This window comes from Congregibacter sp., assembly GCF_965660375.1.
GTDB lineage: Bacteria > Pseudomonadota > Gammaproteobacteria > Pseudomonadales > Halieaceae > Congregibacter.
In genome coordinates, this window is record NZ_CBFHZO010000101.1 from 1 (window position 1) to 47,555 (window position 47,555).

The following is a 47,555-nucleotide window of genomic DNA, read 5'->3' on the forward strand; positions in this document are numbered from 1 at the left end:
CACGGCACCCACGATAAGATCCGTCGAGCTGATAGGAGCAAATACCTGCGTGGATCCCTCCTCAGAAAGCTGCTGCAGCCCCTTTTGTAACTGTTTGGATTTCATGGGATCGCGCAGGCGAATGCGTCGGAATAGCTCCGGCGCGAAGTGAGGAATGCCCGTGAAGCCCAGATCTTCGCCATCAGTAAAGGTGTCGCCGATCTGAATGGTGCCGTGGTTGTGAAGACCGATGATGTCCCCCGCGATAGCCTCCTCCACCAGCACCCGTTCTCCGGCCTTGAAGGTCACCGCATCGGCGATCTTGATATCTTTTGCCATGCGCACGTGGCGCATCTTCATGCCTTTTTCGTAGCGACCGGAGCAGACGCGCATAAACGCAATGCGATCGCGATGCCGGGGATCCATGTTTGCCTGAATCTTGAAGACAAAGCCGCTGAAGCTGCGTTCGCTCGCCTCAACCTCACGCTCATTACTGCCTCGACCCTGCGGCGGGGGTGCCCACTGGACAAAGTTATCGAGCATTTCCCGCACGCCAAAATTACCCAGGGCCGTGCCAAAAAACACCGGCGAGAGCTTACCGGCAAGAAACTTTTCAAGCTCAAACTGGTGGCTGGCGCCCTTCACCAGCTCAATCTCGTCAATAAAATCATCGTACTCGTCACCGAGCAACTGCCGGGCCTCATCCGAATCCAAGCCCTGGATACGCGTATCCGGCGGCAACACGGCGTTGTGACCGCGCTCAAAGCAGTGGAGAGTATCGGTGTAGAGGTTGTAGACACCCAAAAAGTGCTCTCCCATGCCCATGGGCCAGTTCACTGGCGCCGCCGCTATGCCCAGCACCTCTTCAATCTCATCAAGCAGTTCTATGGGGTCCCGCGTCGGCCGGTCGAGTTTGTTCACGAAGCTGATAATGGGCGTATCTCGCAAGCGACAGACGTTCATGAGCTTGATGGTGCGATCCTCCACACCCTTTGCGCCGTCAATCACCATCAAGGCGGAATCCACCGCTGTGAGCGTACGGTAGGTGTCCTCGGAAAAATCCTCGTGTCCGGGCGTGTCCAGCAGGTTCACAATGCGATCGTGATAGGGGAACTGCATAACCGACGACGTCACGGAGATGCCCCGCTCCTGCTCCATGCTCATCCAGTCAGAGGTGGCATGGGGGCCTTTCTTACCTTTGACACTGCCGGCAACGGAGATCGCGCTCCCCAGAAGCAATAGCTTCTCGGTGATGGTGGTTTTTCCCGCATCCGGGTGAGAGATGATGGCAAAGGTGCGCCTGCGGGCTACCTGGGTCGCCAGAGCGCTTGTAGAAACGTCCTTATCTCTGTCGCTGTCTGCGTCTGTGCCCGTCAAAGGCCTGGGATCCGTCATGGAGAGTCCGTTATCGTTTGCCGCGCCAATGCAAGCGCTTTTTCGTCCCAATACAGGAACGTTGAGGGCGCGCATAATAGCCGATGCCGCGTTGCGGACAAAACGTCACAGCGGGGGGAGGCGACTCTCCAAAGCCTGGAGTAAGGCATCGCCAACGCTCTCTATGGAGGGGCAATCATCTCCCAGCAGGGTACGCAGCGACGTGACCTCCAGCCCTTCGTAACCGCAGGGATTGATGCGCTTGAAAGGTTCCAGATCCATATCACCGTTGAGGGACAGACCGTGATAACTGCAGCCACGGCGCACCCGTAAACCCAACGACGCTATTTTCTGCCCGTTGACATAAACCCCGGGGGCTTTGGGATCCGGAGCCGACACAATGCCAAAACGCGCCAGCGTTGCGACGATGGATTGCTCAATAAGATCCACCAGAGCGCGGACGCCAAGATGTCGACGCCGCAAATCCACAAGGAGATAGACGACCCACTGTCCGGGACCGTGATAGGTTACCTGCCCCCCGCGATCCACCGGTACCACGGGAATATCTCCCGGTGCGAGGAGATGCTCTGCCCGCCCCGCCAGACCCTGGGTAAATACCCGGGGGTGCTGAAGGAGCCAGAGTTCATCGGGGGTTTCTTTGCTTCGCGCATCAGTAAAGCTGCGCATGTCGTCCAGTGTCTGCTGATAGTCGCATTCTCCCAGGCGGCGAATGCACAGCTTGGGAACAGTGTCGGCGCTCACAACACCATCTGTACGAGGCCCGTCGCGCGAAGGTCCTGATGAAGCGCCTCCAGCTGTTCGGGACCCGTAGCGGTGATCGTGACCGTCAGAGACAGAAAATTACCCTTGCGACTATCGCGCAGGGTAATGGTGGCCTCATCAAAACCAGGAGCATGGCGCTCAACGATCTCGAGCACCAGGGGGCGAAACTCCTCCACGTTACGACCCAGAACTTTTACCGGGTAGTCACAGGGAAACTCTATCTTGGGTGGCTCCTGGCCTTCCGCACCAACCGCACCATCCGCACCCGTTCCGGCGCCTTTACCTGTAATGAGCTCAGCCACCGAAAAGCTGCGCCAGCCACATGAGAATCATGTCCCAGATCCGCGCGAAGAAACCGGCCGCTTCCACGGGCTCCAAAGCCACCAGGGGAATCTGCTGAAGCACTTCGCCATCCAGCGTGAGGGTCAATTCACCGACGGCATCGCCCACAGCCAGGGGCGCGGAGATAGGATCCATAAGCACCAGTTCCCGCACGAGGTTGGAACGCTTGCCCCGGGGAAGGGTCATCACCACATCTTCGGCGATGCCCACGGGTACATAGTCGGTCACACCCTTCCATATCCGCGGCTTTTCCAGTTCTTCGGCGCCGGCCACCATCACGTCGGTCTCGTAAAAGCGGAAGCCGTAGTTCAGCAGACTGCGGGTCTCCCGCGCCCTGGCACGGGTACTATCCGTGCCCATCACTACGGAGATGAGCCGCATCCCGTTGCGCTCTGCAGAGGCCACCAGTCCGTACCCCGCCTCCCGGGTGTAACCGGTTTTCAGGCCATCGACGGAGGGGTCCTCGCCAAGGAGCTTGTTGCGGTTGTATTGCTTGATGTCGTTATAGGTGTAATCGCGCTGGCTATAGACCTCATAGTGCTCGGGAAAACGCTTGATGATGTTCTTGGCCAGCGTTGCGAGATCCCGCGCCGTGGTCAGATGCTGTGGATGAGGGAGACCGTGGGAATTGGCAAAATAGGTACCATTGAGCCCCAGCTCTCCCGCATGCTTGTTCATCAGGTCGGCAAAAGCGGCCTCGCTTCCTGCAATATGCTCCGCCACGGCCACAGTCGCGTCGTTACCGGAGGAGATTACAACGCCCTGCTCCAGCTGACCGATGGTCACGGGCTTGCGCGGTTCGATCCACATCAGCGACGAGCCATTGAAGACCGGGTTCTGGGACCAGGCGTTACGGCTCACGGTGACCTGGTCGTCACGACTGACGCGCCCCGCCTCAATCTCCGACGCCAGCACATAGGCCGTCATTAACTTTGTGAGGCTCGCAGGCGGCAACTGCTCATCGGCGTTGGATTCCACGAGCACCGCACCGCTGTTGGCATCCACCAGCAGGTAGGCCCGGGCTGCAACCTCCGGCGGAGCAGGGACGATATTCTGCGCGGACACCGCCGCAGTAAACGCAGCCAGCACTAGGGTCAGACAAGCGGTAATGGCGCTGAAGCGAGAGGTCGTTGTTGGCATAAAGATCAAATCGGGATTGAGAGGCGGAACATGGTACCGCAAGCGCTCACTACTGAAAAATCCTCAGGGTCAGAACTCCCGGAGACCCGGGCCCAGGAGCACAGATCATGGCAGCGCCAAACCCGGCGAAAAGCCCCGGGTCATTAACATGTCCCGGAGATAGCGCAGTTGTTCGCCGTCGGCGACCGGACCTACGCGGACCCGGTGAAGGCGCTGCCCTCCCGCATCCACGGGGGTAACGCTGACAGGAGCGCTTACCATTGCCGCCACCGAGTCGCGAAGCCCCTCTGCGGTCGCCGCGTTGGCAAAAGCCCCCAGTTGAAGATAGCGATATTGTCCGGTTTCACTGTCGCGAAGATCATCCACGCCGGCCAGTGCAATGGTCTCCACACGAACCTCGGTGGTGCCCTTGTCGACAAAGCCCAGTTTTACCGCCGCCGCGTAACTCAAATCAATGAGCCGGTCGGGGTGAAAGGGGCCCCGGTCGTTGATGCGCACAACTACCTGTCGGCCATTCCAGAGGTTGGTCACCGTGGCATAGCTGGGTATGGGGAGACTGCGGTGAGCGGCGGTGGGTAGATAAAGGTCGTACACCTCACCATTGGCCGTTTTATTGCCATGAAACTTGGTTCCGTACCAACTGGCAATACCCTTTTCGCTATAGCCCTCGGCAGTGGGCAACACCCGATACTCCACGCCATCGATGCTATAGGGCGAGGTATTTCCGGCGCGAAGAATGGGGTCTGGGCGGGGAACCGCATCAACCACATCGTCGGGCGCAAGGTCGCTCACGGGGGCGCCATCACCCTCCCAGGCCACTTTGGGGTCGGAGCCGGAGCAGCCAATGAGCGCGGTGGACGCGACGGCGACCAGGAGGAAGAGCGCTGCGCTCCCCCGCGTCATGGCTGCACGCCTGCGGCAATGCCCTGGCTCAACAAAAACACGCTCATGGCATACATGGCGGAATGGTTGTAGCGGGTGATGACGTAGAGGTTTTGCAGGCCCAGCCAGTGCTCGTAGCCATCGGCGAGCTCAAAGCGCATCGCCGTCGCGTTCGCCTGGGGGTCCAACTGCTGCTCTGGCGCAAGACCCATGGCGATAAAGTCCTGCACCGTTTGCCCGGGCTTGAGTCCGCCTTCAAAAGCCTCCTTCGGTACCGCTCCCGTGACTGTTGCCGCGCTGACCACAGGCTCGCCGGCACGCCAGCCGTGCCTGGCCAGGTAATTCGCCACGCTACCTATGGCATCGGTGGGGTTATTCCAGATGTCCGCACGCTCATCGCCGTCGAAGTCGATGGCATAGGCGCGGTAACTGCTGGGCATAAACTGTCCGTAGCCCATGGCACCGGCATAGGACCCCGTGAGACTGAGAGGATCCATCCCCTGCTCCCGGGACAGAAGCAAAAAGTTCTTGAGCTCGCTGGTAAAAAAGGGCGAGCGCTTGGGATAGTCAAAGGCGAGGGTGGCCAAGGCGTCGATAACGTCATAACTGCCGGCAATGCGCCCGTAATAGGTCTCCACACCGATAATGGCGACGATCACCTCCGCGGGCACGCCGGTCTCCGCCTGCGCCCGGGAAAGCGCCTCCCGATGCTCGCGGAAAAATTCGATGCCCTCGCGCTCCCGGCGCTCGGTGAGAAAGATCTCCCGGTACTCATACCAGGGTTTGGTTTTTTCCGCGGGGCGGGAAATAGCATCGAGAATGCTCTGCTGTTTTTCCGCTGCCACAAACAGGGACTCAAGCTCCTCCCGGGAAAACCCCTCTTCGGCCACCATCTCATCGATCAAAGCCTGAGCAGCGGGATGGGAGGAGTAATCTGCCAGCACAGGCATACTTACCATAACCATCACCATCACCATCGGTGCACTGAGACATCCCGCGATCGCGCTGCGCATGCCATGGGTAACACCGGTAGACAGGCGTTTCGACAACGAGAAACCAAGGTCAGGAATCATTCAATGCGCTCTATTGCTGGAACAGGATGTTGAGAGATCACGGTCTATTGCCCCACCACCCGCTTCTCTGTACTCACTGCCATGAGCAGCCCGAAACCGGCCATAAGGGTCACCACCGAGGTGCCGCCGGCACTGACCAGCGGCAGGGGTACACCGACGACGGGAAGCAACCCCGCGACCATTCCCATATTAACAAAGATGTAGACAAAGAAAGTCAGCGTAATACTGCCGCAGAGGATGCGACCGTAGCTACTTTGCGCATTCAGTCCGATCCAAAACGTTCTTAGCAGTATCAGGATATACAGAGCCAGAAGCAGCAACACACCCTGGAGTCCGAACTCCTCGGCAAGCACGGCAATAATAAAATCCGTGTGGCTTTCGGGAAGAAAATCCAGCTGGGACTGGGTGCCCTGGGTCCAACCCTTACCCGACCAGCCGCCGGAGCCGATGGCGGTCTTGGACTGAATAATATTCCAACCCGCGCCCAGCTTGTCGCTCTCGGGATTGAGGAGCGTCAGGATCCGCTGCTTCTGATAATCCTCCAGCATGAACATCCAGGCGGGCCAGGCCGAAAAAATCCCCACGAGTACCGTGCCAAAAATAAACCGCCAGCTGATACCTGCCATAAAAATGCCGAACAACCCCGACGCGCCGATTAGCAGGGAGGTCCCGAGATCAGGCTGGCGGATGATCAGGCCACAGGGAATAGCGATGAGCAGAAGACATACAGCGATATGACGGGACGCCGGCGGCAACACCCGGGAACCCAGATACCAGGCAATGGTCATGGGCACGGCCAGCTTCATGATCTCCGAGGGTTGAAAACGGAAGCCGCCGAGTTCCAGCCAGCGTTGGGCGCCCTTGGCTCCCACACCGGCAACTGCCACTGCCGCCAGAAAAGCGACGCCCAGCATATAGCCCCAGGGCGACCAGCGGGACCAGCGCACGGGACTGAACTGCGCCATGGCAAACATCACCACGTAGGCCAGCAGGAAATAGCGGCCCTGACGCACCACCGCATCCATGCTCTGCCCCGAGGCGCTGTAGAGAACGAGCAATCCATAGGCAGTGAGTAACGACAACAGCACCAGCAACGGTGCGTCGACGTGCAGCTTTGTCGCCACCCCAGGAGGACGGGTGAGCGGCCCCACGTTATCTGGCATCTGGCGGACGTATTCAGACACTAGCTGGGCTCCCGGTCGAGCCAGGCATCCACCACCGCCCGGGCAATGGGGTAGGCCGCACTGCTTCCACCCCCATTCTCCACGATCACCGCGACCGCAATGGTCGGCGCCTCCAGGGGGGCGAATGCGATGAACAATCCATGGTTGCGGTGGCGCTCATCAATCTCGTCTTCGTTGTAAACCGCATCCTGGGCTATACCAATCACCTGGGCGGTGCCGGTTTTTCCCGCCATTTCGTAGTCCATGCCCCGGGCAATGGCCTTGGCCGTGCCCCGGCGGCCATGAACGACCTCCCGCATACCTTCGACTACGGCATCCCAGTGGGCGCCATCCGCGATCAGGGGTTCCACCATGGGCGCCTCGAGCGCCTCGTCACCCAGCCACTGCACCAGTCGGGGCTCCCTATGCTCGCCCCGCGTAGCAAGCACCGAGGTGGCCACAGCGAGCTGCAGGGGAGTCGTCAGCATGTAGCCCTGACCAATACCCACACTCAGGGTCTCGCCGGGATACCAGGGCTGACCCAGCGAAGCGCGTTTCCAATCGGTGGAGGGAAGTACGCCCGGGCGCTCCGCAGTGGTGTCGATACCCGTGGGGCGGCCCAGGCCATAGAAATCCAGATAGTCGTGGATCCCGTCAACGGTCAGTCGCCGGGCAAGATCATAAAAATACACATCGCAGGACTCTGCCAGCGCCATCTTCAAATCGACTTCCGGGGCATGTCCCGTACCGCGGATACGCAAGATCCAGTCGCGGTAACGCCGGCTGTCTCCCGGCAGGCGATACCAGCCCGGGTCCGGCACGGTAAATTCGGGGTCGATAAGACCGGCTTCCAGACCGGCCATAGCAATCATGGGCTTTACCGTTGATCCCGGGGGGTACTGCCCCTGTACCGTCCGGTTGAACAACGGCACATCCCGCGAGTCCCGCAGGGCATTGTAGTCACGACTGCTGATCCCGTTGACAAAGAGATTGCTGTCAAAAGCCGGCGTGCTCACCATCGCCAGCACGCCCCCCGTAAGGGGGTCGATGGCAACCACCGCGCCCCGTTGCCCGGCAAGCTGTTCGTGGGCGACGCGCTGAAGGTCATAATCAAGGTGAAGAATCAGGTCCTCACCGGGACTGGGGTCGAAGCGCTCGAGAACCCTGAGCACTCGGCCGTGGGCATTTGTTTCCACGGTCTGATAACCCACTTCGCCATGCAACTCATCCTCATAGCGACGCTCGAGACCGATTTTGCCGATGTGGAATGTGCCGCGATATTCGGCCTGATCAATGCTTGCCATCTCCTGGGCATTAATCCTGCCTACATAACCCAGGGCATGGGCGAAGAGCTCACCGTGGGGGTAGTAGCGCTGGAGCTGCGCTTCCACAGTGACCCCAGGCAGACGATGGCGATTGACGGCGATGTAGGCCTGCTCCACATCGTTGAGACGAAAGCGCAGGGGCACGGGATCATAGGGTCGTCGCTGGCGCGCCCGGCTGCGAAATTTTTCGAGGTCGCTGTCTTCGATGGCCACCAGCTCCCCCAGCTTGGCCAGAGTCGACTCCAGATCTTCAACGCGCTCAAGAATGAGGGACAGGGTGTAGCTGGGTCGATTATCTGCGAGAAGCACGCCGTTGCGGTCGTAGATCAGCCCTCGCTTGGGCGGCAGCGGCTGAAGCTGCACACGATTGCGCTCGGAAGCGGTGCTGTACACTTCGAACTCATTGATTTGCAGACTGTAGTAGCGCGCCAGAAGCACGCCGAGCAAGAGCACAACGAAAACGAGAGCCACCAGGCTGCGGGCGCCGAAAATACGCTGTTCGCGCTGGGTGTCCTTGAGAACTACGCGGGAAGCCATGGTTCCTTGTCAAAGCTGACGCGGGTGTCAGGCGCGATGATAGGGGTGTCCGATGGTGATTGTCCAAGCACGATACAGCTGCTCAGCCAAAAGCACCCTTACAAGAGGATGCGGTAGCGTGAGCGGTCCCAGTGACCAGCGCTGCTTTGCAGCGTCCAGGCAAGCGTCGGAGAGGCCATCGGGCCCGCCGATCAGCAAACTCAAATCCTGCCCCTGCATCATCCACTGTTCCAGCTGTTTGGCCAGCTGCTCGGTCGTCCAGGGTTTACCCCGGCCATCCAGCGCCACGCAGTGGTCTGCGCTTTGGACGCCCTTGAGCATAGCGGCGCCCTCGCGTTCCTTCAGTTGCTGAGCGTTGGCATTGGCACTGCGTGCGGCGAGTGGAATTTCCCGCCAGTGGAGGTTCAGCTCCCGGGGAAGACGTTTTGTGTACTCAGCAACGGCTGTGTCGACCCAGCGCGGCATCTTGCCGGCCACCGAGTGCACATTCACGCGCATCAGTCCGGACCGCTGTCCGCGCTTTCGTCGGCGGAGGCAGCGCTTTGAACCCAGAGTCGTTCGAGGTCATAAAAGTCCCGCGTTGCCGGCTGCATCACGTGTACCACCACGTCACCAAGGTCCACCAGCACCCATTCCCCCGCGTCTTCGCCCTCGACACCCATGGGCATATGCCCGGCGGCCTTGGCCGTGCGGGACACGTTGTCGGCCAGGGATTTGACGTGACGACTGGATGTGCCGCTGCAGATGATCAGGTAGTCCATGACGTTGCTGAGATCACGGACATCGAGGGTGACCGGATTGACGCCCTTAAGATCGTCCAGTGCTTCTGTCGCCAGACTCATGAGCTCCTGCGCTGACAGCGTGTCGGAATTTTCTGTCGCTTTATTCTTGGGGGTGATAGGCCCGTTACTCCTGCTTCGCGTAAAGACCGCGTTCAGCGATATATGCAAGCACGCTCTCGGGAAGGAGATAGCGCGCCGAAAGCCCCGATTGTAACAGGGCGCGGATGTTTGTGGCCGAGATATCCTGGGGACGCAGGGTCTGCGTCACTATTTTTCCCGCTGGCGTCTTAGGGAGCTCATCACTGCTGCCCCCATGCTCGTCAAGGAGCTTCGCGACCACACCGTCATCGGGAAAGACCCACCCCGGCCGCGCCATAATCACCAGATGGGCAAGATCCAAAAGCGCCTCCCAACGGTGCCATTGGGGCAGCCCCAGCAGCGCATCACAGCCCATGATCAGACAAATACTGCGATCCTTACCGAGCTCGTCGCGGAGTTCTTCAAGACTTGCCACCGTATAGGATGGTCCATCACGCTCCAATTCCCGCCGGTCACAAATAAAGCGTGACTCACCGACGATGGCACGCTCTACCATGGCCGCCCGATCTTCCGCGCTGACAACCGGTGAATCCCGATGAGGCGGTTCCCCCGCCGGCATAAAACGCAACTCGCTCAGGGACAGAGACTCCAGGAGCTCCAGGGCTGAGCGGAGGTGTCCAAAATGAATGGGGTTGAAGGTGCCGCCAAAAATCCCGACACCCGTGCCGCCGGGCGACCTCTCCTTCGAAGGCTCGCTCAAAGTCTCGCTGGATACTTTTATCAAGTCCGGATCTGCCCGTCGCCAAGGACTACGTACTTCTCCGAGGTGAGACCTTCCAGACCGACGGGACCCCGGGCATGCAGCTTATCCGTGGAAATCCCGATCTCCGCACCGAGACCGTATTCAAAGCCATCGGCGAAACGTGTGGAGGCGTTCACTATTACCGAGGCGGAATCCACTTCGCGGAGAAACCGCTGGGAGCGCTGATAGTGGGCCGTGACGATGGCTTCTGTATGTCCCGAGCCGTAGCGATCAATGTGCGCCATCGCTTCGTCGATATTCTCAACGATGCGCAAAGACAAAATCGGCGCGAGATACTCTGTGCCCCAGTCGGCCTCCGTGGCCAGCACCGCGTCGGGAAGAATGCCCAGGGTTCGCTCGCAACCCCGCAGCTCCACGTCCGCGTCCCGGAAGGCTCGCGCCAGTAACGGCAGGAGCCCGGGAGCTTCCTGTTCGTGTAAAAGAAGGGTTTCCATGGTGTTGCAGGTGCCATAGCGCTGGGTCTTGGCGTTCACCGCGATGGCCAGTGCCATTTCCAAATCAGCGCTCGCATCAATATAAACGTGACAGATGCCGTCAAGATGCTTGATCACCGGCACCCGGGCTTCTCTGCTGATACGCTCCACGAGGCTTTTACCGCCCCGGGGAATAACCACGTCAATAAGCCCTTCCAGCGCCAGGAGGGCTCCCACCGCCGCGCGATCCCGCGTCTGCACCAATTGCACCGCAGCGGCATCCAGCCCCGCGGCAGCGAGACCCTCCGCCATGGCAGCCGCTATCACTGCATTGGAATTGAGGGCCTCAGACCCACCGCGGAGAATCGCGGCGTTGCCTGACTTGATGCACAGGCTGGCGGCATCGGCCGTTACATTGGGCCGGGATTCGTAGATGATTCCTATCACTCCCAGGGGCACCCGCATTTTACCCACCCGAATGCCCGAGGGCCGGGTGCGCATATCGCGAATGGCACCCACGGGATCCGGCAATGCCGCAACCTGGCGCAGACCATCGAGCATAGCGTCGATGCGCGCCTCGCTGAGCTCCAGTCTATCGAGGAGTGCGGAGTCCAGCGAGCTCTCGCGGGCGCGCTGCATATCCAGAGCATTCGCTTCACGAAGCTCATGACGACGCTCGTCAAGGCGGTTGGCAGCGCCGAGAAGGGCCTGATTGCGGGCGTCCGTCGTGGATGCGACCAACCGCCGCGCGGCGGCCTGCGCAGCCAGCGCCATCTCTCGCACCTCGGCGCCTACCTCTGCGGGAGTCACTGCATTCATGACAAGGGTCTCACGGAATTGAAAGGAAATTATACCCGAGGCTGGAGGGCTGGAATTCTTTTCAAATACTATTGACAACTATTCTCATTTGAAATACGTTGCTATCTCACCTTGAGCTGACAGCAGGTTTAGCAACAGGAGTAAACGCAGGATCAGGAGAAGACGCAGACCTATGTACGTTTGTATCTGCAACGGTATTACCGACAAACAGATTCGCGCCGCAGCAGCCGGGGGAGCTAACACGCTTCAAGCCCTCCGCGATGAACTCGGCGTGGCGAGCCAGTGTGGCGGCTGTACCGATCATGCGCTGAGCCTTCTGCAGGACAACCCTACGGTACCGCAGGTCGGCGAGGCACTGTTCTACTCGGCGGCGTCACCAGCCTAGAAGACTCGCTCGTTTCCTGTTCCGATATCCGACTCAAACGACCCTACCTATCCCCACGCCGACTCACCCATTGTTTCGAACTCGCTGGCTCCGAGTCTTCAACGGGTACCCATGAATTCGAAATGCTAGTCATTTGTGTTAGCGACAATTCAGCTGGCTCCCCCACCCTGCAACCCGCTACACTTTCAAAAACGACAAACACGGCAAATTCAACATCGAACTTCGCGACGGTTTGTTAAATCGACGCAAAAGTTACGCACAACTTACCCAAAACCAATGCAAAAGCACTACGCAAGGAGCTCCGCACAGTGAAAGGCGATCCAACAGTCATCGAGCATCTCAACCGAATCCTCGGCAATGAGCTGGTCGCGATTAACCAGTACTTCCTCCACGCTCGTATGTACAAAGACTGGGGGCTCGTAGAGCTCGCAGATCACGAGTACCACGAGTCCATCGACGAAATGAAGCACGCCGACCAGCTAGTGGAGCGCATTTTGTTTCTGGAAGGTTTGCCGAATCTCCAGGACCTCGGCAAGCTGATGATCGGAGAGAACGCCCAAGAGATGATGGAGTGCGATCTTAAGCTCGAACACATCGCGCACAAAGATCTTAAAGATGCGGCGGCCTACTGCGAGAGCGTTGGCGATTATGTATCCCGGGATCTCGTCGTCAGTATTCTGAATGCAGAGGAGGAGCACGTCGACTGGCTCGAAACCCAGCTCAGCCTGATGGATAAGGTCGGTATGCAGAATTATCTGCAAACAGCGATGAGCACGGTTAAACCCGTCGCCTGATACTCAAGGTCCGCTGAACGGCGGAAATAAAAGTGTTAGAAAAACAAGAACCGCAGGGCAGCAATGCCCCGCGGTTTTTTTTGCGCCCTCAGGCTGCCTCGGAGGCCTCGCGAACCAGAGGCTCGAGCTCACCCTTCTCGTGCATCTCGGTAATGATGTCGCAACCACCGATAAGCTCACCCTTGACCCACAGCTGGGGGAAGGTCGGCCAGTTTGCGTAGGTGGGCAGGTTCGCCCGGATCTCGGGATTACTGAGAATATCCACGTAGGCAAAGCGCTGGCCGCAGGCCATGAGCGCCTGCACCACTCGCGCAGAGAATCCGCACTGTGGCTGATTGGGTGATCCCTTCATGTAAAGCAGCACCTGATTCTGCTCTACCTGCTCTTTAATCTGGTCCATGATATCCATGTGGCTGTACCCTTGAGTTTGAGAATGTCCCAGCATTTTACTAGCTATTGCAGGCGCTGTGCCACGGTGGCCAGGCGAGAGACAAATTGTCACACCCTCGGGAAATAGTTATAGTTTTGCTCAGGCAGCCGTCGCGCTGCCTTTTTATTTTTCGGGACCTCAGTTTCCCTTGGCTTCTCACCGCAGTATGGCAGCGGGTTACGCCAACACAGCTGTCGATAGCCGCGCCCCCAATCCGGTCGGCCACAACCAGAATCAGTTACCGAGAACCTGCCATGTCGGCTTTGATGAGTACCTATTCCCCGCTTCCCGTGAGTTTCACCCACGGACGGGGCGCCGAGCTCTTCGATGCACAGGGCCGAGGTTTTCTCGATGGCCTTTCGGGAATTGCGGTAACCAACCTGGGACACGGGCACCCGCGGGTCACGGCGGCGATTACCGAGCAGGCGACGGCGCTGCTTCACTGCTCCAACGTTTACCACATTGATCTTCAGGAACGCGTCGGCGAAACACTCACGCGCCGCGCCGCCATGGAGACAGTTTTTTTCAGTAACTCCGGCGCCGAGGCCAACGAGGCGGCCATCAAGCTGGCTCGCCTCCATGGTCATCAGAGTGGCATCGAAAGTCCTCAGGTCGTGGTTTTGGAAGGTGCCTTTCACGGCCGCACGCTGGCAGCGCTGTCGGCAACCGGCAATCGCAAAATCCAGACAGGATTCGGCCCCCTGCTCAGCGGTTTTTTGCGCGCACCGCGCAACGACCTGGAGGCTCTGGAAGGATTTTCCCAGAGCCGTGATGACATCGTGGCGGTGATGCTGGAGCCAGTGCAGGGAGAGAGCGGCATCCATCCACTGGACCTTGATTATCTCCAGGCCGTCGCCGGCATTTGCCAGAAAAACGGCTGGCTGCTGATCTTTGACGAAGTGCAGTCGGGCAATGGTCGTACAGGGAGTTACTTTTACTATCAGCAAATCGGCATAACCCCCGATGTTGTTACCACGGCTAAAGCCCTGGGTAACGGTGTTCCCATCGGCGCCTGCCTGGCCCGGGCCGAGGCCGCCCACACTTTTGCACCGGGGCATCACGGCTCTACCTACGGTGGCAACCCCCTCGCCTGTGCCGCGGCCGGCGCGGTACTGGAGGCCCTTGCTACAGAGCAGCTTCAGGAACGCGCCGACCCCCTTGGCCAACTTATTCAGGACAGTTTTGTCGCGGCCCTGCAACATCAAGAAGCAGTATCGGAGTATCGACGGGCCGGCTTGATGATGGGCATTGAATTAAAAAGCGACTGCGCAGAACTGGTGCGACTGGCACTGGATGCCGGCATATTGATCAACGTCACGGCGGCACGCACCATCCGACTGCTGCCGCCGTTGGTAATGAGTGACGCGCAGGGTCGACAGCTGGGCGAAACCCTCGCCGCGGTTGTGGATCGATGGCTGGATCACCCCCCCCTGGGAGACGATATAGCGTGAGCAAGCAACACTTCCTGACCCTTCTGGACTTTGGTCCCGAGGAGCTTGATGCCCTTATTGATCGCGCCATAGCGCTAAAGGCGGCGCACCGCGCGGGAGAGCCCTCACCGCAATTCCCCGGCAGTGTCATGGCAATGATTTTTGCCAAATCTTCCACCCGCACCCGGGTGTCCTTTGAGGCGGGGATGGCCCAGATGGGCGGTCACGCCATGTTCCTGTCTCCCGGCGACACCCAGCTGGGTCGCGGTGAACCTATAGAGGACAGCGCCCGGGTGATTTCCTCCATGGTGGACATCGTGATGATCCGCACTTTTGGCCACGATATTGTCGAGCGCTTTGCAGCGAACTCCAGTGTCCCGGTGATTAACGCACTCACCGATGACTATCACCCCTGTCAGTTGCTCGCAGATATGCAGACCTATCGTGAACACCGCGGCGCCATTCGGGGCAAAACCGTGTGTTGGCTGGGCGATGGAAACAACATGTGCCACTCCTACATCAATGCCGCCAGGCAATTCGATTTTCATTTGCGCATAGCCTGCCCCGAGGGTTTTGAACCCGACGCGCAGCTCCTTGAGGAAAACCGCGATCGGGTGACGCTGTTTCACGATGCTGATAGCGCCGTGGAGGGCGCATCTCTGCTGGTGACCGATGTATGGGCCTCCATGGGCCAGGAAGAGGAGCAGGCCCGGCGCGCAGCCGCCATGGCCCCCTTCCAGCTCAACGCAGCGCTACTGGCAGCGGCGGCGCCCGATGCGCTGTACCTGCATTGCCTGCCGGCGCACCGCGGGGAAGAGATCAGTGCTGAGCTGATGGACGCCGGAGATACCGTAATCTGGGAAGAGGCCGAGAACCGCCTCCATGCCCAAAAAGCCCTTGTAGAAAAACTCCTGCAAGACTCATAACACCGCATACGCGGCACCAAATAACCAGCCTGCATAGCCAGTTAGCGGCTTAGAAGAAATCGATCCAAAAGATCGAAGCTGGCCTTTCGCAGCACTTGCACCCCGGATTTTCCGGTTTACCGGGCCTCCGGGGTTAGTAAGTACGGACATCAAACACTACGCACACCTTATCCACAAGATAAACGCAGCCTAATGCGCTTGCTTTCCCCCCGAGACCGCTTTATCTTGTAGTGGTTCAATTAGAAAAACCCAATATCTAGCGTTTCAGGTAACGCATCGGAAGGCTTGGTGTGGCGCACTATGATGGGATCACGAGCGAAATGAGCAGAAAGTTCTTCAAGCTTGCTCAAAGAGCGCGAAACGGCGCAGCAGACAGCGGCCCAGCACCCAAAGTAACGAATAAAACCGGTGAAATAGAGCCTAAAACCCTGAAACTTGGTCTTAAAATCATTAATTATGAAAAATAACGTGTTGCAGTTGCGTTTAACCGCTCGCAACATGAAGGCGTGCTGTTTTCCTGAAGATGCCATGCCGTTCTCGCCAATAAGAAAACTGTAAAAAGCCGATACCCACAAGCGTTAATCAAGCAGCGTTAACCATGTACACAGGAGTGAACACAATTGACCATGCAGACCAGCCAGAGCGGGGAAGCGACTCTCACTGAGAGCGCAACAGAAACACCAACAGCACAAAGAGCTGCCAATCTCACGGGAGCCCCCGGCGCGAGCGCAGCGGAGGTGACAGCAACGGCCCCCGGTCAGCTGCGCGTCATCAAGCGCAACGGTACCGTGGTCCCCTTCGAGGCCAGCAAGATTTCTGTTGCCATCACCAAGGCATTTCTCGCTGTTGAAGGCGGTACTGCCGCTGCATCCAGTCGCATTCACGAAACGGTCGCCAAACTCACCGAAATGGTCACCGCGACTTTCAAACGCCGCATGCCCTCGGGCGGCACCATTCACATCGAGGATGTGCAGGACCAGGTGGAGCTCTCCCTCATGCGCGCCGGCGAGCACAAAATCGCCCGGGACTACGTGATTTACCGGGAGCAGCAGGCCAGCAAACGTGCGGCCCGCCAGTCACTCTCGGCGGAAACCCAGGAGGCTGCCGACCGCATCAATGTCGTCCAGCTTGACGGCAGCAAAGCACCCCTGGATCTTGAGCGCCTGCACATCATTGTCAGCGAAGCCTGTATGGGACTGGATGATGTGTCAGAAACGCGAATTCTCGATGAGGCACTGCGCAATCTCTATGACGGGGTGAGCATGCAGGAGCTGTCCACCTCACTGGTCATCACCGCGCGAACCCTTATCGAGCAGGAGCCGAACTACACCTACGCATCTGCCCGCCTGCTCTGCGACAACCTGCGCACGGAGGCTTTGTCCTTCCTCGGCGTGGCAGACAGCGCCACCCAGGGCGACATGGATCGACTGTACGCGACGGCGCTCCCTGCCTATATTGCCCGCGGCGTGGAGCTGGAGCTTCTCGACCCCACACTGGCAGAATACGACCTCGAGCGCATGGGCAAGGCGATATTGCCGGAGCGCGATCTGCAGTTCACCTACCTGGGGCTACAGACCCTTTACGACCGCTACTTTATCCACAGCGATGAGGTGCGTTTTGAGCTGCCGCAGATCTTTTTCATGCGTGTTGCCATGGGTCTTGCCGTCGAGGAAGACGACCGCGAGGCTCGCGCCATCGAGTTCTATCGACTGCTTTCGTCCTTTGACTACATGAGCTCGACGCCGACACTGTTCAACGCCGGCACCCTGCGTCCGCAGCTGTCGTCCTGCTACTTGACCACGGTGCCCGACGATCTCCACGGCATCTACGGTGCCATTCAGGACAACGCCATGCTCTCGAAGTTTGCGGGTGGCCTGGGCAATGACTGGACGCCGGTTCGCGCGCTGGGCTCCTACATCAAGGGCACCAACGGCAAGTCCCAGGGTGTCGTCCCCTTCCTGAAGGTCGTTAATGACACCGCGGTCGCGGTAAACCAGGGTGGCAAGCGCAAGGGCGCGGTGTGTTCCTATCTCGAAACCTGGCACATGGATATCGAGGAATTTGTGGAGCTGCGCAAAAACACGGGCGATGACCGCCGCCGCACCCACGACATGAATACCGCCAACTGGATTCCAGACCTGTTCATGAAGCGGGTATTCGACGACGGTGACTGGACGCTGTTTTCACCCAATGACGTGCCCGATCTTCACGACCTCTACGGCAAGGCTTTTGAGGAGCGCTACTGCGCCTATGAAGCCATGGCCGCCAGCGGTGAGCTCAAGTACTCCAAAACGGTGAAGGCCCAGACCCTGTGGCGCAAGATGCTGGGCATGTTGTTCGAGACAGGGCATCCCTGGATGACTTTCAAGGACCCCTGCAACCTTCGCAGCCCCCAGCAACACGCCGGCGTGGTGCACTCCTCAAACCTGTGTACCGAAATCACCCTGAATACCAATGCCGACGAAATTGCCGTGTGTAACCTCGGGTCCATCAATCTGCCGCAGCACGTGGATGAGAATGGACTGAACCTTGAGAAACTCGCAGAGACGGTGCGCACAGCCGTACGCATGCTCGACAACGTTATCGACATCAACTACTACTCCGTCGACACGGCGCGGAACTCCAACTTCCGCCATCGCCCTGTGGGCCTGGGTCTCATGGGCTTCCAGGACGCGCTGTACAAGCAGCACATTGCCTATGGCTCCGAGGATGCAGTGACCTTTGCGGACCACTCCATGGAAGCCATCAGTTACTACGCCATTGACGCGTCCAGCAAACTGGCAGAAGAGCGTGGTGCCTATGAAAGCTACGAAGGCTCGCTCTGGAGCCAGGGCATTCTGCCCATCGACTCCCTGGCAAAGCTCGTGGAAGAGCGTGGCAGTGACTACATCAAGGTCGATGATTCCATGACCATGGACTGGGCAACGCTGCGCGAGGCAGTGAAAGCCCGGGGCATGCGCAACTCCAATGTCATGGCCATTGCACCGACGGCGACCATCGCCAACATTACCGGCGTCTCTCAGTCCATTGAGCCCACTTACCAGAACCTTTACGTGAAATCGAACCTGTCCGGCGAGTTCACCGTAGTAAACCCCTATCTGGTCAATGATCTGAAGGCCCGCGGTTTGTGGGACAGCGTGATGGTCAACGATCTCAAATACTACGACGGTAGTGTGCAGTCCATTGAGCGCATCCCGGCGGATCTGCGAGCCATCTACTCCAATGCCTTTGAAGTGGAGCCCCGGTGGATTGTGGAGTGTGCAAGCCGTCGTCAGAAGTGGATTGATCAGGCGCAGTCACTGAACCTGTATATCAACAATGCGAGCGGGAAAAAGCTGGACATTACCTATCGCATGGCCTGGTACAGCGGCCTCAAGACGACATACTACCTCCGCTCTCTGGCGGCGACGGGCACGGAGAAGTCCACCATCGATACTGGGCAGCTCAACGCCGTGTCGTCCGAATCGGCACCGGCGCCCGCACCGGTGCCCTTGGCCTGCTCCCTGGATGACCCGGACTGCGAAGCCTGTCAGTAAGTCAGGATTATAGAGGGCAACGAGAACAAGAAAGAAAAGGGTGTGCGCCGCGGGCGGCACCCCTTAAGCAACAAAAAGGCCGTGGTCACTGTGGGGGCGATCAATAAAACGGTCTCATACCTGCAAAAAAGCTTTAGCGATCTATCGATTTAGCGACACAGAAAATTAGGGAGTGACAAACATGTTGAACTGGGATGATTACCACGCAGAAGACAGTGGGAACACCACAGCGGCAGAGCCGGCTGCTATGGGGGGCGCTGCGGCTGCAGAAGCAGCGGCGGCGAATCTGGCGGAGATCACCGCGGCCGAGGTGGCCGAAGTGGCCGCTGCCGAAGTGAGCAAAGCTGCAGAACCCGTAGCGCCCGCCGCTGCCAACGAAGCAACGGCTAGCAAGGAGTCTGACGCCGGCGACACAGAATTACCGCCGGAAGCCAAGGCAAATATCGATGCCGCGGCCGAAAGCCTGCGCAGCCTCGATGTGGCCCCGGGCCTTGAAGAGCTCGAAATGGGAGCATCGCGCGTCTCCATCGATGAAAAGGCAATGATCAACTGCCGCGCAGACCTTAACCAGCTGGTGCCCTTCAAGTATGACTGGGCGTGGCAGAAGTACATCGATGGCTGTGCCAATCACTGGATGCCTCAGGAGGTCAATATGACTGCTGACGTCGCCACCTGGAAAAACCCCGAAGGCCTTACCGACGACGAGCGACGCATCGTGCTGCGCAGTCTGGGTTACTTCTCTACAGCGGACTCGCTGGTCGCCAACAACCTGGTCCTTGCGGTTTACCGCCTTATCACCAATCCCGAGTGCCGCCAGTACCTGCTACGACAGGCCTTTGAAGAAGCCATTCACACCCACGCCTACCAGTACTGCATTGAGTCTCTGGGCATGGATGAAGGCGAAGTCTTCAACATGTATCGCGAAGTACCCTCGGTGGCCAAGAAGGCTGCGTGGAGCATCAGCCACACCCACGAGCTGTCGGATCCCAACTTCCGCACAGGCACCCTGGAATCTGACCAGACGCTGCTTCGCAACCTCATCGGTTTCTACGCGGTTACCGAAGGCATTTTCTTCTACTGCGGCTTTACCCAGATCCTGTCCATGGGCCGTCGCAACAAGATGACTGGCGTGGCGGAGCAGTTCCAGTACATTCTCCGTGATGAGTCTATGCACCTGAACTTCGGCATCGATGTCATCAACCAGATCAAGCTGGAGAATCCACAGCTGTGGACTGAAGAGTTCAAGCAGGAAGCGATTCAGATGATTCTGGAAGGCACGCAGCTTGAGATCGAATACGCCCGGGACACCATGCCCCGCGGCGTTCTGGGAATGAACGCAGCCATGATGGAAGAGTATCTCCAGTTCATCGCCAATCGTCGCCTGTCGCAGATCGGGTTGCCCGAGCAGTTTCCTGGCGTACAGAACCCCTTCCCGTGGATGAGCGAGATCATGGATCTTCGCAAGGAGAAGAATTTCTTCGAAACCCGCGTTATTGAGTATCAGACCGGTGGCGCCCTCTCCTGGGACTAACGCTCGGGGCTCAATCTGAGAGGCACCGACCTAACGCACCGCAGAGGCTGCCGGTGATATTCACCGGCAGATATTTCATTCCTTCCAGCAGTTTACTGCGAGGTATGACATGAACGACGACAATCACGATCTAGAGCTCGCCCAGGAGCAAGAACAGGAACAAGAACAGAACGACAACGAAACCATTCTCATGGCGCTGGATCAGATCAGCCAGACCATCGATGTTATGACCAGCGTTGTGGGCAGACTGAAACACTTTGTACAAGAACAGGAAGTCACGGAGGACGTAGAGATACGCGAGGCCATGCGACCGGGGCGAACGCTGCACTAAAGCACTCCGTCGCTCGCAGTAACGGCAAAACAGTGCAGTGAACGTGGGCTCTTTGCTCAAGAACCATGGCTAAGCACGACGACTCTGCTTCCAATACCCCACCGGCTTCTTCTGAGGCCGGTGTTTATCAAGCTCCTCAAGCCACACTCTCTGACTCCTCTTTCACTCATTTAAACCCCAACTCAACGGACTCTGTCGCCAACAGTCCTTCGAATACTTACCGCGGCCGACGCGGGCGGCTGAGCCTTGCGTTACTGGTGACCGCCAACCTGCTCCCGCTTCTGGGTGTGCTATTTTTTGACTGGAATGTGGGGGCCCTGATCATCCTCTATTGGTCTGAGAATCTGGTGCTGGGTTTTTACAACATTCTCAAAATGGCCACCTCGGGCGGCTTAAGCGCCGTATTCCCCTCTCTGTTTTTTCTTATCCACTACGGTGGCTTCTGCGCGGTACACGGTTTCTTTATCCTGAGCTTTCTCTTTGATGTCCCACCGTCCTTCGGCGATGCCCCACCCTGGCCGTTGTTCCTGATCTTCCTTCAGCTGCTCTTTGATGTTGTTGAGCAGGTATTCGCCCTCGCACCCCGGGAATGGATTATTGCCTTCATAGGGTTGTTCATTAGTCACGGCTATTCCTTTGTCAGCAACTTCCTCATGGCCAATGAGCGAGAAGTCGCCACAGTGAAAGGTTTGATGGCCGCGCCCTACCGGCGCATCGTGATTTTGCATGTGGCCATCATCGCCGGCGGCTTTGCCGTGATGTCCCTCGGGCAACCTCTGTTTCTGCTGATTATTCTGGTGGGATTGAAGACGGTGATGGATATTGCACTGCATCTTCGCGAACACAAGCGCGCCGAGGTACGACCCTAGCCTGCGCTGCGCCACTCAAAACTTCACACAAAGCTATGCCCAAAGGGTCATATTGACAGTGAACACATGCAGGAGGATCATGCGCAGCCTACAATTTGGGGGATAGCAGCCATGATCTATCAGAGCGATGCAGTAACGCTCCAACGTCACGACAATGACGTTCTTGAAATGCGATTCGACCTTCAGGGCGAATCAGTCAACAAGTTCAACCAGCTCACCGTGCAGTGCCTTACCGAGGCTCTCGACGCCATCGATAAAGAATCCAATGTCCGGGGAATGCTGGTCACCAGCGGCAAGGGCGTTTTCATTGTTGGCGCGGATATCACCGAGTTCACCAAAATGTTCGACGCTACGGTAGAAGAGATCCAGGCCTTCTCCAGCGGCCAGAACGTCAACTTCAACCGACTGCAGAATCTGCCGTTCCCCACCGTGGCGGTGATCAACGGCTTTGCCATGGGTGGCGGACTGGAAATTTGCCTGGCCTGTGACCTGCGGGTCATGAGCACCGCAGCCAAGGTCGGACTGCCCGAAACCAAGCTGGGCATTCTTCCGGGCTGGGGCGGCACCGTACGTCTACCTCGTATTATCGGCGTTGATGAGGCCGTGATGTGGATGGCCACCGGCCAGGAGAAAAAAGCCGAGGACGCGCTGAAAGCCGGCGCCGTCGATGCGGTAGCTACTGCGGAGCAGCTGCAGGAAGTCGCCCTAAGCACCCTCGAATCTGCTATGGCTGGCAAGCTCAATATCGAAGCGAGGCGCAGCGCCAAAAGCTCTCCTCTGCCCCTGAACGACACCGAGGCGATGATGGCTTTTTTCACCATCAAGTCCATGGTGGCGCAGCAGGCGGGCAAGAATTATCCGGCCCCCATCAAGGTTGTAGAGGTTATTGAGGCCGCCCGGGGCATAGGATTGGATGACGCTCTCAAGGTGGAAGGCGCCGGCTTTGCCGAGCTTGCCAAGACCGATGTGGCAGCGGCCATGGTCGGGCTGTTCCTCAATGATCAGGCGCTGGCCAAAACCGCCAAGGGTTGGGAGAAAAAAGCCGACAAGAAAATCGCACGAGCCGCGGTACTGGGCGCGGGCATCATGGGGGGCGGGATCGCCTACCAGAGCTCCCTCAAGGGCGTCCCCATCAAGATGAAGGACATCGTTCAGGAAGGTCTGGATCTCGGCCTCTCGGAAGCGAACAAACTGCTGGCCAAACGCGTCTCCCGTGGTCGCATGACGGCGGACAAGATGGGCGAGGTGCTCAACAACATCGACCCCACGCTTACCTACGAAGGTTTCGATAGCGTAGATATCGTAGTCGAGGCCGTTGTGGAGAACCCCAAGGTCAAGCACGCGGTATTGGCTGAGACCGAAAAGCACATCAGCCCCGATGCGGTGCTGGCATCAAACACCTCTACGATTTCCATCGACTTCCTCGCCGAAGCGCTGGAGCGCCCCGAGAACTTCTGCGGTATGCACTTCTTTAACCCGGTACATGCAATGCCCCTCGTAGAGGTCATTCGCGGCGCCAAGACCTCCGATACTGCCATCGCTCGCACCGTGGCCTACGCCAACCGCATGGGCAAGAAAGCGGTCGTGGTTAATGACTGCCCGGGCTTCCTCGTGAATCGCGTGCTCTTCCCCTACTTCGATGGTTTTTCAAAGCTGGTCCGCGACGGCGCGGACTTCCAGGCGGTCGATAAAGTCATGGAGCGCTGGGGATGGCCCATGGGTCCTGCCTATCTGTCGGATGTGGTGGGTATTGATACCGGCGTTCACGCTGCCGGCGTCATGGCCGAGGGCTTCCCCGACCGTATGAAAATGGATTTCAAAACCGCGACCGAGACCATGTTCGAAAATGATCGCCTGGGGCAAAAGAACGGCAAAGGCTTTTACGAGTACGTCACGGACAAGCGTGGCAAGCCTAAAAAGACCGTCTCCCAGGAGACCTACGACCTCATCGCGCCGATCACCGCCGAGCGCACAGATTTTGAGCGCGAAGAGATCATCGCCCGCATGATGCTGCCCATGTGCACCGAGCTGGCTCGCTGCGTTGAGGAAGGCATTGTCGGCTCTGCGGCCGAGGCCGACCTGGCACTGCTCTACGGTATTGGCTTCCCGCCCTTCCGCGGTGGTGTATTCCGCTGGATGGATGCCGTGGGCCTCGCCCACATCGCCGAGCAATCCGAAAAATTTGCCCACCTCGGCAAAGCCTATGAACTGACCGACGGTATGCGCGCCAAACTCGCCGCCGGCGAGACCTACTACTAAGCGCAACAGGGAGATATTGAGATGAGTGTTAATCCAAGAGACGCGGTCATCGTCGACTACGCCCGCAGCGCTATGGGGCGATCCAAGAATGGCTGTTTCCGTAATGTTCGCGCCGACGACCTGTCCGTCGCAGTGATCAAGGGCCTGCTGGCTCGCAACGACAAACTCGACCCCGCCGAGATCGACGATCTGATCTGGGGCTGTGTACTCCAGCGCGGCGAGCAGGGTATGAACCTGGCGCGCCTGCTGGTGCTCGGCGCACAACTGCCTTTCACCATCCCCGCGCAAACGGTCAACCGCCTCTGCGGCTCCTCCATGTCGGCACTGCACACCGCGGCAGCCAGCATCATGGCAGGCCTCGGCGATGTGTACCTGGTAGGCGGCGTGGAGCACCTGGGTCATCTGCCCATGATGGACGATGTGGACATCAACCCACGCATGGGTCTGAACGTCGCCAAAGCGGCGGGCATGATGGGGATGACCGCCGAGTATCTGGCGCTCCTCCATGGCGTCAGCCGTGAAGATCAGGACAAGATGGGCGTTCGCTCCCATCAGCTGGCGCACGCCGCCACCGAGGCCGGCAAATTCGCCCGGGAAATCATCCCCGTGGAGGGGCACGATGAAAAAGGCGCCCTTATCGCCGTGGAGCAGGACGAGACTATCCGTCCGGAAACCACCCTGGAAAGCCTGGCTCAGCTACCCCCGGCCTTTAATCCCCAGGGCGGCACCGTCACCGCAGGTCAGTCCTCACAGATCTCGGACGGCGCCTCCGCCATGTTGGTGATGTCCTATGAAAAGGCGCAGGCCCTGGGACTCACCCCCATCGCCAAGATCAATGCCATGACCACCGCCGGTGTGGATCCTTCCATCATGGGTTACGGCCCGGTGCCGTCCACGCAAAAAGCGCTGAAAAAACTCGGTTTGACCATGGGCGATATCGACATGGTTGAGCTTAACGAGGCCTTTGCTGCTCAGGCACTGCCTGTGCTGAAGGATCTGGAGCTCCTGGATCACATGGATGAGAAGGTCAATGTGCACGGTGGCGCCATCGCTCTCGGACACCCCTTCGGCTGCTCTGGCACGCGGATTACCGGCTCCCTGCTCACCGTGATGCAGGACCGCGACCAAACAATGGGGATCTCTACCATGTGTATTGGCCTGGGTCAGGGCATCACTACCGTGATCGAGCGTATCTAGCGCGCCAACCCACCGATACTTGCAACATCGTAAGCGGCCTCCTTCGGGAGGCCGTTTTTCGTTGGGGCTTTGCATTCATCCGGGCAACTGGTTAGCGTATCGTTGCGTCGACAAACAGCGCTCGCCAGAACTACATCTACAAAACAACAACGATAAAACACTAAATCTACAAGGAGACTGGCATGGATTTGTTCCATGAGGATCACCCCGCCTGGTTGGCCCAGGTGCAGGAAGAAATCATCGACCCGGATCAGCCGATTATCGATCCCCATCACCACCTCTGGCCCGACATGATGGGTGATATCTACAACGTCGATGAACTCGCAATAGACACCGGCTCCGGTCACAAGGTGATTGGCACGGTCTTTATGGAATGCGGCACCTGCTATCGCGACAGCGGCCCCGAGCACGAAAAGTCTCTGGGAGAAACCGAATACGTACTGGCCCAGGCCGCCCGCATTAGAGAGCTGGATCTTGGTCCGCCCATACTCGGCATGGTCGGCCACGTGGATTTACGGGAGTCAGCGACTCTTGATGAGGCTCTGGATAAGCATGTGGCGCTGGCCGGCGACTTTTTTAAGGGCATCCGCCAGGCCGGAGCAAGTGCCCCTCCGGGAGATGCAGAAAGCATGCTGATCCCTGGCCCGGCGCCGGCAGATCTCTACCGGCTCCCCGAGTTCCAGGCGGGCGTTCGCCGCTTGGGGGAACGGGGACTGTCCTACGACACCTGGCAATATCATTTCCAGCTCCCGGACTACATTGCCCTGGCCAGGGCCTGCCCGGACACCACCATGATTCTTGATCATTTCAGCACCCCGCTGGGCGTGGGCAGCTTTGAGGGCAAACACGACGACATTTTCCCCACCTGGAAAAATGAAATGCGGGAGCTCAGTGAATGTCCAAACGTTTTTCTGAAGCTGGGCGGTCTGGCCATGCCCGATAATGGCTTCGGCTGGCATCTTGCCGACCGCCCGCCGAGCTCCGATGAACTCCTGGAGGCCCACGGTCGCTGGTACCGCCACGCCCTGGACTGCTTTGGCCCGGAGCGCTGCATGTTTGAAAGCAATTTTCCGGTAGATCGCCTGTCCCTGTCCTACGCCATCTACTACAACGCCATGAAAAAACTGGCTGCGGACTTTTCCACAGCGGAGAAAAGCGCGCTGTTCTCTGGCACTGCTCAGCGGGTCTATCGCCTCCCGCACGAGGCCGGGCGGCTATAAGCCACCACAGGGGAGTTGCCCACAATGATCTTTGATAAGTCAGTACTACCAGCCTTGCTGAGCTCTGATGAGTGGGCTGTCCTCCAGACTTTTTATGATCTTGTTTTAGGGGAGCTCCGCTCACTGCAAAAGGAGTTAAGGGAAACCCCACGCCCCCAGGACCCTGTTCTGTGGCGGGATCGCATACACCCGGTAAAGTCCTCGTGTATGTCAACAGGCGCGCTTGCGGCGGGCGATATGCTCGAAAAAATCGAACTGGCACTCGCCGACGGCCACAGCGTGGCGAGCTTGACTCCCGATTTGAGTGCGCTGTCACAAACCTGCGAAAAAACCATCGCTGCAATCGAGAACCATGTTAAAACACAGAGCTGACGCCCCTAGCCTGCAGCCTGCTGCTAGTACAAAAAAAGCATTCGAGATGAATTTCTTGTATGAACCACCACGCCGACAGCCTTTCCATTACCACGATTTTCGATGGCTTGGATGCCTGCAGTCTTGCCGCTCTTATCTGGCGGCAGGATCATGGAGCAGTCGCAATCAACAACACCACCAAAACCTTGTTGAACTTAGATGACTCCACAGCCCATTTTAGTGACCGCCGGTTGGCAAGCTTCGTTCATCCCGACGATCGACCACGCGCACTTCAGACTTTTGCCGCATATGTAGCCGCTAACAATCCGGAAACCCTGGAATTACCCCTAACAATCAACAGCGCGAATGATGAGCCAAAGCGAGTGGCGGTTACGGCATGCCTTTGCACCCGAAAATCGGCAGCAGAGAAAGAAGTCCTGTTGATTGTCCGAGAGTTATCCTCATCGATAGTCAGCACATCAGGCCCCCACAAGAGCGATCTCGAGCGACTTATCCTGAAGATATCTCTCGATACAATTCGCGCACCGGTCTCTGAAACAGATACGGTAATCACCGAAGCACTCGGCGCTGCATCAGCATTTATCGGTGCCGACAGAGCCTATCGCTTCGATTACGACTGGGACAAGCAGCTTACGCACAACACACACGAGTGGTGCGGCGAAGGAATAACGCCACAGTTAGAATCCCTTCAAAATATACCCACACAGCACTTACATCTATGGACGGACATGCATCAAAAGGGCTTGCCCTACGTTGCTGCTTCGGTGCTTTCGAGGCCCAAAGACGATGAGCTGCGACAAATACTTGAGCCTCAGGGAATTCTCTCCCTAGCGACTATTCCAATTATGACGGCGGATAAATGCACCGGCTTTATTGGCTTTGATTCGGTTCGTAATCAGCGTTTCTACACCGACATAGAAATCTCACTACTGGAGTTACTCGCCGAACTTATTTCAAATGCGCAACTTAAGAAACGCAGGGAACAAAGCCTCATTGACCTCCTTACCGAATCGCGAAAAGCCAGTGTAAAAGCGCTGGAAATGGAAAAGGAGGCGACACTGGCAAATCAAGCAAAATCCACCTTTGTAGCCACTATGAGCCATGAAATCCGAACACCACTGCACGTTTTGCTCGGGATGATGGAATCTCTGAACGACACACAACTAGATCGTGAACAACAACAGATTTTGGATACGATGCGATCTTCAGGCAATAATCTCAGCGGATTGATCGGTGACATTCTGGACTTTTCAAAAATTGAACAGAACGCCGTGTCGGTAAACATCTCAGAATTTGAACTCAATAAAGTTAGTCACGAGCTCGTTGCTCAAATGGCCCCTCTTGCTGAAGCAAAAGGTATTTCACTAGACCTCAGCCTGCCTGATGAAAGTTATTTCGTCAGCACCGATCAAAGGAAAGTCATTCAGATTGCCAGCAATCTTATGAGCAATGCCATAAAGTTCACCCATAGGGGCAGCGTTGATCTCGCCTGCTGCATCAATCCGGTGGACCAGGATTCAGAGTCAAAAAACTTCGAGTTACAAATCAAGGTGCGGGATACAGGCATCGGCATTAGTCCCCAGAATGTAAGCCGATTAAGAGAACCCTTTTTTCAGGTATCAAGCTCGGATGTTACCCAAGATACGGGCACAGGCCTTGGAATCCCTATAGTCAGCGGCTTGCTCGAGAGTCTCAACGGGCGCCTGGATATCAGCAGCAAGCCAGGCAAAGGGTCAACTTTCACAGCAACGATACCGGTATCGGCGCAGCTAGTAGCTAAAACAAAAACAGAGGATGTTTCTGAATCTCAAACACCGCCGGGCGATCGAGTAGCTAAGGCCAACAGTATCCCAACAACGAAAGTGCTCGTGGCAGAAGACAACACCATGAACCAAATGCTACTGCGGCGTTATCTTGACTCAAATGCCATAGCCTTGGACGTTGTTTCCAATGGAGCAGACGCCGTCGAGATGGCTATTGGCGGTGACTACGACCTTATTCTCATGGATTGCCGGATGCCAGTCATGGGAGGACTCGAAGCGACGCGAAGAATACGTCGTGCGCTAACTCCTGAGCGGAACGCTGCTTTGAACATCATTGCGGTAACAGCCAGCTCGGTAAAAGGCGACGAGGACGACTGCCTTGCGGCGGGTATGAATGCCTTGCTTAAAAAACCATTTTCACGCGCCGAATTATGGCGCACGCTCGGGCAGTGCATTAGTGTGGACGAGCAGTAAAAACCACAGCGCTCTATCTAAAAACGATGGCTCCGGTACAGTAACTTTTACAGTTTTACAGTTTTACAGTTTTACATTGGGATATTCACCTATGGGTTCTAGCCCCGCTATTACCACGGCGTCTCTGTTAGCTAAAAGCCAGCGCCGAATTATTGATCTTTCCATAGCAATAGAAAATGACATTGCCTCAGACCCCGAGCCCTTTCGGCCCCAGGTGACCTATCACCGGCACGACGGCACCCATGACCAGCTCATGCCGTTTTTCCCGGGACTGGAAAAGAGCGATCTGCCGGACGGCGAGGCCTGGGCCGTTGAGGAAGTACAGCTCAATACCCACAACGGCACGCACATGGATGCGCCCTGGCACTATCACTCCACCATGGATGGTGGAGACCCGGCCTGGACCATTGATCAGGCGCCTCTGGACTGGTGCTTTCGCGCCGCAGTTAAACTGGATTTCCGACATCTTGCCGATGGTTATGTGGCTACTGCCGCCGATGTGGAGGCGGAGCTTGAACGCATAAACTACGAGCTTCAGCCTTTGGATATTGTCGTGGTCAACACCAGTGCCGGTGCAGCCTATGGCGACCCGGACTACATTCATCGCGGCTGTGGCATGGGTCGCGAGGCAACCTTATACCTTACCGAGCGGGGCGTGCGTGTTGTAGGCACCGATGCCTGGTCCTGGGATGCGCCTTTTCTACACACGGCGCGAAAGTTTGCCGAGTCCAAAGATCCCTCGATAATTTGGGAAGGACACAAAGCAGGGCGGGATATCGGTTACTTTCAGATGGAGAAACTTCACCAGCTGGAGGTCCTGCCCAGTCACGGTTTCGAGATTTCCTGTTTCCCTGTGAAGATCAAGGGCGCGTCAGCAGGCTGGACGCGCGCCGTCGCCATTCTTGGGGGGTGAACGCTAGCCCATCCTGCCCCACCGTGGCTGCTACCGAAGAGTTCCCGCACCACCTCCACACCGGCCCTGTAAACTATTCACGTTTTTTTCAGGGCGAAGGCAATAATTTCTCCATAAAAAACAGCAACTAAGCCGACACTTTAGTAGTGCTTTGCTATGGCATGGCGTGCTCGAAGCCGTTAGAATTCTTTTCAGAGAGCGCCGTGGCTATTGCGTGCAGCGGACGTTCCCTCAAAGCCAATAAAAGCGATAACAGCGATAACTCAGCAACCTTATGCATATTCGAGGCAGCTACTTAAGTTCACCACGCTCGGTTTCCGCAAACCGCGGCGGTTTTTCCTGTGGCTGTCTGCAAGCTCCAATTTGAGAGCCCGAAGATAAATAATTTGAACAACCTCGCAAGATACTAAAAAAGGATGCAATCCATGAACTCACACACAGATCTGAACGCGACCGTGGCGCGCCCGTCACGCAAGCCCTTGGCCGCGGCGCTGGCAACAGTGCTTGCTGCGACTGCCTTCCCGGGCATCACCCAGGCCCAGGAACAACCTCAGCGTCGCGGCTCCGCGTCGCTGCTGGAAGAAGTGGTCGTCACCGCGCGAAAGCGTGAAGAAGGCTCCCAGGACGTACCGCTGTCAATCACCGCATTTGGCGCCGATCAGATCGAAGCGCTGAAGGTGCGCGACCTCACCAGCCTGTCCGTAGGCATGCCAAACGTTGCCCTGGACGATGTGGGTACTACACGGGGCACAGCGAACTTCTCCATCCGGGGTCTGGGAATCAGTGCATCCATTCCTTCCATCGATCCCACGGTAGGCGTCTTTGTTAACGGCGTTTACCTGGGTGTGAACAACGGCATCATTTTTGACGTCTTTGATCTGGAGAGCATCGAGGTTCTGCGTGGCCCCCAGGGCGTGCTGTTTGGTCGTAACGTGACCGGTGGCGCGATCCTGATGAACACCAAAAAGCCTGGCGAAGAGTTCGAAGGTCAGGCGAGATTTGCTGCTGATGGCGGCGGTGATGGCGGCATGAACTATTACGCCATGGGAACCTTTGGTGGCCCCGTCACTGACACCCTGGGCCTGAAGTTAACCGCCTACTACAACGAAGACGAAGGCTATTTCCGTCGCGAGGCCTTTGAGCCCAATGGCGTCACTGCAGAGGACGTGGGTGCGGTAGAACAAACCATGATTCGCCCGACGTTGGTGTGGACACCCACTGACATGTCAGAGCTGGTGGTACGCTATGAGTACACAGACATTTCCGGCGATGGCGCGGTTGCCCAGTCGCACACCAATGGCCGTGGCGAGCCTGGAGCGTTTGTAAACTTCGATCGCGAAAGCTTTGGCAACAGCAACGACTTCATCGGTTATCAGAACATCGAAACCGACTTTTTGACCGTTGAGTATAATCAGGGTGTCAGCCTCGGCGACGGCACTGTCACGGCTATCTACGGCTGGCGGGAGTCCACCTCGGAATCAGGGAGCGATATCGATGGCCAGCCAGTCTGGGCCTTCCACTCGGCGGCCTGGCTGGATACGGAGCAGGACAGCCTTGAGCTTCGCTACAACGGCCAGTTTGGTGATTTTAACTTCACCACCGGCGCCTACTGGTTTGAAAACAACCTGGGGTATCACGAGCGGCGCAACCTGGCGGGCGCGCCCGTAGGCAACCTGGCACCGGCGGTCATTCAGGACGGTGGCGGTCTTTACGGAGTAGAAACCCTGGGACTATTCGTTTCTGGTGATTACGACCTCACCGATCGCCTGACGTTGACCGCGGGCCTGCGCTACACCGACGAAGAGAAGTACGGCGACATCGCCTCCCTTGCGGCCAACCAAAGTGCGGGCATTGGCTTTGATGCCGAAGGAAATCCTACCTATGCCTTCGATTTCCGCTGCAATCTGGTAGATAGCAGTGAGGGCTTTATGACATGCCCCTTCGATTTCAACGGCAAAGACGACTGGCAGACCTGGTCGCCAAAAGTGGGCGCAAGCTACGCATTGACTGATGAGTCACAGATCTACGGCCACTGGTCTCGAGGTTTCCGCTCTGGCGGTTACAACCTGCGAAACACCACGCCGGCGTTCACGCCGGAAGCTTTTGACGAAGAGCAGGTAGATAACTTCGAGCTGGGCTACAAGTCACAGCAGTCATGGGGTCGCCTGAACGCGGCATTTTTCTACACACAGGTAGAGGATATGCAGCGAGAGATCAACTTCGCAGATCCCGATGCCGGTGTTGTGCAGATCATCCGTAACAGCGCCGATGCGACACTCTGGGGTGTGGAGTTGGACGGTACTTTCGCGCTGTCGGACAACCTCCTGATGATGGCGTCCTTCGGCTACATCGACTCCAGCTATGATGATGTGTTCTTTGACTTGAATGGTGACGGCGTTGTCGACGGATTGGACAAGTCCCTCGGACTGCCTCGTGCGCCGGAAGTTACCTACAGCCTGGGCTTCAATTACGACATGGAACTAGGCAGCTGGGGCTATGCCACAGCGCGCATTAACTATGCCTATCGTGATGAAGTCTTCTTCACGGACAACAACCTTGGCTTCATTAACGAGCAGGACATCCTGGATGCAGGCCTGGACGTCTACTCCAACAATGGTAACTGGGTGTTCTCCCTCTATGGTCGCAACATGCTGGACACGGTGAAGCACGGTGGTGATACACAACTGTCGCCCACTCTCGCCGGGGTACCTACGGGGGGAACTTTCTCGCCCCTGATGCGTGGCCAGACCTACGGCGCGGAAGTGACATTTAACTTCTAAATCGTAACGGGCAACAACTAGCCGGCGGCGCGCAAGCCCGTCGGCTTTTTTTTGCGCGCAATACCGGTAATTTCCCTACCATTTGTCATGACAAAACAACTTCGGGTACTCTTCGCCGCCGAAAAATAACTTTGGAACCGACCGTGCCAGCAGAGGCAACCCAACGCCAGATGTCGTTTACACACGGACACTCTCTCTCGACCACTCGGCTGGTAGCAGTAATATACTTCTACCTGCTTGTTGGTCCCCTGACTGCGAACGCGCTCAACGCTGAAAGACTGCCCAGCCAATATCTCATTGACCGCTACGGTCGCGACTCGGGCCTGCCCTCGGACCGGGTCTGGGTAAGCGAAGAAGGGCCCCGGGGCTACCTGTGGATAGGTACCCAAGGGGGCCTTGCCCGCTTCGATGGCGCTGACTTCAAAACCTTTAACCAGAAAACCCATAGCGCTTTTAAAGCCAGCGATATTCGCGCCCTTGAATGGACTCCCGATGGCGATTTGTGGATCGGCACCTATGGAGGCGGTGCCTTGTTCATGCGCGGTCGCGATTTCCAGTCCTTTACAAAAGATCAGGGTCTCATCAGCAACGTTGTCTACGATATCCATCGGGCGGTAGACGGGTCCATCTGGTTTGCCACCGATCTCGGTCTTAGCCAACTCAACGGCGACGAATTCAAACCATGGACGGTGGATGATGGCCTGGCATCAAATCGCATTTTTGATATCGCCGAAGACGATAAGGGTAACCTGTGGTTCAGCAGTCTCACCAATGGCATCAATTATTTTGACGGTGCAAATATTCGCCATGTAGGGATTGAGGAAGGTCTTGACTCCCTGCAAGTTCACATGCTCCGGTGGGACAAGGAGCTGGGTATCATTGCCGGCACGGATACCGGTGCTATCTATCAGTTGTCCACTTCTGCCCCGCCATCACTATTACCTTCAGCCCCCCCCAGGGCGATACAAGCGTCATTGCGTGACCGAGACGGCAATCGCTGGCTTGGCAGCTACGGAGACGGTATTTGGAGACTCAGTCCTGACGGCCGGGAAACACAGTTCCCTCTGGATTCAGAGACGTCCGCCGGGCACGTTTTTGATCTAGTGGAAGATGCTCGGGGCAGTCTGTGGGTCGCGACGGGGCATGGTTTGTACCGTATTAAAGATACTGTTTTTCTGGCCCTGGGTAGCGCAGAGGGGCTCGCTGATTCCACCTTTGTAGTCACTGCTGAGCGCGACGACACGGTGTGGATCGGTACCGAACCCGATGGCCTCTTCCGCGTAGAAACAGACGGGACTGTCTCTCAGCCCTATTCCGAACTGGTCGATCAAAGCATATCTTCACTGCTGGTCGGCGAAGACGCCAGCTTATGGGTTGGAACCTTCGGCGAGGGCCTTTTCCACATCAACAATAATAAGGTCAGGCGCTACAGCTCAGAAGATGGCTTGTTGGGCGACCACATTTTTGCCCTGCAGGAACTGCGTGACGGCAGTGTTTGGATTGCCACGAATCGAGGTCTGAACAGCTGGAATGGGGACGAGTCGGCTATCGGCATCCCCGTCCCGGAACTCGGCGACACGGTCGTACGACATATTCTTGAGGCCCGTAGCGGACAGGTGTGGTTGAGCAGTAATTCGGGACTGTTTGGCTATTCTCAGGAAGGCCTGGAGCATTGGACGCAAGACCAGGGACTGTCCAGCAACGTGGTTCGCACCACCCATGAAGATGACCGAGGGGTGCTGTGGATTACTACGGGCGCCGGCACTCTGGCTCGTCTCGATAAGGGAAGCCTCTTCAGCTATGACCGTTCCCACGGGCTGCCGCAGTCCGCGGGATACGCCATCCTCGAAGACCGCGCTCGTAATCTCTGGATCTCCACCACCCAGGGCCTGCTCCGTGTGACCCGGGACAGCCTCGATGCCGTGGCTCGCGGCGAGCGAAATGCCCTGGACACCCGCGTCTTCGAAGAAAACGACGGCCTGCGCTCCACGCAGTTTACCGGCGGCTTTCAACCGGCAGGCTGGGTTACGCGGGATAACCGGCTGTGGTTTACAAGCACCAAGGGCGCCACGACATTTTCACCGCAAAAGCTCACTACGGACAGCGCCCCCCTGCGCACCTATATTGACGCCATCAGGGTAGACGGCAAATCCGTAGTTATCGCAGATACTGTTGCCATCCCGGCGAACTTTCAAAGTCTGGAAATTGATTACAGCAGTCCCGAACTGAGCAAGGCGCATTCTGTCCGCTTTCGTTATAGCACCGTGTCCAACAATGAGTTCTGGACCGATGCAGGGAACCGGCGCACAGCCTATTTATCGTCATTACCTGCAGGCGAGACCGCATTTCGCGTGCAGGCGAGCTTTGACGGTGAGCTGTTTCCAACCACGCCGGACGGACTTACGTCGCTGACGATTTACCGAACACCACACTGGTATGAAACAACCTGGTCCGTGCTCCTGGGTGTCGCGGTGATTACCCTGCTGGTTGGACTGCTGCAACGGTACCAGTCCCGCAGTACGAGGCGGCGGGAGCAAAAGCTGCGTCAGCTGGTGGATTTGCGTACCGGGGAGCTTCGGGATGCCCTCGTGCGCGTCGAAGCGAACTCCCGCATCGACAGCCTCACCGGCGTCGCCAACAGGCGGCATCTGGAGGAGCATCTCAGCGCTACCTGGAGCCTGTCCCGTCGCGCCGGGACGCCCGTAAGCATACTCATGCTCGACATCGACCTGTTCAAGCAATACAACGACAGTCTGGGCCACGCTGCGGGTGATAAGTGCCTGAAAACCATTGCTCAGGCCATTAAAGGAAAGCTCCTTCGAGAATATGACATGCTCGCCCGCTACGGGGGTGAAGAGTTCGTGGTGGTGCTGTACGACACCGATGCGGCAGGCGCTATGCGCACAGCACAGCGCATACTGGAGTGCGTAAGAGTGCTCGCTATCAAGCACCCCGCGAGTGAGGTGGGGGAGTACGTCACTATCAGTGTGGGCTGCGCCACCATGGGTGATAACGAGCGAGAGGATCCACACCGACTTATAGGTCTGGCAGACAAGGCGCTATACGAGGCAAAAGCTGACGGCCGCAACCGTGCCCGCAATGCCAGGCAAGAGTCAGCCGATACAGCGCTGGAACGGCGGTAGGGAATCAAGGATCGCTCGTCCGTAGCGACGGGTGATCACCCTGCGGTCCATGAGCGTCACCCGCCCGGCATCAGTCTCTGTGCGCAGTAGGCGACCGCTTGCCTGCACCAGCTTAAGCGCCGCATCCGGCACGCTGATTTCCATAAAGGCATTGCGCCCCTGCGCTTCCAGCCATTCAGCCAGCGCCGCGTCGACGGGATTATCGGGTACCGCAAAGGGTAGTTTGGCAATAACAACATGCTGGCAATAGCCACCGGGCAGATCCACGCCCTCGGCAAAGCTTGCGAGCCCGAATATCGCCGCTCCCCTTGCATCATCGATGGTCTCGCGATGACGCCGGAGAATTTCCTGCTTGCTGTAATCATCCTGCCGAAGAATTCGGCTTCGCCATTCTCCGGGGACCCCATCGAACACATCGTTCATTTGCCGGCGGGACGAGAACAACACCAAACTGCCCTCCCGGGCATCCAGCAGGTCCGGTAACAGCTCGATAAGTTCCTGGGTGTGCGCCGCCGCATCACCGGGCTCACTGCGCATGGCGGGGATATGGAGCGTAGCCTTGCTATAGTCAAAGGGGCTCGCTACGATTTTGTAACGGCCGTCATCAGGTACGCCCGAGCGAGCCCGAAAGCGATCAAAACTCCCCAGCGCCGTCATGGTAGCGGAGGTCAGTATCACGCCCGCCGCACGCTCCCAAAGCTGCTCCCGGAGAATATCCGCCGCCAGGATATGACTGCAGTGAAGATCAATAGCCAGCTCCTCGTCATCGGCGCGGCGTTTCAGCCAGCGCGCTCGCGGCGGCGACTCCTCCGCAGCGTCGGCAGCAAAGTCCTTAAACAGTGATAACACCCCTTCGGCCCGAACCAGCATGCCACCGGCGGCCATCTGCCAGGCCTCCAGCTCATCGCGTACCGAGGCGAAGGATTCGTCTTCCAGAGCGTCGTCGATACCGGCCTCTAGGGTAATGAGGCGACCGTTGAGCCGTGCCCACTGACTTGCCAGTGATGCCATTGCCTGCTGAAGATCGTCGGGTACGACGCCTCCTTCAAAACGAAGCTGTTCCTCAAAATCCCCAGCACCGGCCATGATAACGGCGGCCTTCTCGGCAATCTGCTGCACCCGCAGCTGCAGATCATCAAAGAGTGCCGGCAGAGGCTCCAGCACCGCGTTCAAGCCCGGGAGCGTAGACAGCAGAGGCGCACCTTTAGCCAGCGCCTTGCGGCTGTCGCCGAGCCACGAGACCGTCGATGGCAGCCGGCAAAAGGAAGCGAAGTGATTCAGCGCTTTATCGGGGAGATGGTGGCCCTCGTCAAAAATGTAAATAGTGTCTTCCGGCGGGGTGAGTATGGCGCCGCCTCCCAATGCCAGATCCGACAGCACAAGATCATGATTGGTCACCACCACGTCGGCTTCCTGAAGACCGTCCCGCGCCCGGTAAAAACTGCAGTTACGAATATTGGGGCAGCGTCGCCCGCTGCACTGCCCCTGATCGGCAGTCACCGGAAACCAGTCCGCATCGTTGATGGGCGCTGACCAGTTATCCCGGTCGCCATCCCAGTCACCACGGGCCAGAGCATCCAGCATCAGACCGTAGCTCTCCAGGGCATCCCGGGCAAGGGCGGGAGACACCTCATCGGGATACAAACCCATGGTCTGCCCGCCCCCAGACTCCCGGGCCATGAGACGGTCTAGCTGACTCAGGCAGAGGTAGCGCCGCCGGCCCTTGGCCAACTGAAAACTAAAATCCAGCCCGCTGCCTTTCTTGATATCGGGAAGGTCTTTGTGGACCAGCTGCTCCTGAAGGGCAACGGTAGCCGTGGCGATCACCAGCCGTTTATTCAGAGCCCGGGCCATCACCAGCGCGGGAATGACATAGGCGATGGTTTTACCCGTGCCCGTGCCTGCCTCAATAACCGCGATGGGCGACCCTCCATCGGCCGCCTCTAGCGAGGGTATTAGACGCGCCAGGGTATTAGCGACCTCCGCAATCATCTGCCGCTGCCCCCAGCGGGGCGTCAGCCCCCGGGCGTCGGTAATAGCGGTATAGGCCTGGCGGATCGCATCCTTATCCGAGGGCGAGAGAGCGCTCACGAGGGCTTGTTCAGCTCCAACAGGCTGCGCAGGGCATTGGCATAGCTGGCCAGCGCGAAGGGCCGTTCGTCCTCACTCATGGCCTCAACGCGTTCATCAAAGATCTTTTTGCTGCAACTGCCTTCGGCAATCTCAAGCCCGGGATCGGCAGCGCCCTCCAGCGCCTGATAGGCCCAGAGATTCACGGGACGCAGCCGGTAGCCCTGGATAATCTGGGCGTCTATAGCGGTGGCCACCTCAGCGGGGGATTCAAAGTCACTCCCCAGGGGCGTGCCGAAATGCACATGCACGCGCCCCTTGTTACCGGCGATGCCCTGCCCGATGGACGCCACATCCTCCTGTTCTGACTTTTGATAGTCGCCGGCACTCTGACGCTGACTCAGCTCCCGGGCCTTCATTGCGTCGCAGGGATCCAGCTCATAGCTAATCGCTACGGGCACAATCCGCAGAGACGCAACGTGGTCGCCAAAGCTTTCCTTTTGCTTGTCCCGGCTCAGGGACAGCATTTTGATGATGGCGGCCTCCGTGCGGTCTCGACCATCCTTGGCACGACCCTCACGCTGGGCTATCCAAATGGGAACGTTGTCTTCCTGCACCGAGCTGCGGATGTACCGGGCAAGAAGCTTCGAGTTCGCCAGCAGCTCCCGGGGACCACTCACCGATCGCTGCACAATAAAACTTTTGTTCAAGCGCATGAGATCGGCAACCCATTGCTCCTTGAGGAGATTGTCGCCGATAGCAATACGCAGGGTCTGATGTCCCGCGCGATGGAGCGCATAGTTGGTTAGAGCCGGATCCATGGCGATGTCGCGGTGGTTGCTGATAAACAAATGCGCGCGTTCGGGGTCCAGATGCTCAAGGCCGGACACGGTCAGTCCTGCTGTCGTATCTTCGATCATGCGTTCAACGTAAACTTTCACGCGCATCTGCAGCTCATGAACGCCATCGACATCGGCAAACTGGCGGCGAAGGTAAAAACGCGCAAAGGGCCTCAGAAGGGGCGCGAATGACAATATCCAACTCCCAAAGCGCAGGCGCAGCATCGCCTTGAGAAAATCTTCAGATCCCAGTAAACGGTCTATCGCTGGCCGAACTTCCCCGTCGTTGTAGGGTCTGATAGCCGCAAATGGATCTGACACGGTAAGCTCCCGAAAAAAGGCGCCTCACCTTAACCAAAAAGCCTCTGGCCGTCATCCAGCGAATGCGCGCAAACGCTGACGAACGCGGGTGCTTCTGCTACTCTTGCGCGCGATTTTGAACTGGGGTGAAAAACCATGGAAGCAACAAGCGCAACACTCATGACCTTTGGTCTGGCCACCTTGCTGGTGAGCTGGATCTTAATGCTCATCGCCGCGTGGAAGGATGACTACGCCTGGGGCATCTTCGCCGTCCTTCTCCCGCCTCTGGCCTACGTTTACGGCCTCTTCCGTCTGGAAAAGGCGGGGCAAAGCCTGCTGGTCGCCTTTGTGGGCCTGGTGATGGTCTGGGCGGCATTTTAAGCCCACCACCGCAAACGATCAGTGGCCGATAACAAAACGTCGGCGCAGCTCCCGACGCTCCTGATCCGCCAGACCCAGACCCTCTCTTAAATAGGTCTCGCTGTCGCCATAGACTTGGCTCATTGCCTGCAGGGCGCTGTGTAGATACTCCAGCTGCGCCTCCATCATGGGGCGTAAATCCGTATCGCTCAGATGCGCCACAGGGTATTTTTTACGTACCCTCGGCGTTTGCTCCTCGGGCAGGTAGTAGAGCCGTGATAGCAGATAATCCCCTTCGATGTCCTGTGGCGCCACGCCCAGCGCCATCTGCAGCACTGCGACGGCGAATCCCGTGCGGTCCTTACCGGCAGAACAGTGAAAAAGCACGCGCTCCGCGTTCCCCGCGAGAAGCCTCGCAAACACCTCTTTATAAGTATCGGTCTGCGAGACCACGAACTCGCGGTTGATCTCACACATGAAGTCAAACATTGCCTGGGCGCCGCCGAGCTGCGTGGAGTCCGCATAAATGGCGCTGCCCTGGCTTCCGGGCGTGATATCAGCGCCGACCATAGCCACACTCTCGGGGAGCCAGGAAGGCTCCAACTCACGCTCGTCGGCGCGACGAAGATCCACGACCATATCCAGATTCAGGGCAGCGATACGCTCGCGATCGCTATCCGTCAGATAAGCAAGATGCCCGGAGCGAAAAACCCTCCCCCAGGCCATTATCCCATCGCTGCAGTAATAGCCACCGGCGTCACGAAAGTTTGGAGAGCCTTCCAGACCCAGATGACGCCGGGCATCTTCCTCGGCTGCGCTGTTCAGCACCTGCTGGTCTTGCATGCTTTTCATCCTCTTTTGATGTCATCTTTTTCCACGGACAGTATTTTATGTCGAGAGGACAGGCTATTGACAGAAGACTCGCCAGTCGGCAGAATCCGCCCTCCAAAAATTTCCATTCATCAGTTTGATTATTTAGAGGAGTCCTCAGTGGCTAACTCCGTCCAAGCACGCAAGCGCGCCCGTCAGTCTGAAAAGCGTCGCGCCCACAACGCCAGCCTTCGTTCACTGGTTCGCACCAACATCAAAAACGTTTTGGCTGCGGTAAAAACCGGTGATGCCGAGCACGCCCGTGCAGCGTACTCCAAAGCTGTGCCGGTCATAGATCGTATGGCCGACAAAGGCATCATCCACAAAAACAAAGCGGCGCGACACAAGAGCCGCCTGAACGCACAGGTCAAGGCACTGGCTGCCTGAAACTGCGTTCTGACATTGCGTAGCTCAAGCAAAGGCGTCAACGCAGTGTTTGGGTAGGTAAATGTTGGGCAGTTAAGCAAAGAACAACAAAAAAGGCCGACTAAACAGTCGGCCTTTTTTGTGTCTGGCTGTCTTACCGGCCACAGTCTCTGGCATCAGTCCGGAAGATCAACGGAGAACTTTTGGCCACCCACCGAGGCCTCATACATCAGTCCACCCTTGGCGCGGGTAAAAATAGCGACACCGTTGGAATAATTCGCATCCGCAGAAGCGCCCACGGTCACCGCAACGGCCGAAGCCTGGGCACCCAACTCGTAATTGCCGGCTTTAAAGTGCTCAAGAGCCGCCGCGTTCTCGAAAAACAGGAACTCGCTGTAAGCCTGCCCACCCCACTGAAAACCAATAGTCAGCTGCGTCAGGGTAACAATCGCCGTGGGCTCTCCACCTTCGAAGAGCAGCCCCTTACCCCGGGCACCGCCAATGCCAAAACCGGCTTTGCCCACCGTCGGAATGACCACATAGGCAGCCGCCGAGTCAAAGAAAGCCTGCATACTGGGATCATCGGAGAGCAGTTGCGCCTTAGTTTCCTCCGCGCCCTTGGTGAGCTTACCCACCTCTCTTGGGTCCCACGCGAGGCTAGAGGCACTGATAACAAGGGCGATACACGCCGCAAACACTTTTTTGCTGAGACTCATTTTCCTAATCCTGTTTATTGTTGATCGTTACCGCGCATCACCACGCAGCCCACGACAATATACGCTGCCACCGCAAAATAAAAAGCCGGCTTTCGCCGGCTTCAGGTCGCACTGTCTGCGCTTAGCAACAACCACCGGCCTGGGGATTATCCCCGGCCTCGGCTACCTGCTGCGCCGGCTGTTCGGCGTTAGCCTGCTCTTCAAATTTTTCATGAAAGGCCGCCAGCATGCTCTGCTCGTGGGACTGGGCTTCTTCGGTGTCCAGCGGACGCTCCAAAGCGCTCCAGTTAATGTCGCCATCGGTGGCGAGATTCTCAAACTCCAGAATACCCAGCTCTTCGAACCTGGGGCGGATCTTATCCGTGAGCAGGCCGATACGGCTGAGATTGGGAATCACACGCTGAAACAGCAAATTGCGGAAAGTCGACATTACAAAACCATCCAGCACCTTTTTCCGTGCCTCCTCCACATCCCAGCCGAAGTGACGGAATACATCCGTCGCTACCAGACGTTCGCGACTGATCACGCAGGCTTCGTAGGCAAACTGGGCCCGCTCTTCGATCTCTTCCTGAGTGAGCGTCTTCACGTGTTCTTCAAGATAATTGACACCAAAGGTCACATGACGGGCCTCATCGCGGGTCACCAGATACACCACATCCTTGAGTACCGGATCGGGCGTTGTCTCTCGTGTGGTGTTGAAGGCCGACAGCGCCAGTCCCTCAATCACAATCTGCATGCCAATAAACTTGAGGTCCCAGCGCGGGTCCACGAGAATCTTGTCAATGATGCTCTTGAGGTGCGTGTTGATGGGATACATAACGCCAATGCGCTTCTGCAGGTATTTGTTAAACACCTCAACGTGCCGTGCCTCGTCAAAGGTCTGAGAGCCCGCATACAATTTTGCGCTAAGCGTCGGGGCACAGGAACATAACTGGGATGCCACCAACAGCGCACCCTGCTCGCCGTGCAAAAACTGCGACAGGCTCCAGGCATTCATGTGCAGCCAGAACTCGTCCTTGGTTTTTTCATCCATGGCCAGGTAAGGCTCATAGTCGTGGAGGTTCATAAGCTCGGGAGAGCGCACCTCCTCAGGCCAGGGGCGATCCCAGTCGATGTCCATCTCCGGATCCCAGTTGAGCTGCTTCCCCAGGTCGTAGAGCTTCTTGATGCGGTCATCCTGCACCGTGTAATCCCAGTTGTAGGAGCCGGTGAGCGGTGTCTGAAAAATCTCCGCAATATGATCGACCTGCTCGTTCGTCAGCAAATCCTCAAGATCAGGATTTTCCCTAGGGTAATCAGCGCCAGCAAATTGCTGGATCTTACGCGGTGCCTGCTCTTCCCACTTTACATTCATGTGATTGACTCTCTGGCTTGGGTAGATACTGAGTAGTAAATATGTGCCAGAACCTTCGGCCTAACAAGGTAGCTTCTTGTCAAAATAGGGTCATTTGTGGCCAAATCATCGTATGAGTAGCAGCACACCCGCACCCTACGTACTTATTCTCATCGATCTCGCCGTCGAAGCCGGCGTGGCGCGAGACGACCTCTTACAAGGCAGCGCTCTGGCGGGCACGGATTTAAGCACGATCGGGGCACGGGTCAGCGATGAGGACTTCCGCGTTCTTGTGGAAAACACGCTGAGCCTGACCCGGGACCCCAGCCTTGGGCTTCGCCTGGGACGGCGGCTCAATCTGAGTGCCCATGCAGTGCTAGGGCAGGCCTTTATGACCTGCCGAAATCTCGAAGAAGTGATTCACCTGTTCGAGAGCTATTATCAGGTACTTGCCCCGGAACTGACCCTCGAGTTTCGGCGGACGCCTGAACATCTGACCATTCTGGCGCCGAACGCCGAGGCCTACTTGCCCATCACTTTTGGCCTGGAGTGCATCACCGCCGCCATCCGCAACACCCTTACAGGCCTCTTGGGAGATGAGCAGTTTCCCCTGCGCTTTGAATTCCCTTATTCCGCCCCGGCTCACGCAGCGGTGTATACCGAGATGTTGGGCGACGACGTGCACTTTGACTGCGAGACAGCGGTCTGGAGTTTCCCCCTGAAACTCCTGGACACACCCCTGCCCAGCTCCAACCCAGCCCTTCGCCAGCTTTACGAAGCAGAATGCGCGCGGCTGCTGGCTGATCTCAGCGACAGCGCCGCCATCGGCGAGCAGACCCGAAGCCTGCTGCGCAAACTGGAGGGGCAATACCCCAGGATGCCGCAGGTTGCCACCATGCTGAACATGAGCGCCCGCACCTACCGTCGCCGACTTACGGAAGAGGGTGTGAATTTTCAGGAGCTGCTCGACGAAGTGCGCGCGGAGCACGCCAGCTGCCATCTGCGGGAGAACCGACTATCCATCGCCAGCATTGCCTACCAACTGGGCTTTAATGACCCCTCCAATTTCCGCCGTGCCTATCGGCGCTGGACCGGCATCACCCCCGGTGCGGTGCGTAGGAAAACCCATGAGGTACAGCCGTGAGCGATCGCCCCCTTGGCATTTATCTGGGACGTGAGGCGGCAAGGCGCATCGCCAGGCACGGCTGGTCCGGTAGAGAAATCACCCTGCTCCTCGGTGCCTCCGGCGGGCCTAAATGGCTCATCCTCGCGGCCCTTGATCGTGTGCTGTTCGGAGATTTCCTGATGGAGAACCGAGAGGCTCCGCTGCAGGCCGTGGGATCCTCCATCGGCTCCTGGCGCCATGCATGCCTGGCGCAGGCTGCTCCCGTGGATGCTCTGGACCGTTTTGAGGACATTTACGTCAACTGGGATTACAGTAAACGACCGGATACACAGGAAATCAGCGCTGCGAGCCTGTCCATGCTGGAGCACATTTTTGGTGATTCCGGCGCCGATGCCGTCATCGATCACCGCCTGCTCCACAGCTATATCGTGACCGCCCGGGGAAGGGGGCTGAACTCGGCTCGACATCCTGCGGCACTGGGTCTGGGCATGGGCAGCGCGGCCATGGGCAACGCGATCCATCGGGGACTGCTCGCGCTGCACTTCCAGCGCATCCTGTTCACAAGCTTGAATGCGCCCCCCTTAAACCTGAACGATTTTGGCGTCACGTCAGCTCGCCTGCGACCCGACACCGTAACTCAGGCGCTCCACGCCAGCGGCTCCATTCCCTTTTTACTGGCCGGCGAGCGGGACATCCCCAACGCCCCATCGGGGCACTATTGGGACGGTGGCATCATCGATTACCACTTTGATCTTGCGGATTTCGAGGCGCAACCGCTGATCCTCTACCCCCATTTTCGCAAGGATCTCACCATAGGCTGGTTTGACAAGTTCCTACCCTGGCGGCGGCAACGGACTCCCAGCGCAGAGAACGTGATCCTCCTATGCCCCAGCGACGACTTCATCGCCTCCCTCCCGAACGGTAAAATTCCGGATCGCAGCGACTTTACTCGTATGCCACCGGAAGGACGTATACGCTACTGGCGTACCTGTCTTGAACGCAGTCGAGAACTGGCCGAAGATTTTAGGCGCCAGCTTGACAGTCCCGACCCTTTGGCCGACACCCGACTTCTGGTATAGCGGCAGACATCACCGCCACGCCCCCCCTCATTGACTTGGCTGCTTCATCCGAGTAGTAATTAATTCGCATGGAAAAAGCTCTGATAAAAGCTATATTTCACTTTAAGTAATCGTTAAAACCTCTTGCAAGCATTTGCAAAAGAGCTTTGACTGGCCTACGGAGCGTCTCAGCTGCCGGCGCATGCGGCCTGGGACAATATATATGCTTGACTATCTGCAACAACGAAATCAGCTCAACCGGAACTCCTCTGAAGATCGCAGGAGCAACGAACGGCGCAGAACCGAACGTAGAGGAGACGATCGGCGGCAGCGGGAAAATCGCGACGCCAGCGGCCAGGCTCTGTACACAGGAATCGAGCGCCGACGAGCGGACCGACGCGAAGTGTACCGACGATCCAAGGAGAGACGATGCTTCGAACGGCGGTCCGAGGAGCGCCGGCGGGATCCCTCTCGAATCCAACGCTTTCCCTCAGAGCATGGATTTCTAACGCGCGAAGAACGGGAATTTCTTGACTCCGTCGCACGCCTGGTTGACGACGACTGACGCCTGCTCGACTCTGTACAACACTCTGTACAACCCCGGACGATCAAAACACCCTACCATTGCGCTAACACTCCGCGGCTGAGACAAGACTAGACCATGGCGGCACTACTTACTTTGACATCGCTCCTGCTGTCAGTCGCTTTATTGTTGATCGGCCACGGCATGCAGCTCACTTTGCTGCCTTTGCGTGCAGCGATCCTTGGGCACAGTGATCTTCAGATTGCTCTGGGGGGCTCGGCCTACTTTTTGGGGTTTATTGCCGGGTGTCTGCTGGTGCCGAGACTCATTGCCCGCGCCGGACACATCAGAAGTTTTGCGGTGCTGGCCAGCGCCATGACCAGCGTGCTCCTCGTGCTCGGACTCAACGAGTCCTGGGTAACGTGGGCAGCGCTGCGCTTTGGTATAGGCTTTTTTATCTGCGGCCTGTACAGCGTGATCGAGAGCTGGCTCAACGATCAGGCGACGGAAGACAATCGCGGTCAGGTGCTGTCGGTGTACACCTTCCTGGTATTGGTTTCCATGGCCCTGGGGCAGCAACTGGTCAATGCCTCGCCGGTCGCCAGCGCCACGCCGTTTATGGTGCTGGCTGCGATCGTCGCGCTGTCTACGATTCCCGTTGGCATGACGCGAAAACTGGCTCCCGCACCTATTGAGTCCACGCGCACCCGCATACGCCTGCTGCTGTCCCGTTCGCCTCTGGCCGTGACGGGAGCACTGCTCTCCGGCGCGGTAACCGGCGCTTTCTGGACCCTGGGCGCGGTCTTCGCCCGGCGAAGTCTCGAAAACCTAGCGGATGTAACCCTGTTTATGTCGGCAGCGATTCTCGGCGGGGCACTGTTTCAGTACCCTTTCGGCTGGCTCTCTGATCGCGTTGGGCGCCAGGACACCATGCTGCTGCTGGTGGTTCTTGCCGCAGGCACCAGCGCGAGCGTGGCGATGGCGCCCTCAACACCGCTGCTGCTAGCCGCGATCTTTTTCTTTGGCGCCACCACCATGCCCATCTACTCCATGGCGCTGGCTACCGCGGCGGACAATTCCCTGCGCCATGAGTTCGTGGAAGTGGGGACCTCGGTTTTACTCCTCAATGCCCTGGGAGCCGTGCTCGCGCCCCTGGCTCTGGGGCAGCTCATGACCATGGGTGAGCCCAGCTGGCTCTTTTGGGGGTGTTCGGGTCTCAGCATTTTCGCAGCATTAATTGTACTGGCGCAGCGCGGGCGCAAAGCCAAAGTGGACGATGTGGTGCCCTTCTCGGCGGCTGCATCCGACATGGCACCCACGAGTTTTGATATGGATCCCCGGGCACCGGAGGATGTTGAGGGCGATTTGGCGCCAGCCGAGGAGCTGCCCTCTGTCTCGGACAGTGAAGATGAGGATGAGCAAGCGGGAGACGAGGGCCGGGATACGCCCGGATACTAAGGTCCACCAGAGTCGTCAACAGGCGCTCTTGATCAGCGCTTTCGGGGGGGGGTTCCCATGATCGCGAATCCCGGGTCCACGTATTACCTTCACTTGCTGTTGCCTGTCCGGACTGCGATCATGATCTGCTACCTATCTTGAGATTCCCAATGTCCGGAAACGCCAAATTTACGCTCGATGACACAGCAATCGTGTCGGTCACTGCACACCACGCGCCGGAGGTGATTACCTCGGCGTCCCTCGATGAACGCATCATGCATACCTACGAGCGGCTGGGCACACAACCGGGACTTCTCGAAAGCCTCGCGGGTATTTCAGAGCGACGCTGGTGGCCCAAAGGCCATACTTTCACTGAAGCTGCCGCTGAGGCGGGACGCAAGGCCATGGCTGCCGCCGGTATCAAGCCCGAGCAGGTCGGGCTACTCATCGACACCTCTGTGAGTCGGGACCGGCTGGAGCCGTCGTCGGCCGTCACCGTCCACCATCTTCTCGACCTGCCCTCGTCCTGTCTTAACTTCGATATGGCCAACGCCTGCCTCGGCTTTATGAACGCCATGCAGGTGGCGGGCATGATGCTCGACAGTCACCAGATCGACTTTGCGCTTATCGTCGATGGTGAGGGCTCGCGACAGCCCCAGGAAAAAACCCTGGAGCGTCTCGCCTCGGACGAAGCAACGGTGGCAGATCTGTTTGGAGATTTTGCGACGCT

At 57.8% G+C, this 47,555-nt stretch carries 40 protein-coding genes and 1 pseudogene; 22 read left to right on the plus strand and 19 right to left on the minus strand.

The genetic code is table 11. The annotated features are described in order from the left end of the window. From ACTG3T_RS09755 to ACTG3T_RS09810, 12 genes are all read right to left on the minus strand, one after another. Positions 1–1,374, minus strand: a 1,374-nt coding sequence (locus tag ACTG3T_RS09755) for a peptide chain release factor 3 (RefSeq protein ID WP_439102116.1), incomplete at its 3' end; no start/stop codon positions are given. A gap of 105 nt (positions 1,375–1,479) precedes the next feature. Further along, positions 1,480–2,040: a lipoyl(octanoyl) transferase LipB gene (gene lipB / locus ACTG3T_RS09760; protein ID WP_439102117.1), complete on the minus strand. Its 561-nt coding sequence runs from the start codon at positions 2,038–2,040 to the stop codon at positions 1,480–1,482. Positions 2,041–2,111: 71 nt separating this feature from the next. Beyond that, a complete protein-coding gene (locus ACTG3T_RS09765; RefSeq protein ID WP_439102080.1) occupies positions 2,112–2,438 on the minus strand; it encodes a YbeD family protein in 327 nt (108 codons plus the stop codon). Beyond that, positions 2,431–3,618 carry a D-alanyl-D-alanine carboxypeptidase family protein gene (locus ACTG3T_RS09770; protein ID WP_439102081.1) on the minus strand — a complete coding sequence of 396 codons (1,188 nt, stop codon included), beginning with the start codon at positions 3,616–3,618 and terminating at the stop codon, positions 2,431–2,433. Before ACTG3T_RS09770 ends, ACTG3T_RS09765 begins: the two co-directional genes overlap by 8 nt. Before the next feature lie 105 nt (positions 3,619–3,723). After that, entirely contained in the window at positions 3,724–4,521 is a 798-nt protein-coding gene (locus ACTG3T_RS09775; RefSeq protein ID WP_439102082.1) for a septal ring lytic transglycosylase RlpA family protein, read from the minus strand. Next, positions 4,518–5,477, minus strand: a complete 960-nt coding sequence (mltB, locus tag ACTG3T_RS09780; protein WP_439102118.1) for a lytic murein transglycosylase B — start codon at positions 5,475–5,477, stop codon at positions 4,518–4,520. The genes ACTG3T_RS09775 and mltB overlap by 4 nt, the downstream gene beginning before the upstream one ends. A 140-nt stretch (positions 5,478–5,617) precedes the next feature. After that, positions 5,618–6,757, minus strand: coding sequence for a rod shape-determining protein RodA (rodA, locus tag ACTG3T_RS09785; protein WP_439102083.1), 1,140 nt, complete (start codon positions 6,755–6,757; stop codon positions 5,618–5,620). Next, entirely contained in the window at positions 6,757–8,598 is a 1,842-nt protein-coding gene (mrdA, locus tag ACTG3T_RS09790; protein WP_439102084.1) for a penicillin-binding protein 2, read from the minus strand. The genes rodA and mrdA overlap by 1 nt, the downstream gene beginning before the upstream one ends. A gap of 27 nt (positions 8,599–8,625) precedes the next feature. Then, entirely contained in the window at positions 8,626–9,096 is a 471-nt protein-coding gene (rlmH, locus tag ACTG3T_RS09795) for a 23S rRNA (pseudouridine(1915)-N(3))-methyltransferase RlmH (protein ID WP_439102085.1), read from the minus strand. Beyond that, positions 9,096–9,440 carry a ribosome silencing factor gene (rsfS, locus tag ACTG3T_RS09800; protein ID WP_439102086.1) on the minus strand — a complete coding sequence of 115 codons (345 nt, stop codon included), beginning with the start codon at positions 9,438–9,440 and terminating at the stop codon, positions 9,096–9,098. Before rsfS ends, rlmH begins: the two co-directional genes overlap by 1 nt. A 64-nt stretch (positions 9,441–9,504) precedes the next feature. Beyond that, positions 9,505–10,203, minus strand: a complete 699-nt coding sequence (nadD, locus tag ACTG3T_RS09805) for a nicotinate-nucleotide adenylyltransferase (protein WP_439102087.1) — start codon at positions 10,201–10,203, stop codon at positions 9,505–9,507. Next, a complete protein-coding gene (locus ACTG3T_RS09810; protein WP_439102088.1) occupies positions 10,200–11,474 on the minus strand; it encodes a glutamate-5-semialdehyde dehydrogenase in 1,275 nt (424 codons plus the stop codon). Before ACTG3T_RS09810 ends, nadD begins: the two co-directional genes overlap by 4 nt. Before the next feature lie 172 nt (positions 11,475–11,646). On the opposite strand from ACTG3T_RS09810, the gene ACTG3T_RS09815 reads away from it, so the two are divergent. Beyond that, positions 11,647–11,859, plus strand: coding sequence for a bacterioferritin-associated ferredoxin (locus ACTG3T_RS09815; RefSeq protein ID WP_439102089.1), 213 nt, complete (start codon positions 11,647–11,649; stop codon positions 11,857–11,859). A gap of 308 nt (positions 11,860–12,167) precedes the next feature. Next, the gene (gene bfr, locus ACTG3T_RS09820; RefSeq protein ID WP_439102090.1) at positions 12,168–12,653 is read left to right on the plus strand and encodes a bacterioferritin; all 486 of its coding nucleotides are present in this window, start codon (positions 12,168–12,170) and stop codon (positions 12,651–12,653) included. An 88-nt stretch (positions 12,654–12,741) separates the two neighbouring features. Here the strand turns inward: bfr and grxD are convergent, their stop codons facing one another. After that, positions 12,742–13,062, minus strand: a complete 321-nt coding sequence (gene grxD / locus ACTG3T_RS09825) for a Grx4 family monothiol glutaredoxin (RefSeq protein WP_439102091.1) — start codon at positions 13,060–13,062, stop codon at positions 12,742–12,744. 287 nt (positions 13,063–13,349) lie between these two features. Between grxD and ACTG3T_RS09830 the strand changes: the two genes are divergently transcribed. After that, the gene (locus tag ACTG3T_RS09830) at positions 13,350–14,534 is read left to right on the plus strand and encodes an aspartate aminotransferase family protein (protein WP_439102092.1); all 1,185 of its coding nucleotides are present in this window, start codon (positions 13,350–13,352) and stop codon (positions 14,532–14,534) included. Beyond that, complete coding sequence (argF, locus tag ACTG3T_RS09835) at positions 14,531–15,439, plus strand: ornithine carbamoyltransferase (protein WP_439102093.1); 909 nt, start codon at positions 14,531–14,533, stop codon at positions 15,437–15,439. The genes ACTG3T_RS09830 and argF overlap by 4 nt, the downstream gene beginning before the upstream one ends. A 239-nt stretch (positions 15,440–15,678) precedes the next feature. On the opposite strand, the gene ACTG3T_RS09840 is transcribed toward argF, so the two are convergent. Further along, positions 15,679–16,014: a hypothetical protein gene (locus ACTG3T_RS09840; RefSeq protein ID WP_439102094.1), complete on the minus strand. Its 336-nt coding sequence runs from the start codon at positions 16,012–16,014 to the stop codon at positions 15,679–15,681. 51 nt (positions 16,015–16,065) lie between these two features. Here ACTG3T_RS09840 and ACTG3T_RS09845 point away from each other — a divergent pair, with 51 nt between their 5' ends. From ACTG3T_RS09845 to ACTG3T_RS09900, 12 genes are all read left to right on the plus strand, one after another. Then, the gene (locus tag ACTG3T_RS09845; RefSeq protein ID WP_439102119.1) at positions 16,066–18,975 is read left to right on the plus strand and encodes a ribonucleoside-diphosphate reductase subunit alpha; all 2,910 of its coding nucleotides are present in this window, start codon (positions 16,066–16,068) and stop codon (positions 18,973–18,975) included. Positions 18,976–19,156: 181 nt separating this feature from the next. Further along, positions 19,157–20,506, plus strand: a complete 1,350-nt coding sequence (locus ACTG3T_RS09850) for a ribonucleotide-diphosphate reductase subunit beta (protein WP_439102095.1) — start codon at positions 19,157–19,159, stop codon at positions 20,504–20,506. Between the two features lie 109 nt (positions 20,507–20,615). Further along, positions 20,616–20,837, plus strand: coding sequence for a hypothetical protein (locus ACTG3T_RS09855; protein ID WP_439102096.1), 222 nt, complete (start codon positions 20,616–20,618; stop codon positions 20,835–20,837). Between the two features lie 65 nt (positions 20,838–20,902). Next, on the plus strand, positions 20,903–21,706 hold the full coding sequence (locus ACTG3T_RS09860; RefSeq protein WP_439102097.1) for a DUF6498-containing protein: 804 nt from the start codon (positions 20,903–20,905) through the stop codon (positions 21,704–21,706). Positions 21,707–21,817: 111 nt separating this feature from the next. Beyond that, positions 21,818–23,965: a fatty acid oxidation complex subunit alpha FadB gene (gene fadB, locus ACTG3T_RS09865; protein WP_439102098.1), complete on the plus strand. Its 2,148-nt coding sequence runs from the start codon at positions 21,818–21,820 to the stop codon at positions 23,963–23,965. 21 nt (positions 23,966–23,986) lie between these two features. Beyond that, complete coding sequence (fadA, locus tag ACTG3T_RS09870) at positions 23,987–25,162, plus strand: acetyl-CoA C-acyltransferase FadA (protein ID WP_439102099.1); 1,176 nt, start codon at positions 23,987–23,989, stop codon at positions 25,160–25,162. A 182-nt stretch (positions 25,163–25,344) separates the two neighbouring features. Further along, positions 25,345–26,382, plus strand: coding sequence for an amidohydrolase family protein (locus ACTG3T_RS09875; protein ID WP_439102100.1), 1,038 nt, complete (start codon positions 25,345–25,347; stop codon positions 26,380–26,382). Positions 26,383–26,406: 24 nt separating this feature from the next. Continuing rightward, positions 26,407–26,754: a hypothetical protein gene (locus tag ACTG3T_RS09880; protein ID WP_439102101.1), complete on the plus strand. Its 348-nt coding sequence runs from the start codon at positions 26,407–26,409 to the stop codon at positions 26,752–26,754. Positions 26,755–26,813: 59 nt separating this feature from the next. Next, a complete protein-coding gene (locus tag ACTG3T_RS09885) occupies positions 26,814–28,991 on the plus strand; it encodes a hybrid sensor histidine kinase/response regulator (RefSeq protein WP_439102102.1) in 2,178 nt (725 codons plus the stop codon). Positions 28,992–29,082: 91 nt separating this feature from the next. Further along, complete coding sequence (locus tag ACTG3T_RS09890) at positions 29,083–29,904, plus strand: cyclase family protein (RefSeq protein WP_439102103.1); 822 nt, start codon at positions 29,083–29,085, stop codon at positions 29,902–29,904. 425 nt (positions 29,905–30,329) lie between these two features. Next, the gene (locus tag ACTG3T_RS09895; RefSeq protein ID WP_439102104.1) at positions 30,330–32,684 is read left to right on the plus strand and encodes a TonB-dependent receptor; all 2,355 of its coding nucleotides are present in this window, start codon (positions 30,330–30,332) and stop codon (positions 32,682–32,684) included. Between the two features lie 170 nt (positions 32,685–32,854). After that, positions 32,855–35,827, plus strand: coding sequence for a diguanylate cyclase domain-containing protein (locus ACTG3T_RS09900; protein ID WP_439102105.1), 2,973 nt, complete (start codon positions 32,855–32,857; stop codon positions 35,825–35,827). Here the strand turns inward: ACTG3T_RS09900 and dinG are convergent. Together dinG and ACTG3T_RS09910 are read right to left on the minus strand one after the other, a co-directional pair. Further along, positions 35,798–37,918, minus strand: coding sequence for an ATP-dependent DNA helicase DinG (dinG, locus tag ACTG3T_RS09905; protein ID WP_439102106.1), 2,121 nt, complete (start codon positions 37,916–37,918; stop codon positions 35,798–35,800). The genes ACTG3T_RS09900 and dinG overlap by 30 nt on opposite strands. Further along, on the minus strand, positions 37,915–39,057 hold the full coding sequence (locus ACTG3T_RS09910; RefSeq protein ID WP_439102107.1) for a 1-acyl-sn-glycerol-3-phosphate acyltransferase: 1,143 nt from the start codon (positions 39,055–39,057) through the stop codon (positions 37,915–37,917). Before ACTG3T_RS09910 ends, dinG begins: the two co-directional genes overlap by 4 nt. A gap of 135 nt (positions 39,058–39,192) precedes the next feature. Between ACTG3T_RS09910 and ACTG3T_RS09915 the strand changes: the two genes are divergently transcribed. Continuing rightward, complete coding sequence (locus tag ACTG3T_RS09915) at positions 39,193–39,417, plus strand: hypothetical protein (RefSeq protein WP_439102108.1); 225 nt, start codon at positions 39,193–39,195, stop codon at positions 39,415–39,417. 18 nt (positions 39,418–39,435) lie between these two features. Here the strand turns inward: ACTG3T_RS09915 and ACTG3T_RS09920 are convergent, their stop codons facing one another. Then, positions 39,436–40,239 carry a tyrosine-protein phosphatase gene (locus ACTG3T_RS09920; protein WP_439102109.1) on the minus strand — a complete coding sequence of 268 codons (804 nt, stop codon included), beginning with the start codon at positions 40,237–40,239 and terminating at the stop codon, positions 39,436–39,438. A 147-nt stretch (positions 40,240–40,386) separates the two neighbouring features. Here ACTG3T_RS09920 and rpsT point away from each other — a divergent pair, with 147 nt between their 5' ends. Continuing rightward, positions 40,387–40,653, plus strand: coding sequence for a 30S ribosomal protein S20 (gene rpsT / locus ACTG3T_RS09925; RefSeq protein WP_439102110.1), 267 nt, complete (start codon positions 40,387–40,389; stop codon positions 40,651–40,653). Positions 40,654–40,808: 155 nt separating this feature from the next. Here the strand turns inward: rpsT and ACTG3T_RS09930 are convergent, their stop codons facing one another. After that, a complete protein-coding gene (locus ACTG3T_RS09930; protein WP_439102111.1) occupies positions 40,809–41,348 on the minus strand; it encodes a YSC84-related protein in 540 nt (179 codons plus the stop codon). A 121-nt stretch (positions 41,349–41,469) separates the two neighbouring features. After that, a complete protein-coding gene (locus ACTG3T_RS09935) occupies positions 41,470–42,702 on the minus strand; it encodes a ferritin-like domain-containing protein (RefSeq protein WP_439102112.1) in 1,233 nt (410 codons plus the stop codon). Positions 42,703–42,814: 112 nt separating this feature from the next. Between ACTG3T_RS09935 and ACTG3T_RS09940 the strand changes: the two genes are divergently transcribed. The 4 genes and pseudogenes from ACTG3T_RS09940 to ACTG3T_RS09955 form a co-directional block, all read left to right on the plus strand. Further along, on the plus strand, positions 42,815–43,825 hold the full coding sequence (locus tag ACTG3T_RS09940; RefSeq protein ID WP_439102113.1) for an AraC family transcriptional regulator: 1,011 nt from the start codon (positions 42,815–42,817) through the stop codon (positions 43,823–43,825). Beyond that, positions 43,822–44,886 carry a patatin-like phospholipase family protein gene (locus ACTG3T_RS09945; protein ID WP_439102114.1) on the plus strand — a complete coding sequence of 355 codons (1,065 nt, stop codon included), beginning with the start codon at positions 43,822–43,824 and terminating at the stop codon, positions 44,884–44,886. The genes ACTG3T_RS09940 and ACTG3T_RS09945 overlap by 4 nt, the downstream gene beginning before the upstream one ends. A 640-nt stretch (positions 44,887–45,526) precedes the next feature. Further along, the gene (locus ACTG3T_RS09950) at positions 45,527–46,846 is read left to right on the plus strand and encodes an MFS transporter (RefSeq protein WP_439102115.1); all 1,320 of its coding nucleotides are present in this window, start codon (positions 45,527–45,529) and stop codon (positions 46,844–46,846) included. A 149-nt stretch (positions 46,847–46,995) separates the two neighbouring features. Continuing rightward, a pseudogene (locus tag ACTG3T_RS09955) lies at positions 46,996–47,555 on the plus strand (3-oxoacyl-ACP synthase III); the annotation flags it as partial.

What these genes read in the sequence shown, in the direction of transcription:
- lipB (WP_439102117.1), bottom strand. Translation starts at nt 2,040, where the DNA reads ATGCGCAGCTTTACTGATGCGCGAAGCAAAGAAACCCCCGATGAACTC.
- ACTG3T_RS09770 (WP_439102081.1), bottom strand. Translation starts at nt 3,618, where the DNA reads ATGCCAACAACGACCTCTCGCTTCAGCGCCATTACCGCTTGTCTGACC.
- ACTG3T_RS09775 (WP_439102082.1), bottom strand. Translation starts at nt 4,521, where the DNA reads ATGACGCGGGGGAGCGCAGCGCTCTTCCTCCTGGTCGCCGTCGCGTCC.
- mltB (WP_439102118.1), bottom strand. Translation starts at nt 5,477, where the DNA reads ATGGTGATGGTGATGGTTATGGTAAGTATGCCTGTGCTGGCAGATTAC.
- mrdA (WP_439102084.1), bottom strand. Translation starts at nt 8,598, where the DNA reads ATGGCTTCCCGCGTAGTTCTCAAGGACACCCAGCGCGAACAGCGTATT.
- rlmH (WP_439102085.1), bottom strand. Translation starts at nt 9,096, where the DNA reads ATGCGCGTGAATGTGCACTCGGTGGCCGGCAAGATGCCGCGCTGGGTC.
- rsfS (WP_439102086.1), bottom strand. Translation starts at nt 9,440, where the DNA reads ATGAGTCTGGCGACAGAAGCACTGGACGATCTTAAGGGCGTCAATCCG.
- ACTG3T_RS09810 (WP_439102088.1), bottom strand. Translation starts at nt 11,474, where the DNA reads ATGAATGCAGTGACTCCCGCAGAGGTAGGCGCCGAGGTGCGAGAGATG.
- ACTG3T_RS09815 (WP_439102089.1), top strand. Translation starts at nt 11,647, where the DNA reads ATGTACGTTTGTATCTGCAACGGTATTACCGACAAACAGATTCGCGCC.
- grxD (WP_439102091.1), bottom strand. Translation starts at nt 13,062, where the DNA reads ATGGATATCATGGACCAGATTAAAGAGCAGGTAGAGCAGAATCAGGTG.
- ACTG3T_RS09830 (WP_439102092.1), top strand. Translation starts at nt 13,350, where the DNA reads ATGAGTACCTATTCCCCGCTTCCCGTGAGTTTCACCCACGGACGGGGC.
- ACTG3T_RS09845 (WP_439102119.1), top strand. Translation starts at nt 16,066, where the DNA reads ATGCAGACCAGCCAGAGCGGGGAAGCGACTCTCACTGAGAGCGCAACA.
- ACTG3T_RS09850 (WP_439102095.1), top strand. Translation starts at nt 19,157, where the DNA reads ATGTTGAACTGGGATGATTACCACGCAGAAGACAGTGGGAACACCACA.
- ACTG3T_RS09855 (WP_439102096.1), top strand. Translation starts at nt 20,616, where the DNA reads ATGAACGACGACAATCACGATCTAGAGCTCGCCCAGGAGCAAGAACAG.
- ACTG3T_RS09860 (WP_439102097.1), top strand. Translation starts at nt 20,903, where the DNA reads ATGGCTAAGCACGACGACTCTGCTTCCAATACCCCACCGGCTTCTTCT.
- fadB (WP_439102098.1), top strand. Translation starts at nt 21,818, where the DNA reads ATGATCTATCAGAGCGATGCAGTAACGCTCCAACGTCACGACAATGAC.
- fadA (WP_439102099.1), top strand. Translation starts at nt 23,987, where the DNA reads ATGAGTGTTAATCCAAGAGACGCGGTCATCGTCGACTACGCCCGCAGC.
- ACTG3T_RS09875 (WP_439102100.1), top strand. Translation starts at nt 25,345, where the DNA reads ATGGATTTGTTCCATGAGGATCACCCCGCCTGGTTGGCCCAGGTGCAG.
- ACTG3T_RS09880 (WP_439102101.1), top strand. Translation starts at nt 26,407, where the DNA reads ATGATCTTTGATAAGTCAGTACTACCAGCCTTGCTGAGCTCTGATGAG.
- ACTG3T_RS09885 (WP_439102102.1), top strand. Translation starts at nt 26,814, where the DNA reads ATGAACCACCACGCCGACAGCCTTTCCATTACCACGATTTTCGATGGC.
- ACTG3T_RS09890 (WP_439102103.1), top strand. Translation starts at nt 29,083, where the DNA reads ATGGGTTCTAGCCCCGCTATTACCACGGCGTCTCTGTTAGCTAAAAGC.
- ACTG3T_RS09895 (WP_439102104.1), top strand. Translation starts at nt 30,330, where the DNA reads ATGAACTCACACACAGATCTGAACGCGACCGTGGCGCGCCCGTCACGC.
- ACTG3T_RS09900 (WP_439102105.1), top strand. Translation starts at nt 32,855, where the DNA reads ATGTCGTTTACACACGGACACTCTCTCTCGACCACTCGGCTGGTAGCA.
- ACTG3T_RS09915 (WP_439102108.1), top strand. Translation starts at nt 39,193, where the DNA reads ATGGAAGCAACAAGCGCAACACTCATGACCTTTGGTCTGGCCACCTTG.
- ACTG3T_RS09920 (WP_439102109.1), bottom strand. Translation starts at nt 40,239, where the DNA reads ATGCAAGACCAGCAGGTGCTGAACAGCGCAGCCGAGGAAGATGCCCGG.
- ACTG3T_RS09930 (WP_439102111.1), bottom strand. Translation starts at nt 41,348, where the DNA reads ATGAGTCTCAGCAAAAAAGTGTTTGCGGCGTGTATCGCCCTTGTTATC.
- ACTG3T_RS09935 (WP_439102112.1), bottom strand. Translation starts at nt 42,702, where the DNA reads ATGAATGTAAAGTGGGAAGAGCAGGCACCGCGTAAGATCCAGCAATTT.
- ACTG3T_RS09940 (WP_439102113.1), top strand. Translation starts at nt 42,815, where the DNA reads ATGAGTAGCAGCACACCCGCACCCTACGTACTTATTCTCATCGATCTC.
- ACTG3T_RS09950 (WP_439102115.1), top strand. Translation starts at nt 45,527, where the DNA reads ATGGCGGCACTACTTACTTTGACATCGCTCCTGCTGTCAGTCGCTTTA.